Origin of the sequence: Sphingobacterium psychroaquaticum (assembly GCF_004421025.1) — a bacterium.
Lineage (GTDB): Bacteria > Bacteroidota > Bacteroidia > Sphingobacteriales > Sphingobacteriaceae > Sphingobacterium > Sphingobacterium psychroaquaticum.
On the sequence record NZ_CP038029.1, the window covers coordinates 576,716 to 634,386 of the forward strand.

At 41.0% G+C, this 57,671-nt stretch carries 50 protein-coding genes (2 of these 50 running past the window's edge); 16 read left to right on the forward strand and 34 right to left on the reverse strand.

The features are described from left to right. From sov to dacB, 4 genes are all read right to left on the reverse strand, one after another. Window positions 1-2,609, reverse strand: partial view of a T9SS outer membrane translocon Sov/SprA gene (gene sov / locus E2P86_RS02445; protein WP_134430494.1) — the 5' portion only. Its footprint begins 4,414 nt before the window's first position; the window shows 2,609 of its 7,023 coding nt (coding positions 1-2,609); the start codon lies at window positions 2,607-2,609; the stop codon falls past the left edge of the window. A 144-nt stretch (window positions 2,610-2,753) separates the two neighbouring features. Continuing rightward, complete coding sequence (gene ruvA, locus E2P86_RS02450; protein WP_085472299.1) at window positions 2,754-3,338, reverse strand: Holliday junction branch migration protein RuvA; 585 nt, start codon at window positions 3,336-3,338, stop codon at window positions 2,754-2,756. Beyond that, a complete protein-coding gene (locus E2P86_RS02455) occupies window positions 3,338-5,623 on the reverse strand; it encodes an NADP-dependent malic enzyme (RefSeq protein WP_085472298.1) in 2,286 nt (761 codons plus the stop codon). Before E2P86_RS02455 ends, ruvA begins: the two co-directional genes overlap by 1 nt. A gap of 82 nt (window positions 5,624-5,705) precedes the next feature. Next, window positions 5,706-7,136 (reverse strand): D-alanyl-D-alanine carboxypeptidase/D-alanyl-D-alanine endopeptidase, encoded by a 1,431-nt coding sequence (dacB, locus tag E2P86_RS02460; RefSeq protein WP_240775561.1) that lies wholly within the window; start codon window positions 7,134-7,136, stop codon window positions 5,706-5,708. A gap of 215 nt (window positions 7,137-7,351) precedes the next feature. On the opposite strand from dacB, the gene E2P86_RS02465 reads away from it, so the two are divergent. From E2P86_RS02465 to purE, 10 genes are all read left to right on the forward strand, one after another. Next, the gene (locus E2P86_RS02465) at window positions 7,352-9,127 is read left to right on the forward strand and encodes an aminopeptidase P family protein (RefSeq protein WP_085472297.1); all 1,776 of its coding nucleotides are present in this window, start codon (window positions 7,352-7,354) and stop codon (window positions 9,125-9,127) included. 411 nt (window positions 9,128-9,538) lie between these two features. Beyond that, window positions 9,539-10,066: a hypothetical protein gene (locus tag E2P86_RS02470; RefSeq protein WP_134430498.1), complete on the forward strand. Its 528-nt coding sequence runs from the start codon at window positions 9,539-9,541 to the stop codon at window positions 10,064-10,066. A gap of 270 nt (window positions 10,067-10,336) precedes the next feature. Then, window positions 10,337-10,972, forward strand: a complete 636-nt coding sequence (locus E2P86_RS02475) for a hypothetical protein (RefSeq protein ID WP_134430501.1) — start codon at window positions 10,337-10,339, stop codon at window positions 10,970-10,972. A 210-nt stretch (window positions 10,973-11,182) separates the two neighbouring features. Beyond that, entirely contained in the window at window positions 11,183-11,998 is an 816-nt protein-coding gene (locus E2P86_RS02480) for a fimbrial biogenesis chaperone (protein WP_134430504.1), read from the forward strand. Continuing rightward, window positions 11,982-13,064 carry a hypothetical protein gene (locus tag E2P86_RS02485; RefSeq protein WP_085472292.1) on the forward strand — a complete coding sequence of 361 codons (1,083 nt, stop codon included), beginning with the start codon at window positions 11,982-11,984 and terminating at the stop codon, window positions 13,062-13,064. Before E2P86_RS02480 ends, E2P86_RS02485 begins: the two co-directional genes overlap by 17 nt. Window positions 13,065-13,121: 57 nt before the next feature. Next, window positions 13,122-15,890, forward strand: a complete 2,769-nt coding sequence (locus E2P86_RS02490; protein WP_134430508.1) for a hypothetical protein — start codon at window positions 13,122-13,124, stop codon at window positions 15,888-15,890. Between the two features lie 78 nt (window positions 15,891-15,968). Further along, window positions 15,969-16,553 (forward strand): NADH-quinone oxidoreductase subunit A, encoded by a 585-nt coding sequence (locus tag E2P86_RS02495; protein ID WP_085472290.1) that lies wholly within the window; start codon window positions 15,969-15,971, stop codon window positions 16,551-16,553. Between the two features lie 3 nt (window positions 16,554-16,556). After that, the gene (locus tag E2P86_RS02500) at window positions 16,557-17,063 is read left to right on the forward strand and encodes an NADH-quinone oxidoreductase subunit B (RefSeq protein WP_085472289.1); all 507 of its coding nucleotides are present in this window, start codon (window positions 16,557-16,559) and stop codon (window positions 17,061-17,063) included. A 17-nt stretch (window positions 17,064-17,080) separates the two neighbouring features. Further along, entirely contained in the window at window positions 17,081-18,223 is a 1,143-nt protein-coding gene (locus E2P86_RS02505) for a 5-(carboxyamino)imidazole ribonucleotide synthase (RefSeq protein WP_085472288.1), read from the forward strand. A gap of 2 nt (window positions 18,224-18,225) precedes the next feature. Continuing rightward, on the forward strand, window positions 18,226-18,735 hold the full coding sequence (gene purE, locus E2P86_RS02510; RefSeq protein ID WP_085472287.1) for a 5-(carboxyamino)imidazole ribonucleotide mutase: 510 nt from the start codon (window positions 18,226-18,228) through the stop codon (window positions 18,733-18,735). Between the two features lie 45 nt (window positions 18,736-18,780). Here the strand turns inward: purE and E2P86_RS02515 are convergent, their stop codons facing one another. The 4 genes from E2P86_RS02515 to bshA form a co-directional block, all read right to left on the reverse strand. Next, window positions 18,781-19,764, reverse strand: a complete 984-nt coding sequence (locus E2P86_RS02515; RefSeq protein ID WP_085472286.1) for a sugar phosphate isomerase/epimerase family protein — start codon at window positions 19,762-19,764, stop codon at window positions 18,781-18,783. Between the two features lie 109 nt (window positions 19,765-19,873). Next, entirely contained in the window at window positions 19,874-20,437 is a 564-nt protein-coding gene (gene frr, locus E2P86_RS02520; protein ID WP_085472285.1) for a ribosome recycling factor, read from the reverse strand. 23 nt (window positions 20,438-20,460) lie between these two features. Next, window positions 20,461-21,165, reverse strand: a complete 705-nt coding sequence (gene pyrH, locus E2P86_RS02525; protein WP_085472284.1) for a UMP kinase — start codon at window positions 21,163-21,165, stop codon at window positions 20,461-20,463. A gap of 67 nt (window positions 21,166-21,232) precedes the next feature. Beyond that, window positions 21,233-22,372 (reverse strand): N-acetyl-alpha-D-glucosaminyl L-malate synthase BshA, encoded by a 1,140-nt coding sequence (gene bshA / locus E2P86_RS02530; protein WP_134430511.1) that lies wholly within the window; start codon window positions 22,370-22,372, stop codon window positions 21,233-21,235. Between the two features lie 230 nt (window positions 22,373-22,602). On the opposite strand from bshA, the gene arfB reads away from it, so the two are divergent. After that, window positions 22,603-23,010 carry an alternative ribosome rescue aminoacyl-tRNA hydrolase ArfB gene (gene arfB / locus E2P86_RS02535; RefSeq protein WP_085472283.1) on the forward strand — a complete coding sequence of 136 codons (408 nt, stop codon included), beginning with the start codon at window positions 22,603-22,605 and terminating at the stop codon, window positions 23,008-23,010. Between the two features lie 32 nt (window positions 23,011-23,042). Here arfB and E2P86_RS02540 read toward each other — a convergent pair whose 3' ends face one another. The 16 genes from E2P86_RS02540 to E2P86_RS02615 all read right to left on the reverse strand — a co-directional run bounded on the left by E2P86_RS02540 (window position 23,043) and on the right by E2P86_RS02615 (window position 35,751). After that, window positions 23,043-23,309 carry a chaperone modulator CbpM gene (locus E2P86_RS02540; protein WP_085472282.1) on the reverse strand — a complete coding sequence of 89 codons (267 nt, stop codon included), beginning with the start codon at window positions 23,307-23,309 and terminating at the stop codon, window positions 23,043-23,045. 1 nt (window position 23,310) lies between these two features. After that, window positions 23,311-24,222, reverse strand: coding sequence for a DnaJ C-terminal domain-containing protein (locus tag E2P86_RS02545; RefSeq protein WP_085472281.1), 912 nt, complete (start codon window positions 24,220-24,222; stop codon window positions 23,311-23,313). A 160-nt stretch (window positions 24,223-24,382) separates the two neighbouring features. Then, complete coding sequence (locus tag E2P86_RS02550) at window positions 24,383-25,138, reverse strand: hypothetical protein (RefSeq protein WP_134430514.1); 756 nt, start codon at window positions 25,136-25,138, stop codon at window positions 24,383-24,385. After that, a complete protein-coding gene (locus E2P86_RS02555) occupies window positions 25,135-25,494 on the reverse strand; it encodes a GntR family transcriptional regulator (RefSeq protein WP_134430517.1) in 360 nt (119 codons plus the stop codon). Before E2P86_RS02555 ends, E2P86_RS02550 begins: the two co-directional genes overlap by 4 nt. Before the next feature lie 2 nt (window positions 25,495-25,496). Further along, entirely contained in the window at window positions 25,497-25,859 is a 363-nt protein-coding gene (locus E2P86_RS02560) for a hypothetical protein (protein WP_134430520.1), read from the reverse strand. A gap of 430 nt (window positions 25,860-26,289) precedes the next feature. Further along, window positions 26,290-27,135: an ABC transporter ATP-binding protein gene (locus tag E2P86_RS02565; protein ID WP_134430523.1), complete on the reverse strand. Its 846-nt coding sequence runs from the start codon at window positions 27,133-27,135 to the stop codon at window positions 26,290-26,292. 146 nt (window positions 27,136-27,281) lie between these two features. Then, a complete protein-coding gene (locus E2P86_RS02570) occupies window positions 27,282-28,844 on the reverse strand; it encodes a M28 family peptidase (RefSeq protein ID WP_134430526.1) in 1,563 nt (520 codons plus the stop codon). Window positions 28,845-28,855: 11 nt separating this feature from the next. Further along, a complete protein-coding gene (rpiB, locus tag E2P86_RS02575; RefSeq protein ID WP_085472275.1) occupies window positions 28,856-29,293 on the reverse strand; it encodes a ribose 5-phosphate isomerase B in 438 nt (145 codons plus the stop codon). 12 nt (window positions 29,294-29,305) lie between these two features. Continuing rightward, window positions 29,306-30,175 (reverse strand): twin-arginine translocase subunit TatC, encoded by an 870-nt coding sequence (gene tatC, locus E2P86_RS02580; RefSeq protein WP_085472274.1) that lies wholly within the window; start codon window positions 30,173-30,175, stop codon window positions 29,306-29,308. Between the two features lie 85 nt (window positions 30,176-30,260). Continuing rightward, window positions 30,261-31,619: an acetyl-CoA carboxylase biotin carboxylase subunit gene (gene accC, locus E2P86_RS02585; protein ID WP_085472273.1), complete on the reverse strand. Its 1,359-nt coding sequence runs from the start codon at window positions 31,617-31,619 to the stop codon at window positions 30,261-30,263. A 73-nt stretch (window positions 31,620-31,692) separates the two neighbouring features. After that, the gene (accB, locus tag E2P86_RS02590; protein WP_134430529.1) at window positions 31,693-32,175 is read right to left on the reverse strand and encodes an acetyl-CoA carboxylase biotin carboxyl carrier protein; all 483 of its coding nucleotides are present in this window, start codon (window positions 32,173-32,175) and stop codon (window positions 31,693-31,695) included. Window positions 32,176-32,231: 56 nt separating this feature from the next. Next, window positions 32,232-33,230, reverse strand: coding sequence for a beta-ketoacyl-ACP synthase III (locus tag E2P86_RS02595; RefSeq protein WP_085472271.1), 999 nt, complete (start codon window positions 33,228-33,230; stop codon window positions 32,232-32,234). A gap of 6 nt (window positions 33,231-33,236) precedes the next feature. Next, window positions 33,237-34,175, reverse strand: a complete 939-nt coding sequence (gene plsX, locus E2P86_RS02600; RefSeq protein ID WP_085472270.1) for a phosphate acyltransferase PlsX — start codon at window positions 34,173-34,175, stop codon at window positions 33,237-33,239. A gap of 105 nt (window positions 34,176-34,280) precedes the next feature. Continuing rightward, window positions 34,281-34,472, reverse strand: coding sequence for a 50S ribosomal protein L32 (gene rpmF, locus E2P86_RS02605; RefSeq protein WP_085472269.1), 192 nt, complete (start codon window positions 34,470-34,472; stop codon window positions 34,281-34,283). A 14-nt stretch (window positions 34,473-34,486) separates the two neighbouring features. Next, window positions 34,487-35,035 (reverse strand): YceD family protein, encoded by a 549-nt coding sequence (locus E2P86_RS02610; protein WP_234991125.1) that lies wholly within the window; start codon window positions 35,033-35,035, stop codon window positions 34,487-34,489. Window positions 35,036-35,088: 53 nt separating this feature from the next. Beyond that, complete coding sequence (locus tag E2P86_RS02615) at window positions 35,089-35,751, reverse strand: epoxyqueuosine reductase QueH (RefSeq protein ID WP_085472268.1); 663 nt, start codon at window positions 35,749-35,751, stop codon at window positions 35,089-35,091. Window positions 35,752-35,882: 131 nt separating this feature from the next. Between E2P86_RS02615 and E2P86_RS02620 the strand changes: the two genes are divergently transcribed. Then, window positions 35,883-36,974, forward strand: a complete 1,092-nt coding sequence (locus E2P86_RS02620; RefSeq protein ID WP_134430532.1) for a hypothetical protein — start codon at window positions 35,883-35,885, stop codon at window positions 36,972-36,974. Here the strand turns inward: E2P86_RS02620 and E2P86_RS02625 are convergent. The 9 genes from E2P86_RS02625 to E2P86_RS02665 form a co-directional block, all read right to left on the reverse strand. Then, entirely contained in the window at window positions 36,958-37,806 is an 849-nt protein-coding gene (locus tag E2P86_RS02625; protein WP_134430535.1) for a transglutaminase-like domain-containing protein, read from the reverse strand. The two genes, E2P86_RS02620 and E2P86_RS02625, sit on opposite strands and share 17 nt — an antisense overlap. A 119-nt stretch (window positions 37,807-37,925) precedes the next feature. Continuing rightward, a complete protein-coding gene (locus E2P86_RS02630; RefSeq protein WP_085472265.1) occupies window positions 37,926-38,585 on the reverse strand; it encodes an ABC transporter ATP-binding protein in 660 nt (219 codons plus the stop codon). Between the two features lie 15 nt (window positions 38,586-38,600). Beyond that, the gene (locus E2P86_RS02635; protein WP_134430538.1) at window positions 38,601-39,713 is read right to left on the reverse strand and encodes a hypothetical protein; all 1,113 of its coding nucleotides are present in this window, start codon (window positions 39,711-39,713) and stop codon (window positions 38,601-38,603) included. A gap of 41 nt (window positions 39,714-39,754) precedes the next feature. Further along, window positions 39,755-42,154, reverse strand: a complete 2,400-nt coding sequence (locus tag E2P86_RS02640) for an ABC transporter permease (protein WP_134430541.1) — start codon at window positions 42,152-42,154, stop codon at window positions 39,755-39,757. A gap of 179 nt (window positions 42,155-42,333) precedes the next feature. Further along, window positions 42,334-44,739, reverse strand: a complete 2,406-nt coding sequence (locus E2P86_RS02645) for an ABC transporter permease (RefSeq protein WP_134430544.1) — start codon at window positions 44,737-44,739, stop codon at window positions 42,334-42,336. A gap of 171 nt (window positions 44,740-44,910) precedes the next feature. Further along, window positions 44,911-47,334 (reverse strand): ABC transporter permease, encoded by a 2,424-nt coding sequence (locus tag E2P86_RS02650; protein WP_134430547.1) that lies wholly within the window; start codon window positions 47,332-47,334, stop codon window positions 44,911-44,913. Window positions 47,335-47,360: 26 nt separating this feature from the next. Further along, window positions 47,361-48,038 (reverse strand): ABC transporter ATP-binding protein, encoded by a 678-nt coding sequence (locus E2P86_RS02655; protein ID WP_085472260.1) that lies wholly within the window; start codon window positions 48,036-48,038, stop codon window positions 47,361-47,363. Window positions 48,039-48,081: 43 nt separating this feature from the next. Then, the gene (locus tag E2P86_RS02660; RefSeq protein WP_134430550.1) at window positions 48,082-50,448 is read right to left on the reverse strand and encodes an ABC transporter permease; all 2,367 of its coding nucleotides are present in this window, start codon (window positions 50,446-50,448) and stop codon (window positions 48,082-48,084) included. Between the two features lie 173 nt (window positions 50,449-50,621). Further along, entirely contained in the window at window positions 50,622-51,875 is a 1,254-nt protein-coding gene (locus E2P86_RS02665) for an efflux RND transporter periplasmic adaptor subunit (RefSeq protein ID WP_134430553.1), read from the reverse strand. Window positions 51,876-52,130: 255 nt separating this feature from the next. On the opposite strand from E2P86_RS02665, the gene E2P86_RS02670 reads away from it, so the two are divergent. From E2P86_RS02670 to E2P86_RS18265, 4 genes are read left to right on the forward strand one after another with little or no spacing between them, the layout of a single operon-like run. Continuing rightward, window positions 52,131-53,453 carry a TolC family protein gene (locus E2P86_RS02670; protein WP_134430556.1) on the forward strand — a complete coding sequence of 441 codons (1,323 nt, stop codon included), beginning with the start codon at window positions 52,131-52,133 and terminating at the stop codon, window positions 53,451-53,453. A gap of 43 nt (window positions 53,454-53,496) precedes the next feature. Further along, the gene (locus tag E2P86_RS02675) at window positions 53,497-54,861 is read left to right on the forward strand and encodes a sigma-54-dependent transcriptional regulator (RefSeq protein WP_085472256.1); all 1,365 of its coding nucleotides are present in this window, start codon (window positions 53,497-53,499) and stop codon (window positions 54,859-54,861) included. Between the two features lie 3 nt (window positions 54,862-54,864). After that, window positions 54,865-56,190 carry a sensor histidine kinase gene (locus E2P86_RS02680; protein ID WP_134430559.1) on the forward strand — a complete coding sequence of 442 codons (1,326 nt, stop codon included), beginning with the start codon at window positions 54,865-54,867 and terminating at the stop codon, window positions 56,188-56,190. Window positions 56,191-56,217: 27 nt separating this feature from the next. Beyond that, window positions 56,218-56,697, forward strand: a complete 480-nt coding sequence (locus tag E2P86_RS18265; RefSeq protein WP_240775563.1) for a hypothetical protein — start codon at window positions 56,218-56,220, stop codon at window positions 56,695-56,697. Window positions 56,698-56,792: 95 nt separating this feature from the next. On the opposite strand, the gene E2P86_RS02695 is transcribed toward E2P86_RS18265, so the two are convergent. Further along, a protein-coding gene (locus E2P86_RS02695) for a BamA/TamA family outer membrane protein (RefSeq protein WP_134430562.1) crosses the window boundary here: on the reverse strand, window positions 56,793-57,671 show its 3' portion. Its footprint extends 402 nt past the window's final position; only the last 879 of its 1,281 coding nucleotides appear in the window; the start codon falls outside the window, past its right edge — the gene reads right to left on this strand; the stop codon is at window positions 56,793-56,795.

Sequence of the window (57,671 nt, forward strand, 5' to 3'; positions counted from 1 at the left end):
AGCGCTCTGTTGTAGCCATAACTAAGATCGTTCAACAAATTGGACTCGGCAAACATCCTCGGTGTACCCGATATCTGCCATGCGTTACGACCTAAAATATCGATGTATGAAACACTATTTTCAAAGTCATCTACATAGGTTGTTCCACGCTTGCTGTTGGCCGTATTCAATCCACTAGGATGTCCTGGAATAAGCTGTGCAAATTCCCCGTAGAACGAAATTTGAGATTCCTCTTTGGTACTTAAGAATGGCAATTTATCGACCATTCGCGTTAACCATCGGGACGGACTATTATAGCTGATGTCAGCTCCAATCATCGTGTTGGACATCGGCTCCTGACCGATGTTTACTTTTTCCGTCAATGGCTTCTCTGTCAGGTTCATAATGGTTGCGCCGACATTGATTTTTTCATTTACAGCATAATCAAAACGACCACCTAAGAGTGTTTTTTGTTGGAGACCAAACATCGCGTCATCTTCCATACTCACGGTTATTGGCGCGCCACTCATGACCATCGCCTCGTTCATTATACGTAAGGTTCCCAGTTCGTAATTGATGTAGAAATCTTTACCTTCCTCCAGGCGCATGCCACCCGCCATGACACGAACCGAGTTCGGACGGATATTAAAACCCTCTAGTTGAAACTCTGTGCCCGAAGTAGAACTGTAACGACCACGTAAGCTGAACCTGTTCTTATTCGGGAATTTTTGCTGTGCATCTACTTTGGTATGTGTATAGAGCTCTGGGAATGTATACTTTTCTTTTAATGTCGTTTCAAAGGATTCAAAGCGAGCGGCTAAATCTTTACCAAATGGTTCCACCACGGGGAAAATAATCTTTCCACGTTTAGCATCGATAGTCAGGCCTTCCATATAATCAAATAAACCGTCCGGGTTTGCGGCTTGGTTTTGATCCAGTCGATCCAGTGATAACAATTGTAACCAAGTCTTGCCAGCCGTATTTTGCCCTTCAAACATCGAAGGTCTGTTGGCGCCGGTTTCATCCTCCGTACGGTATATCTGCAGGAAGAAATTGTTATTCGAAATATTGTATGAATTTAACGAATAGATGTTCTTCATCATCAAATCCCATGTTGGCAATTCCGTCTTGAGGGTCGAAGCTTTCAAGAGTTTGGTATATAAGATGGTCGGATTAGAAGGAGTAACAGGGATATCTGTACTGAATTCACCCACTTGGTATTCAACACCATTCAAGATATAGCGGTAAGCAACCGATAAAACTTGATCTTGATTAAGGGGATGCAGCAAAGAGATATAGCCGAGTTTGCTATTTAAGAAGTAGTCCTTTCCTGCGATCAACTTACGGGCATATGTTAGTTTCTCGTAGTTATCGGTACCCCCAGTTGCGGCAAAGAAACTTTGCACAAAGGTACTGTTGGAAGGACGACCGTTATCACCCAATAATGTTTTTAAGTTATTCGATACATTGGGCGTGAGTTCTCCCGGGATACCGGTCGAGGGATTTCTAGCACTCCCCCGCGTGATCAGGCTATTATATGGCGTGTATTCACCAAGATCCATCAACGCCATGATATCGCGTGCTTCCTCGTAGTTATTCCCCCGGTTACTTAACCATACTTCGATTTGGGTGATATTGATCTGTGTATTTAAAATAGGCGCATTTGCCAGGGTATTGTTGTAGTTGTCACGAAAATATTGCCCCAAGAAATAGTGTTGGTTGGCTTCATAGTTATCTAGGGTGATATCAATCTCGCTGTCTTTTGAACCATTGGTTATGGTGAACTCTTTCTGTCGGGACCGTTGTTGCGAAACTAATCCGGTAAACATAAGTTTACCAAATTGTAATTGTGCTTTTACCCCAAACAGTGATTCGGATCCCGAAATCAGGGTACTATTCAAAGACATGTTAACATTACCAACTTCTAATCGGCGTAAGATAGCGTCATCCTTGGCCACATAGTCAAACCGAATCTGATTTTCAAAATCAAATTGGGCTCTAGAATTAAAGTTGGCATTAAGTTTTACGCGTTCTCCAATCTTACCGGATAAATTAAGATCAATATTTTGATCAAAATCAAATCCCCATTGCTTCCGCTGTATCTCATTGAACATCGGGTTTGCATTGGTATTGCGCTGTCCGCTTAATAAGATACTTGCGCTTCCGCGTGGAATAATTTCGATTGTGTTTCCACCGAATATTTTTTGAAATGTAGGACTGTTTACCTCAATGACAGGGATTAATCTTCGTTTCCGTTCCTCCATCATAGATTTATCGGCGAGCTCTTCCCAATAATTCTTTTTCAATCGTTTAAACTCATAGTCTTTGTATTCTTCCAAAGACATATAAATTGGTGGACGATACATTTTAGTCCCTAATTTTTCGCGTATGATATAACGTTGTGTTTCGGTATCGTAAACTACTTCGCGCTGAATATTATCGGGCGAGGTTAACGAAACTGGCGCATACGTCTTGGGTAAATTCAAGAAAGGGAAATCCTTGAAATGGTAAGGAACTTTGAGCGAATCCGCACCAGGAGTATTGGCAGGGGTTACCCTTTGGGCGTAACCAAAAGAGATGCCTAACAACAGAGTTAGACAAACACATGTTATATCAAATAGCTTTTTCAAAGGATATTCGCAAGTTAGTTAATCAATATTGATTAATTGATTACAAATATCAACCAATTTTTGTGAAAAAACAATGACATTATTTGCGTTATATACCTTTAATATGTTAAAATAGTTAAAAAACCTATCGTTGTAGTTGTTTTCTTACAGTTTTTTCAGCGCTAATTTGATCATTTCTTCCACCGTAAGGTCTGGATTTTCGAGGAGTAGACTATTCAAAACCTTCTCGGCTTGTGCCTTAACGAAGCCTAACATCACCAATGCGGCAAGTGCTTCTTCGCTAATAGATGGTTTACTGATTGGAAGACCCAAGAGCGTGCCTCCACCAAGTTTCTTAAGCTTATCTTGTAATTCTAAAATGAGGCGTTGGGCTGATTTTGGACCAATACCTTTAATCTTTTGGATGACACTGACATGTCCGCTGATAATAGCGGATTGAATCTCTTCCGGGGTAATAGAGGACAACATCATGCGTCCGGTATTGGGACCAATACCCGAAACGGAAATTAAGTGGTTAAATAATTCTCTTTCGGATTCGGATGCAAATCCGTACAAGGTTTGTGAATCTTCACGCACTTGAAAAGAAACATACAACTTACATTCTTCCTGCTCTTTGATTTGGGAAAATGTTGTCAGGGAGATATGGATGTGATAGCCAATCCCACCCACGTCTAATATAACGTGGGTAGGGGCTTTAAGTATTAATTTTCCGCGGAAATAATCGTACATTATTTTTGCTTTTCGTGTTCTTGAACATCAACTACAGCAATGGTAACCATGTTCACAATTTCTCGTACAGAACTATCTAATTGTAAAACGTGTACCGGCTTGTTCATGCCTAAAAGGATTGGACCTACCGCTTCCGCATTACCGACTTCTTGAAGTAGTTTATACGCTATGTTTCCAGATTCTAGATTAGGGAAAACCAACGTGTTTGCCGGTTCTCCATTTAGACAGCTGAATGGGAAGTTAGCTTTTAACATTTCACTATTCAAAGCAAAATTGGCTTGGATATCACCGTCAGCAATGATCTCAGGTGCTTTTTCGCGAAGTAATTTAGCTGTTTCACGTACTTTAGTCGCGACACGGCCATCGTTTGAACCAAAGTTTGAGTAGGATAATAAAGCAATTCTTGGTTTTATATTAAAACGACGGATCGCATTATCTAACAAGATCGTGATATCTGCAAGCTCTTCTGCTGTTGGGTCTTCATTAACCGTTGTATCTCCAAAGAAAATAGGTCCTTTTGAAGTCAACATCATATACATACCTGCGACTCTGCTATTTGGTTTGGCACCAATGACTTGTAAGGCTGGACGGATTGTTGCGCCGTAGTTTCTTGTTAATCCAGAAATTACTACATCAGCTTCGCCAAATTGTACCATGCTGGCCGCAAAATAGTTTCTGTCAGTCATGAGCTTTTTAGCGCCACTTTCAGAAATGCCACGACGTTGTCTTTTGGCATATAGATGTGCTGCAAATTTATTGAAACGCTCAGAACCTGCTTCCGCATGTGGATCGATAATCTCTACATTAGGTAACTCAAAATCGTACTCTTTGATTAAATCTTGGATTTTTTCGCGATTACCAAGTAAGATTGGGAACGCGATTTTTTCTTCCTTAACAATCTGTGCTGCACGCAATGTTTTATAATTGTCTGCTTCAGCAAAAACCACACGTTTCGGATTCTGTTTTGCTTTTCTTGTTAACGTACGCATAATACCATCATCTTTACCAAGACGTTTGCGTAAATCTTCTTTGTATGCATCCCAATCTGTAATTTCTTGACGTGCTACTCCTGATTCCATTGCTGCTTTCGCAACCGCGACAGAAACTTCTGTTATCAAGCGTGGATCTGTAGGTTTAGGGATAATATAGTCGTTTCCAAATTTAAGATTATTGGTGCTATAGGCCTGATTCACCTCTTCAGGTACAGGTTGTTTTGCTAGGGATGCCAACGCTCTTACTGCGGCGATTTTCATTGCCTCATTGATGCTCGTGGCACGGACATCCAAGGCGCCGCGGAAAATGTATGGGAAACCCAATACGTTGTTCACTTGGTTGGGGAAATCTGAACGACCTGTTCCCATGATGATATCAGTACGGGTAGCGATGGCTAAGTCGTAGGAAATCTCTGGATTCGGGTTCGCCATGGCAAGAACGATTGGTTTTGATGCCATGGACAACAACATTTCTGGTGTTAAAACGTCTGCCGCGGAAAGTCCGATAAAGACATCGGAATCTTTTACGGCATCTGCCAAGGTATATAAGTCACGGTCTGTTGCAAATTCAGCTTTTGTTTTATCTAAGTTTTCGCGATCCCGACGGATGACACCTTTACTATCGAGCATAACGATGTTTTCCTTTTTAGCTCCAACAGAGATATACATGGAAGTACATGAAATTGCTGCAGCACCGGCTCCATTCACAACGATTTTTACCTGGCTGATATCTTTACCCGTTAATTCGCATGCATTAATTAATGCTGCTCCCGAAATAATGGCTGTTCCATGTTGATCGTCATGCATAACAGGAATGTTCATTTCTGCTTTTAAACGACGTTCAATCTCGAAACATTCAGGTGCTTTGATGTCTTCCAGGTTGACACCTCCAAACGTAGGCTCTAATGCTTTTACGATATTGACAAATTCGTCAACGTTTTTGGTGTCTAGCTCGATGTCAAACACATCGATATCTGCAAAGATTTTAAATAATAATCCTTTACCTTCCATCACCGGTTTTCCGGCTTGTGCACCGATATCTCCAAGGCCAAGCACAGCTGTACCATTACTGATAACGGCAACTAGGTTTCCTTTAGATGTGTATTTGTATGCGTCTTCGCTGTTCGCTGCGATCGCCAAACATGGCTCTGCAACACCTGGCGAATAGGCTAATGATAAATCTCTTTGTGAGGTATGTGGTTTTGTTGGTACTACGGCAATCTTGCCCGGTCTGCCCATGGCATGGTAATCCAACGCTTCTTTTTTCTTGTTGTTACTGGTGTTATTACTCATTGTAATCTATTATATATATCTATACACAAATTTCGTGGCTACAAAACTATAATTTCAATTGTATATTAACTAATTTTTGCCATTATTTCAAAATGTCCAACAGGGTAAACATCGCTTGGCGCATATTGCTGGATCCTCCCGTATAGTTGTTGACTAATAAGCTAAAGGTAAACTCTTGTCCTGACTTATGTTTTTGATAGCCTGTATATCCTAAAACGCCTCCTATGGTACCACTTTTCATCGTCATATTATTATAGGTTGGTAGACTTCGTTTGAAATCCGAGAACCAAGCTCTGTTTTGCGCGTAGTTCATTATTTTACTCATGGCCTGTGTGGTAACTCTATTTTGAGGCGATAGACCTGAACCATCTTTTAGCTGCATCTGTGAAGTCGGTATACGAAGCTTTTGTTCCCAGTATTTAGCGACAAGGCGTGCAGCATCTTCTGTTTCTGTTTTGTTTCCGCTAATCGAACCAATCGTTTTAAGCAGTGCTTCGCCGTAAAGATTGATGCTTTTTTGGTTGAACCAGTGCACAATCTCTTTCAATGGAGGTGACTGATGTGTATCTAGCAATGTTTTTGTGTTTTGGAGCTGCTCGCCCTCATTGAGCAGTCGTTTAGCAGTCGTAGGTAGGCAGATGCTATCCACGACGATCATGTTTCTTTCTAGCGTGCGGTAAAGTTGTTGTGCTAAATCATAGGCCGGGTCGGGAACTGATATTTCAATAGTTTTATTCAAGTCTTTGCCGTAGGTTCCGCGGACATATACGACTGTGGAGTAAGGCGCGGAATAGGCGTAGACATTATCTCCGGTGCCGTTGTTGCCAGTTGTTACTTCATTGATGATTTTTAAGTCGTAGAGTTCGGAGGAAGCCAGTTCGAATGGGGCTGGTTTTCCGATGGCGCCTGGTTTAAAAATTAACCCAGCTTTGTTTTCACGCCAGTTTAACCCCGACACGCCGGCGCCGTAATAATTTCCCATATCTCCCCAGTTCCAGCCGCCAGGCATATCCATACCATTAAAGGAAAGATCATCTCCGATAATGCGTCCTTGTATAGCAGTAATACCTGCATTACGAATATGATACAACCATTTATTCAGAAGAGTTTCCGCTTTTGTTTCAGGATAGCGGTCACTACCTAGGGTAGGATCGCCCGATCCTTGTATAATCACATCACCGGTAAGGACGCCAAGGCTATCGATGGATCCTGTGTAATACAGCTGTGTTTTATACTTGTATTCGGGTCCGAGAATATCGAGTGCCGTTATGGAAGTGATAACTTTTAATGTAGATGCCGTCGGTAATCCCGTTGTGCTGTTGTTTTCAAAGATTACCTGTCCTGATTTACTATCCAGCACGGTTAAGGATGCAATGCCATTTGGAATGTTACCACTGTTAATAAAACGTTGGTAAGCTTGGCTTATATCTTGTTTTAGGTCTTGTGCTTTTGCTGTGTAAGCGGTCGTAATAAAGGCCAGTCCTAAGCCCATTATAAGCCATTTTTTTTTCATGTTTTTCGTTCTCTACAGGGCCTTTCTTATAAGCGAACATATCCGTCCATCGGAGTAAGGCACATTTGATGTAAAAACAAACTTAGTTAATTTTACTTACAAAGGCTCGCTAATTTGCGTATTGAAGATGTAAAATTATCGTATCAGATTTGGGCTACTTATGGGTTTTACAGCTTATTTTTTTACCTTGCGCAGGTATCAGTATATTTCTTGAAATGACACATGTAGAAAAGTTAAGTGCCCTACGGGCCGCGATGAAGGCAAAGGGAATTGATGGTTACATCATACCTTCTTCAGATCCACATATAAGCGAGTACCTCCCCGATAGATATAAATGTATAGCATGGACATCTGGTTTTACAGGGTCCGCAGGAACGTTGGCCATTACGCAAGATTTTGCGGGCTTATGGACAGATTCTCGTTATTTTGTGCAGGCTGTGGATCAACTTGCCGATACGGGTTTTGAATTGGTCAAACTGAAAGTTCAAGGTGCCGCCGAGTATGCCGACTGGTTAGCAAAGAAATTGCCAGCAGGGGCGACAGTTGCGTTTGACGGAAACTTAGCGTCGGTTGCATTGGCGCAAGCCGTAAAGGATATGCTAACTCCTGTAGGGATAGTTGTTGATGGACATACGGACCTACTGGATGCTATTTGGGAAGGTCGACCAACATTACCCACAGAAAAAGCTTACTTATTAGACCTCGCGGCAACAGGTGCATCGACCAAAACTAAATTGGATCAAGTAAAGGAGGTCTTAAAAGCGAAGCGTGCCGATGCGCATCTAATTTCTTCACTCGATGATTTGGCTTGGGTTTTAAATATAAGAGGGCGTGATGTAAAATGTAACCCGGTTGTATTAGGTTTTCTTTTGATAGAAGGAACGCAACAAACACTTTTTATTGATCCGATTAAATTGGATGCGTCCGATGTTGAGAGCCTTAAAGCTGCAGAGGTAGCTATTAAACCTTACAGTGAAGCGTTTACGGCAATCAAATCCATAAAGGCGAAGCAGATCTTGCTTGATCCTAAAAGAACCTGTTTTGCTATGTTCGATGCGGTGCCAGACTCAGCTACCATTGTTGAGGCCATGAATCCATCGACTTTATTGAAAGCTGTGAAAAATGATGTAGAGCTTGCTCACACCAGAAATGCAATGGTGAAGGACGGCGTGGCTATGACGAAATTTTTTAAATGGGTGGAAGAGCAGGTGGCCACAGGAGAATTGACAGAAATGTCTATTGCCGATAAATTACAGGCTTTACGTGCCGAAGGGGATGCATTTGTGGATATTTCCTTTGATACTATCGCCGGTTATTTAGAACATGGAGCATTACCACACTATAAGGCGACAGAAGATAGTGACGCGAAGTTAAAACCCACAGGTTTACTCTTAGTTGATTCAGGAGGACAGTATTTAGATGGGACAACGGATATTACACGCGTGATTTCGTTGGGAAATATCACACCTAATGAGAAGGAAGATTATACGATTGTCTTGAAGGGTACGATTGAAGGATCGATGGCTGTGTTTCCACGGGGAACACGTGGTTACCAGATCGACGCCATTACACGTAGGCCTATCTGGGAAACGCTTCGTAATTATGGCCATGGAACGGGGCATGGCGTGGGCTTTTTCCTGAATGTACATGAAGGACCACATACCTTTAACCCATCAAATGTCGATATCCCCGTAGAAGTCGGCATGATTAGTTCTATTGAACCAGGCCTATACCGCGAGGGGCAATACGGTATCCGTATCGAAAATCTCGTACATAGCAAGGTTCTAACGCAGAATGAATTTGGTGAGTTTATGGACTTTGAAACACTCACGATTTGTTATATTGCAACAGACTTGGTCGAAAAGACCCTTTTAGATCAAAAACATATTGATTGGCTAAATAAGTACAACGCGTGGGTGTTTGAGAAATTAGCGCCGCATTTGGATGTCGAAACACAAAAGTGGTTACAAGAGAAAACAAAATCTATCTAGTTTAATAAATCACAGTAGTCTAGAACGGGGAGTTGCATGAATGCGATTCCCCGTTTTTTGTTTCAGGATAACTCGGCACAGGTCGAAAGTCGTTGGAGAAGCATAAAAAAAGACCTCCAATGCTTTATTCTTTTCTTAAAAGACATTATCCCTATGTTATTTTTTGTTAATCGTTCTGTTAGTGCTTCAAAAGATGCGTTCAACGTCTTTAGATGCAATATTCTTATGTCCAACGTGTTACCGAAAAGAGGTGTTATTTTTTCTTTATTTTATTGCCAAACAATAGTTTTTGTCATTAAAATGTGACAAAAATCACATCATATAATGCTTCCGCTACAAACTTTGTGTGAGAAAAATTGTTCATCTTTACGATGTGAGTATTACATATAAGTAGGGGTTAATTGTTGTGTTATGAAAAATTGTTTATTGACATTTGCTTTTTTTATCTGTTTTCAGATGCTTAGTGCACAGAATGCGGTGCGACTTAATATTGTTTTAAATCACGTGCAAAATTTGACGGTTAATGCTAGTCAGGAGACAACAACTTTAACTTACAATACCGTTGAGGATTATGCAAATGGTGTGGCAGTCGTACAAAAAGAACATCTTAATGTTTTTAGTACAAGTCCGTATGTTGTTAAAGTTCGTGTTGTAAATGAGGAGTTTATAAAAAATGGAGGTGAGCCGGGGACAGGAATGTTACAACCTAACGTGAGCGTTTTAGCTGCTCCAGCAGCGCAGCCGGATGGGGTAGTGACAGAAGGAAGAATATTATCTTTAGAAGAAAGAGCAATCATAACGGGCGATAATCCGGCATTTGATAATAAATTTGATGTGACCTATAAAGGTCCTGGTGGCAACGAGCTGATAAAGTATAGTGAATTTGGGAAAGTGAATACGTTTACAAATGTTGTCTTATACAGTATCGAAGCGAAGTAAAATATAAGCCTTGACTACCTACAGTTGAGGCTTTTTTATGATAAAATTATTCCTCTCTATTTACGACGTAGCGCTTGCGCTACATTTTTTTTGATAGTTGTTTTTTTTGCTGTTGTCAGCAAAAAGTCAAAAACAAGTCCTATTACTTTTAAACGCCATTATTTCAAAATCGACCTGCGTGTTTGAACATGTTTTTATATTTGCGTGTCCTTTTTTTATATTTTTTGAATGGGGGTAATGGATACTTTTGTCCCGTTAGTTAAAAACAAGATGAACGTAATTGTTTTAAAGAAAATGAAAAAAGGATTTATTTTGGCAGCTGTAGCCTGCCTAGCAGTTTTAGGAGCAAATGCTCAATCTAAACAAGTAAAAGTAAACGTGGTATTGAACCCAGCTTTGTCTATCGAAGTAAATGACGGTTCTCTAGATCAAGGTCAAACTGGTCTTGCAGAGAATGGTGCTGTCAACTTAATCTATAACACTGCTACGGACTATACTACGGGTGTTAACAAGCAAGTAAACGATCACTTGAAAGTTACTGCAGTTGGTACAGGTTACAAAGTTTATGCTAAAGCTTCGAGCAACGTATTGACAAGAAATGGTGGTGACGGCGATCAAGCTGCTGCTACAATGGCAGGTGAAATTGTTTCTGTTAAAGTTGGTACAGGTAGTTCATTTGATGTAGCTACTTTATACAGCGATCGCGCAGCGAACAGCGGTAAAGGTAAAGATATCTTTGCTTCAGGTAACTCAAACTCATCAGCATCAGTGGTAGCACAGCCATTAAATGTATTATACGCTGCTAGAGCGTTGAACTCTACAGAAGTACAAAACTTCTTAGGAAAGAACAACAAAACTGGTGCGAGATATACAGTAGACGTAGTTTACGATATCTTAGCTGACTAATTACGCACTTAATTAGTCTAAAGTATAAGAAAAGCAAGTGTGAATAACACTTGCTTTTTTTTCTGAATTTGAAATTCTTTATTTGCTTGGTTTTGTTGTTAAATTGAGCACGGTGTTAAGCGTTCCGTTTTCTATCTTTGTATAGAAGTTTTCCTGCAAATAGCAGGAAGAAACGTTTATTCACTAGTTGCGACAACACAACAATATTTTATGAAAAAGATAGCTACCGTTTTATTTTTTCTTCTGATTTCTCTTTCAACTTTTGCACAAACAGGGTTAAGTGTGGGGCCGCCACGTCTTTATTTCGTGAGCAATTCTGGACAAAATCAAAGCTTAAGTGTTGAAGTGACTAATCCAAGTAAGGATTATACATTGGAGCTTGCTGCTTCGATGGAGGATTGGGAGTATAATGAATATGGTGATAATATCCTGAAGCCTAAAGGGACGTTAAAAACGAGCTGTGCCAACTGGGTTTCTGTTTCAGAACCATTTTTTGCGCTCAAGCCGGGAGAAAGTAAACGGTTACAAGTAAACATTATGGTACCACCAAATGTGGTCTATCAAGATTCTTTACCCGTACACACGGCGATGCTGTTTATCTCTCAGTTGAACCCGAAGGAGGGAAATCAAAGAGAAGGAGCTAATATTCGTATTGCCGTTCGGTCGGGAGTGAAGATCTACCACCGTTTTACAGGGATGGATAAACCTGATTTGGAAATAACCGACTTCAAGTATCTAGCCCCTGATAGTGTCAATAAGTATATCGAACTTTCGTATGATGTCACTGGAAATGTGTGGTTGGAAGGACAAATGCGCGTGGAGTTCATAAACCAAGAAACAGGTAAGAAAACATTATTGGATAATTTGGCCTTTTATGCGCTTCCGGGAGATCATCGCAAGCAGTATGTTCAAGTCCCAAAAGATTTAGCGAAAGGTAATTATGTAGCCTCAGCTATGTTGTTCTATGGCAATCAACAACAAGTTAAAGCTGCAGAATTGGAGTTTAAACATGAAGTATCTGAATAAAATAATCGTTGTATTTGCTGTTTGTTGGTTACAGGTATTATCTTGTGCCTATGGGCAGTTACGTTTTTTAGGTCACAGTAATAACTACCTACAGGTTACTTCTTACCTTGGAAAGGATGGAGGTGAGCGCTTTAATACTTTTCAGTTTGACCTGTTAAGCAAAGGGATCGATATTAAGAAATGGTCGTTATCTGTTCGTTTGGATGGTGCTATTACCATTGTGGACGGTGGGCCCAGTAAAAGTGGGGAAGTTTTTCCGCTCGACAAATTAACGTTCCGTTGGACAACAGATAACAATAATGCGCAGATGAATCTGCAAAGTTTTGGGATGAACCTGAACGAAGTCTTTTTGCAAAAAAATGCTGAAATTATGTTGGTTGATCAGGCAAAAGCACCATTTTCTTCATACAATAAGGATTATACACAGGTCTTTTTATACAGCTCGATCAAAGTTACGCAAGGGAAATATTTGGAACGCTACCAGAGCGGTGTGAATCAATGGACACATATTAAGTATCGAATACCGATGCTTTACACCTTGTATGACGAAAATAGAAAAATTATCGGTACAGCGCCTTTAGTATATGATTTACATATCTATCCGAATCTTACAGATGGTAATTTGGTGGATGTAACACCAGACTATGGTTTGGAAATTGGTACCGAGGCTAGTAATGCCACGCTCCGTTTCCAATCGGCAAGAGATTACCTCGATGGGGTTTCTTTGTTGTTGGAAAATGCAGTGAAGGTCAATGCCAAGAGTAATTTTGAACTGCAGGTCAAATCTGTGGACAGTGAGCTAAATTCGTCGACTAGTGGTAGTTTGCCGTTAAACGTGTTAAGTACAAAATTAACCGCTGGGACGGGGGCAAAAACAATTCTTGCCAACCCGGTGCTAACGCTTTCTACAAATCCACAAATGCTATTGTCGGGTACATCCACAAATAAAGAGAATATTCAATACTTTAACCTAAACTATAAAGCTAAGCTTTCACAATCGCAAATTGTATCCGTTAAACCGGGTGATTATGCGGTTTCGTTGGTTTATTCATTGATCCCAAAGTAGGAGATATCCACACGTATGCGGTTTTCTTTTTACCTTTTTTTATTTTTTGTTGTTTTCGTGACTCCAAAGGACGGAGTGGCGCAATCGACGGTGACCTTAACGGTCGATTCTGTACTGCAGTTGCAAGCAGGCTTAAGTGCCTTGGATGTCGAGATGCAGAATAATAGTACGACTGATTTTACAGGACGTATTGAATTACAATTGCCGAATGGTCTCGTGTCTATCCAAGATACGCGACAAGCTGTGCTTATTAGTGCCGGCAAGAAGCGCTTCCTATCCTTGAAATTTCGAAGTTCAATGTTATCGGCATTGAAAGATAAGTTTTTCACTGTGCGTTTGATGAATGAGGCTGGTAATGTGGTTTCTGAAAAACGTATCCATATTAGTGTTCCAGAGAAAAGATCCGTTGTTTTACTTGACAACACGCCGCTCCAATATTTGCGACAGGTAGGAGACTCCGTTTCTGTCAAGCTCCGGGTTTTTAATAATGGAACCACAGATGAAGATGTTAATATTCTTTTTTCTTCACCAGACCGTCTCGGGGATCGTAATTTTAAAGCGCTCGCGATTTCCCTGCCTGCCGGTAAGGATTCGCTCTTAAGCTATAGTTTTGCCATTGAAAAGTACATGATGTCGCTCGCTCAATATACTATTCGAGTAAGTGGTATATACAGCAATAGTGATGTCTTCGGAAATGTAGGTGTCTTGTTCTCCAATGTCTCTTCGAACCGAGATTACCAGAAGATGTTTAGCATGGATAACAGTAATCCTATCTATTCCAATAACTATATTGATTTACAGCTTAACAATTTTTTAGATGATCGAAGTATGTACTACCTACGGTCGGAAGGTGGATACCGTTTAGCTGATGGTAAGTTGCGGTACGCTCTTAATGTCAACCAGTTTGGAGACTTCAATAGCAATCCAAATATCAACAGTACGTTCATCGAGTTTGAAAAAGGAAATTACCAGCTGACGGCCGGAAATATTCAAGAAAATCTAGAGGCTGCGATTTATGGACGAGGGGGGAAAGTTACGGTGTGGAATGATGTGCGAACGAATGAGTTTTCGGCTGGTATTGTAGAGAAATCTAATGATTTGTTAGGTTTTTATAGTAAGGATAATCCTGGTTTTACTGTATTTTCTCGCTTCTTTTCTGGGAAGCAGGAGAATGGTCGCAAGATTTATGATGGTCAGATTTTCTTTGATAAGAATGGTTTGGATAGTACGGAAAGCATACTTTTTGGTAATACATTTGATTTGTTGCCTGCCGACTATGATAAAGATATGCGGTTGACAGGCTTTGTTGCAGGCGGATTGCACCACTTTTACGGACGACAAAGCGGAATTGATGAGTTTCGTCCTTCTGGAGCTTTTGGTGTAAAACTGAATGGTAACAGGTCTAAATGGAATTATACGAGTGATAATTTTTATAGCACGGCATATTATCCGGGAAATAGGAGAGGTGCCATACAGCTAATGCAGCGTGTCGGACGTCAAATTAATAAGTACTACTATAATCTTGGGTATTTTTACTCGGAGTTTTCGCCGAAGTATTTACATCATAACTTTGAATCGTTTTCTAATAGCACGTCTAAGTTCGATTTAAATGTTAGTTTGCCATTTTCTAGTTTTCTAGCGCTGAACGTGCAACCGTCCTTTAATCAGGAAAAGGGTGCTTATTGGTTAGATAGTAAACCGGTAGAGCTTTCTATACGTGCATGGCAAATGATGATGACCGCAAATATGCGTTCGAAAAATTACAAACATAATATTTTCTTGACTACCGAAAGTGGGTTGATATCGGTAGCAGATCGTTTGGGGAATACATATGCTTTTCGTGGTAATTTTTCCTATAATTATAATATGTTGACCGTGTTTGGGAATTACCAACATGGTGCCTTTCAGGCTTATGAGCTGTTGAATAGCGAATTAATGGGAAGAGCCGTGGGGGATCGTTTCTCCTTCGGTAGTTCCTATGCGGGCTTATTGTTTCAAAAGAAGTTGTCTTGGTCGGCGAATGCATCCATTAATATGACGACTAATTTTGGTAATACGTATGCCGGTAATTTTAATGCGACGTATAAGGTGCTTAAGAATACCATGCTGACGGCGACATATCAATATAGTTATACGAAGGCTATGAGTGGTTACGACTATACGTTTACCAATCTACGAGCCGGAATTCGTCAGAATCTAAAAGGACAAAGCTTGGATCGTCCTGTTGTTAAATCAGGAAATTTAGACATCTTTTGTTTCTATGATAATAACAATAATGGGGTATTTGATGCCGGTGAAGCTGTGGCAGCGAATTATAATTTTATGGTTAAGAATGTCTTGTTTGTAACCGATAAGAAAGGAAAAGCTACTTTTAAAAGAATGCCATATGGTGATCATACGTTATTTTTTCCAATGCGCGATGGTTACCAAGCAATTACCAAACTAGTAGAGATTGGTTCCGGAACGTCTTATGTGGATATTGCGTTACAGAAGGTTGGGTTTGTAAAGGGGGCGATTAAAATAGATTTTGATGCTAATTTAAGCGTTGAGGCAAATTTGAATCTTGACGGTTATCGTGTTATTGCGGAGAATAAAGAAGGTGGCATATTTGAAACAAAAACGACAGAAACGGGAGGTTTCTCCTTTAACTTACCAAAAGGAACGTATATTTTCTATATCGATACCGAATCAATCCCGACGAATATTAGTATAGATAGCAATCAACAATCTGGAACGGTAGAAGTAGAGCAGACGATTTTATTGGATTCTTTTATTCTGAAAGTGAAAGAGAGAAAAGTGGAAGTGAAGCGTTTTGGATCGCGTTAAGTGGTTTTGTGCGTCCTTTCATAAAAATTATCGTCGCAGAATTGATGTCAGGAAATAATTTCTTAACTTTGCTAACGTATGGATGATCCCGCACAGCTGTCCGAATATGGTAAGATACTATTAATAGCTATAGTAGGTATTGTATTGGTGTGTGGAACCATCTTCCTTGCGAAGTTTATCTCTCCTAAGAAACCAAGCCCCGAGAAGTCTAGTACGTATGAATGTGGTGAAGAAGCAATTGGAACAGGCTGGGTACAAATCAATCCGCGCTTTTATGTTATAGCCTTGGTATTTCTACTGTTCGATGTGGAATTGATTTTTATCTTTCCGTGGGCGACTGTCTTTGGTAATGCAGAGTTTATCGGACAAGATAATCGTTGGGGGTGGTTTACACTACTGGAGATGGCCATTTTTATTGGTATTCTGGTCATTGGTCTTATTTATGTTTGGAAACGTGGCGACATCGCGTGGATAAAGCCGACGTTGAAGCGACCTGTTGTTGAAACAGGTATTCCTGCTGCTGTTTATGAGACATTAAACAACAAAGAATACGTTGTTCGTGATTTTAAGGAAACGGTTGAAACGACGGTGAAAGAGACTATTCCTGTGGCAGCACCCGCAAATTTAGGATTCCGTCCAAAGTTCAAGAAACCTAACGCTTAACCTATGAATAATCTAGCAGGTCAACAAGAAAGTGGAGGTGTTATTATCGCCAAAATGGACGATTTACTGAATTGGGCACGGTTGTCATCCATGTGGCCGGTTAGTTTTGGTATTGCTTGTTGCGCTATTGAGATGATGGGAGCAATGGCAGCTACCTACGATTTGGATCGTTTCGGTGTATTCCCAAGGCCCTCACCGCGTCAGTCGGATGTGATGATCATAGCCGGTACGGTTACCTTTAAGATGGCAGATCGTATTAAAAAGTTATATGATCAGATGCCCGAACCAAAATATGTTATCTCTATGGGCTCGTGCTCAAATTGCGGTGGTCCTTATTGGCAGCATGGCTACCATGTGGTGAAAGGTGTGGATAAGATTATACCAGTGGATGTGTATGTTCAGGGGTGTCCACCACGTCCGGAAGCTTTAATTGGAGCTTTCCTGGAATTACAAAAGAAAATAGAAACAGAAAATATACTTCAGGATCAATTTTTTCCTGAAAACGCTTAATATACATAAATTAAATTATGGCAAAGGACTTTTATGGTGAGTTACAATTAGGGATTCTAGGTGGTGGACAGCTTGGGCGGATGCTCATTCAGGAAGCTATTAACTACAATGTGAATGTGCATGTATTAGATCCAGATAAAAATGCACCGTGCCGGAAATTGTGTAATCGTTTTGAGACTGGTTCGCTTTCGGACTTTGAAACAGTTTATAATTTCGGAAAAGACCTCGACATGATTACTATTGAGATTGAAAAGGTAAATGTTGATGCATTGGAGAAATTGGAAGAGGAAGGTGTTATTGTCTATCCGCAATCTCGTGTTATCCGATTAATTCAAGATAAGGGCTTGCAGAAGCAGTTTTTTAAACAAAACGATATTCCGACGGCGCCTTTTCAATTAATTTCAACAAAAGAGAATCTTTACGAAACACAAATCGCATTTCCCTATATGCAAAAGCTTCGTCGGGATGGGTATGATGGAAAAGGGGTTAAACGTATCCAAAGTACGCAAGATATAGAATCTGCTTTTGAGGCGCCCTCGCTGATTGAGGAGCTTATTGATTTTGATAAAGAAATTGCTGTTATCGTCGCGCGTAACGATCGGGGAGAGGTGGCGACTTATCCATTAGTGGAGATGGAGTTTAATCCGGAAGCTAATTTGGTCGAGTTCCTGATTTCGCCATCGATCTTGAGTTTTGAAATTCAGGTACAGGCTGAAGAGATCGCAAAGAAAATTGCGAACGATTTACAGATTGTTGGTTTATTGGCTGTCGAGATGTTTTTGACTAAAGATGGTCAGATATTAGTTAATGAATTGGCGCCTCGCCCACATAATAGTGGCCATCATTCTATCGAGGGAAATGTGACGTCACAATTTGCACAGCATTTGCGTGCTATTTTTAATTTGCCTTTAGGTAGTACCGCGGCGCGTTCTAATGCTGTTATGATCAATCTACTCGGAGAAGCGAAGTACGAAGGGTTAGCGAAATATGACGGCGTAGAGGAAGTGTTGGCGATTGAAGGTGTATTTGTACATTTGTATGGTAAGAAATATACTAAACCGTTCCGCAAGATGGGACATGTGTGTATTGTGAATGATGATCGTGACTTGGCTATCAAGAATGCGCGGTTAGTACAGGAAATATTAAAGGTAAAAGCATAAATATGAGTCAAGAGAATAAAGCATTAGTAGGTATTATCATGGGAAGCAAATCTGATCTTCCAGTAATGCAGGATGCGATTGATGTGTTAAAAGTTTTAAATGTACCGTTTGAAGTCACGATTGTTTCGGCACATCGTACGCCACAGCGCATGTTCGACTACGCTACTACGGCTGCAGACCGCGGTTTGAAAGTTATTGTTGCAGGGGCAGGTGGTGCGGCGCATTTGCCAGGTATGGTCGCTTCGATAACACATTTACCGGTGATTGGAGTACCCGTAAAATCTTCTAATTCTATTGACGGATGGGATTCCGTGCTTTCTATATTACAGATGCCAAATGGGATTCCGGTAGCTACGGTGGCACTTAATGCTGCAAAAAATGCAGGTATTTTAGCGGCACAGATTATTGGGACAGCAGATAACACTATTGCGCAGAACATAATTGCCTTTAAAAAGGAATTGAAAGATAAGGTGGAAGAGACTGCTGCGGAAGTGGAAGGAATGACTTTCTAATTAAAACAAAATATAGAATAAAAAATGCTCCGTAAGGAGCATTTTTTATTTAGCAATATTCTTTTGTATGTAATCAAAACTCTTCTTAATACTGTCGAATTTATTGGGTAAATATATGTCATCTTGTTCGACAAAGGCATATTTTAACCCCGACTTGTCTGCATAGTTCGCGATGTTCACAAAATCGACCGCACCTGTTCCAACTTCTGTATAGCGTATCTGTTTCATTATTTCTGAAAAGTCTGCCTGGTCATACTTTTCGCCAACGACTGGTGTGGTATACTGATTATCCATATCCTTCATGTGCCACATGGTGAATCTGCCGGGGTATTTTTCAAAATACGACTGTGCATTGTAGCCTGCTTTTTGAATCCAGAATAAGTCCAATTCGAAATCTACTAAAGTGGGCTCTGTAAATGCGATAAGAATATCGAGTCCCTTCGTACCATTAGCAAAGTTTCGGAATTCCCAAAAGTGATTATGATAACCAACTTTGATTCCCGCTGTTTTAGATAGCTCTCCCGCTTTATTTAGTTGGTCTGCGGCATATTGATAGTCTGCTACAGATAGACTATTCAGATTATCCATCGGTGTGACCGGAGCGACAATGTTTTCTTGACCTAGTTTATGTGCGATTTCAATATACTTTTCTATACTCTCGGTACTTGTTGCGCCTCGTTTAAGGTAGTTGGACATATCATAGTGACCACTATGGGACTTCAAACCGTTATCCTCTAATACCTTTTTTAGGTCAGAAATAGGCAGTCCCCAAAATGTACCATTCACAGGGTCGAGGCCAAATGTTTCCACGTGTTTATACCCTATCTTTGCAACTGTTTCCAGTGTTTTCACCGGATCTTGTGCTATTAAATCACGGATGGAGTATAATTGTATTCCCAAATTGTGAAAAGGAGTAGTGCCTACTTTCTTTGTTTCACATGAAAAAAAATAGGGACTTACTAGGGCTGCAGAAAGACCAAGGCCTGCCTGTTTCAAGAATCTTCTTCTGCTCGGATTTTCTTGTTGCATAATTTTTCTGTTTGTCTAGGTTTTTTTCAAGGTAGCTAAAAAAAATGTAATTGCATAAAAAAAGGGTTAACGTCGTTTACGTTAACCCTTTTCTGTTATATCGCATAGACTATACGGTCATGATATCTTTTTCTTTTAATTCCGTCAATTGATCGACTTTGACGATATATGAATCCGTCAACTTCTGTACTTCGGCTTCCCCCGTTTTTATTTCGTCTTCGGAAACACCGTCGTTTTTCAATTTTTTGATCGACTCGTTCGCATCTTTACGGATGTTGCGGATAGCAACACGACCTTTTTCAGCTTCTTCTTTAACCTTCTTTACCAAGTCGCGACGTCTCTCTTCCGTTAATGGTGGAACCGCCAAACGAATAATCGAACCATCATTTTGCGGATTTAAACCGATATTAGAATCGATAATAGCTTTTTCGATGGCACTGATGATGTTTTTTTCCCACGGTTGGATAACGATAGTACGTGCATCAGTTGTATTGATGCTGCTTACTTGGCCAATTGGGGTCATGGAGCCGTAGTAGTCTACTGCAATTCCATCTAACATAGATGGAGATGCTTTTCCTGCTCTGATCTTCGTTAACTCAGATTCTGTATGAGCTACAGCTTTTCCCATGCTCGACTTACAGTCATCTAGTTCTAATGAGATTAGTTCGTTCATATATTTTTTTATTTCTTTAAATTTTAGCTAACAATTGTACCAATGTCTTCCCCTTCAGCCAATTTTTTCAAATTGCCAGGTTTGTTCATGTCAAATACAATTATTGGAAGATTGTTTTCTTGGCACAAAGTAAAGGCTGTCATGTCCATCACGTTAAGCCCTTTGGCGTATACTTCTTGGAAACTAATCTTATCGTAACGTTCTGCGGAAGGATCTTTTTCTGGGTCTGCGGTATAAATACCGTCTACGCGTGTTCCTTTTAATACCGCATCGGCATTGATTTCAATGGCACGAAGTGATGCTGCGGTGTCTGTCGTGAAATATGGGTTTCCCGTTCCTGCACCAAAGATAACGATCCGACCCTTTTCTAGGTGTCTTACGGCTCTTCTACGGATAAAAGGCTCACAGATCTGTTCCATCTTAATGGCCGTCAATAAACGCGTTTTTAATCCCACTTTTTCAAGCGCATCTTGTAAGGCCATGCTATTGATAACTGTAGCAAGCATACCCATATAATCGGCTTGTACCCTATCCATACCCGCCTTTTCGGCACTTAGACCGCGGTATATGTTTCCACCACCAATAACGATGGCAATTTCTAGACCTTGACTGTGAATTTCCTTGATGTCGTTAGCATATTGCATCACACGATTGATGTCTATGCCATAACTTTGCTCGCCCATTAAGGCTTCTCCGCTGAGTTTTAGTAAGATACGTTTATATTTCATGAGTGTTTTTTTGGAGCATATCCAAAAGACAAAGATAAAAATTTTTTTTAGCCTTCTACGGAATAACTTAAAGTTTATTCTGCGACTGCCGAATCACTTCTTCGTAGTAGTTTTCATACATCGGTAGAATTTTAGAAATATCAAATTCCTGAGCTCGCTTGTAAGCTGCTTCTTTGAATTTCAATAAACGATCGCAATCCTCCAGGATATAAAGGGCATTCTTTGCCATATCCTCCACATCGCCAATGTCGCTTAGGAACCCGCTTACACCGTGTCGGTTTAACTCAGGAAGTCCCCCTGTATTGGTGGAGATAACAGGTACATGACACGCCATTGCCTCTAGTGCAGCTAACCCAAAGCTTTCCGAGGAAGAAGGCATTAAGAAGAGATCGGACACGGAAAGAATCTCTTCTATGGCATCTTGTTTACCCAGGAATCGTACGGCGTGACTGATATCTAATTGACGGGCGAGCTCTTCGGCATTGCGGCGCTCCGGACCATCTCCGACCATTAGTAGTTTACTTGGCAATACCTCATTTACTTTTTGAAATATACGTACGACATCCTCCGTGTTTTTTACCTTTCGGAAGTTTGAAGTATGTGTAATTACACGCTCATTACCGGGGGCTATAGCACGCTTAAAGTGCTCTTTACTTTTGTTGTGAAAACGCGTGAAATCTATGAAGTTAGGTATAACTTGAATGTTGCGTTTGATCTCAAATGATTCTAGGGTTTGCTGTTTTAAGTTTTCAGAAACAGCTGTTACACCATCGGACTGATTGATCGAGAAGGTAACGACAGGATTAAAACTTTTATCTTTTCCGACCAGGGTGATGTCGGTACCGTGTAATGTGGTGACAACCGGAATATTAATCCCTTGGGTTGCCAGAATCTGTTTTGCGAGATAAGCTACAGAAGCGTGTGGTATTGCATAGTGTACATGCAACAGATCTAATTTTTCGAATCGGACGACATCAACCAGCTTGCTGGCAAGCGCCGATTCGTAGGGTGCGAAATCAAACAACGGATATTGCGAGATGGCGACCTCGTGATAATATAAGTTCTCGGAAAAAAAATCCAACCTCGCCGGTTGGGAGTAGGTGATAAAGTGAATCTCGTGTCCGTTGGATGCTAGGGCTTTGCCTAGTTCGGTCGCGACGACGCCACTTCCTCCAAAAGTGGGATAACATACTATGCCTATTTTCATCTCTTCTAAAATTACGAAAATGTTTGTTATGATGTTGTGAACACGCAGCCACTGCATGGTACATTATCAATGCTACAAATTACGTATTAATTGCGGATGTTTGCGTGAGGTGAATTGCAATAATTGTGCAAAATTTATCTGAAAAGGATCGTGTAGCTTTATGTATAGGTTTTTCTAGGCTTACCTATCCGGTTATTTTTTTATATCAGAAAACGTGATTAGTTTTGTAGATGCTTAACAAAGAAGGAATTGCATCAGAACTTGTATTTAAAACAGCAAGATCTAGTGGCGCTGGTGGTCAAAATGTGAATAAAGTAGAGTCTAAAGTTACGCTCCTGTGGGATGTGGCTGGCTCGGCCTATCTCTCTCCAACGCAGAAGGATTTGCTCCTTGAACGTCTTAAGAACAGAATCACTAAGGATGGCCTGCTCCAAATTGAATCATCCGAAGATCGTAGCCAGTTAAGAAATAAAGAGCTTGCCATTAAACGTTTCTTCTTGTTGTTGGAGACGAGCTTGGTGGTAAACAAAAAGCGTGTAGCAACTAAGATACCCAAATCGAAAGTTCTAGAACGCCTAGATCGTAAGAAAAAACACAGTCAGAAAAAATCTTTTCGAGGGAAAATCAATTTAGATTAAATGACCATCGAAGATGGCTGATAATATACTCATTATCGAAGTCGATTAACCTCCTCTTGTAATTGCTCTATTTTTAATAAAAGCTGTTGTGCGACTTCGATTCCTTGGATATTGATATCCAGATCGTAATGCCAGGTCGCATACTGTTCCAGTGGCTGCAATTGTTCTTCATCTAAAAACTCTTCGTCCTTGTAGACCACGATATCGATCAGTCCGCTTTCGGAAAGTTGGCGGACAAAATGTATCTCCATTTGATGTGAGGTACATACATCTATGACTTTAATTAGCGTTCTTTTCATCTTATTTCTTTTTTAGTTCGGCTAGCTGGCGGAATAATTCCATCTCCTTATCACTTAGCTCCTTTGGAATATTGACCTGAATGGTGACATATAGATCACCGAAGTTTCCCTCCTTTTTGTAGATGGGAAAACCCTTGCCTTTTAGTCGTACTTTGGTGCCGTTTTGTGTGCCTGCTTTGATTGGAATCTTTACTTTGCCAGAAAGCGTCTCGACGATTGTTTCCCCACCAAGAATTGCCGTATAAAGATCTACTTCTTGTGTTTTGTATAAATCACTTCCATGGCGCTGATATTCTGCGTCCGATTGTATTTCAAACTGGATGTATAAATCGCCAGCAGGACCACCATTGGTTCCTTCACCGCCTTGGCCTTTTAGTTTTATCTTTTGGCCATCTTCCACACCCGCAGGGACAGTAATGCGGATATTTTTCCCATTGACAGTGAATGTTTGTTGGTGGCTGGTGTAGGCCTGTTGGAGCGTTAATTGGAGTACTGCATTAAAGTCGTTTCCTCTAAATTTGGTTTGTCGACCTCCGCCTGAACGTCGACCAAACATTTGCTCAAAGAAGTCTGAAAATTCACCGGTATCATAGTTCCCAGAATAATCAAAATCGAATCCATCAAATGGAGAACCTTGTGCCCCTGCTGACTGCCGACTTTGTTGCTGCGCTTTTTCGTACTCTTCGCCATGCTTCCAGTTCTCTCCGTACTGATCGTATTTCTTGCGCTTTTCAGGGTCAGTGAGAACTTCGTTCGCCTCGTTAAGCTCCTGAAACTTCTTTTTGGCAGTTTCATCATTGGGGTTGAGGTCGGGATGGTATTTGCGCGCTAATTTTCGGTACGCTTTTTTTATCTCGTCCGCTGAAGCTGTTTTTTCTACTCCTAATACTTTATAATAATCTACAAAAGCCATGTCGTAATCTAGTTATGATTAATAACAAAGTTTCCGGAACAATGTTTCTTGTTTTTAGAAGGCTTTTAAAAATGCATCGCCCCTTTTTGCTTAGTCATATGGGATGCGTCGCAAAGAGGGGCGATGTGGTTACGAAATATGTTTTAGAGGAAGAGGTGTTTTACTGGGTCATGCGTATTGTCATCCCTTTACCCATATTCTTTTCTTTGAAATACTGCCTGTTACCGCTTACGATCAGATTTTTCACTTCTTGCATATTCCCTGGCATGTCCGATCGTACAGTACTTCGCCCTTCCAATCTGATATTTGCGGTGTCCGTCATTAACTTACTTCCTAAGATAATTTCACCATTATTTACTGTGGCGGTTATCGTTGAAATTTTGCCATTGTTCAACTGGAGCACAGACTCGTCTCTTACCTGCAGCTGTAGCTGTTTTGCAGCCGTCGTATCAAGTTTAGTGAACAATCGCATACGGGAACTGTTCCCTATTTCAAAGGATGAAATTCCTGTGTTACGTTCGTCATGTATAAACCCATGCGCCTTTTCAATTATGATTTTGTTCAGCGTTCCACGATTACTGATAGAGAACTCTGTTTCTCCCTTAGTTTTAAGATATAAGGTATCGCCCGATATACGGGAGGTATAGTTATAAATTTTTTTTGAATAGAAATTGTTTGCACCTTGTTTTACGCTAAAAATAAGATCATCTCCGCTACCTTCGATTTTTAGGACACGGATTGTTGCCGGATAGTCATGTTGGAGTTGTTTACCACTTTTGTCAAGCCACATTTTAGATAGTGGATCAATAGGATCGTTTTGTTCATTCAATCTGATTGTACCATAGAGATTGGGTAAAAAATAAACAGAGATGGCTAGGACGGTGGCTATGCAAAAATACAGTATTGATTTTTTCATGATTTGTAATCATTATATAGATTTATAATTTCATTGATTTCCATTTTCAGGAGGTGCATGGTTTTAAAGAATGTAGGAAGCTCTGTTTCGATAAATTCTTTTTTCTTCTCCTGCTGTGCGAGCGCTCTCGCTTCGGGACTGACAAAAAAGCCAACTCCACGTCTGTTATAGATGATTTGATCTTGTTGCAAGATATCATAAGCACGCATAACGGTGTTGGGATTTACTTCGATCTCTGCACCAAAATCACGAACTGATGGTAGTTTAGTGTCTGGAAGCCATTCTTCCAATAGGATTTTTTCCATGACCAGTTCCTTTATTTGAAGATAGATAGCCTTGTCTGATGTAAACAACATAATTAAACCTCCCTTTCCTTTAGCAGATATCTAAAAGTAACTAAATAGAGCCCAATAACGATGAAGACAGGAAGGAGTCCGATCAATATATTTTCGGGACGTATAGTCGTGATGTTACCTTGGTGTAGCATCCATTTGAGATAGAGAAAGAATGTGATAGCCATAACGAGCGTATACAGTAGAATGGAATAAAACAGGCTGTTTTTCTTGAATAAGAAATGAGCGATTTGATACAATGGAATTACCTGAAAAAAGATCAATGGAAAGGCGTAATATATTGGATCTAATGTTTTGAAATAGGACGCCTGACTGTAAGTCGGATAAAGGATCCCAACTTCTATGTTGGCGAGTGTCGTTTTTTCCATAAACAGTAATTTAAATATAGAAACAGTGGACAGATCTAGGACGTAAAAGGTAAGATTGCCGATCGTCATTATAACGAAGGTGAAAAACCATAACGTGATGATCCGGTGTAGATCTGAAATAGGCATAGTTGTATAACGACTATGCTTCTTTACACAGAAAAGATAGCGACTTGTACAAACAAAGAGGAAGATAAAGGGAAGCAGTAGGATGATCCCTCTCATGTGACCTAATCCTGATGTCATCTCTCTTATTAAGAACTGTTCGTCATTTCCCAAACTGGGCGTCTCGATGATTTGATAGATAAATTTGGTTGGGCTCAATAAGTAGGCTCCATATAGGACTATCAGTGTTAATGGAAGATAAAGTATAGTTTTCCTGTTGAAGGACCAAAACTCTTTGATACTTGCAATCAGATTTTTTTGTTGGATACTATGGAGCATGATGTTCGAATTTTGTGGTATTTAAAGAATGGAGTATCGTCGGATTTTCATGAAGGGCATTGAAAAAGAATTCTATATCAAAAGAGGAGTCTTCATGTGTTGTATTGTATACCAGACTAAGTGTGCCATTAAATGTGTTTTCGCTGTAAAGAGTATCCGTCGTTTTTCCGGACCTGATCGCGAACTTTTTATTGAGCTCATAAAGAGAGGAATCTATAGCAATTTTATCCTCTTTCAGAACAAGTAGGTGATCAATCAGGTGTTGTATATCACGGGTCTGATGTGTAGATATAATAATAATCCGTTCATCAGATATATGTTTTGAAATCAGCTTTCTAAATTGTGTTTTAGCGGGAATATCCAGGCCGTTTGTCGGTTCATCCATTAAAAGGAGGGAAACATTGCTGGCGAGCGCAAAAGCTATGTTCACCTTTTTCCGTTGTCCATAGGATAAGTTTTTGATGTGGTTTTTACTATCAACCAAAAATTTGTTCATGATATTTTCAAAATATGCACGATCAAATTTTGGATATAATGGGCTATAGATATCTAGGATATCTGAGATTTTCCAATCAGGCAGGTCTACCTCGTCTGTAACGAGGTATAAGTCTGATAAATAACCTAGCTTTCTCTCACTCGCAATGTACATATTCTTTGATATGACTCCTTTTTTCGGAAATAAAGAAGAGGAAATTAACTTCAATAAGGTCGTCTTTCCACATCCATTAAGTCCCAGAAGGCCGTACACGTGGCCGGGAGCTAGGTTAATGCTGATATCATTTAAAATGGGATACCCCTTTTTGTAATGAAATGATAGATTTTTTATTTTAAGCATAATCGTTAGTTTAGTGTATTAGTTAACTAATGCACTGTAAAAGTAAAAAACAATTATGAATAAACAAGAAAAAAGGGGATAAAAAATAACACGATAATAAAAAAGCCTCTCTGTATCTACAGAGAGGCTTTTTTATGGGGTTGAAATTACTGTTTGTTACTGTCGACTTTAAGTCGTTCCGCTCTATTTGCAATTTCCCATAGAATATGAAAAACGAGCTTTTCTCTCTTTACCATCATAGGAAAATCGATCTTATCGACGGTATCCTCCGGTGTATGATAGTGGGGGTGAAGGCCAGAGAAGAAAAAGGCGGATGGAATTCCCTTTTGCGCAAAATTATAATGATCCGAACGATAGTAAAGCTTCATCGGGTCTTTAGGGTCATCATACATATAATCGATTTCCATGCCTACAAAATCCTTATTTGCTTTTTCAGTGATTTGTTTCAATTCTGAGCTCAATTTATCGGTTCCAATAGCATGAATGTAGTTGTGATTTCCATTCAAATGTTTATCATCAATTCGGCCGATCATATCTAGGTTCAGACACGCTACTGTATTTGCTAAAGGAAAGATAGGGTTTGCCGTATAGAAGCTTGAACCGAGAAGTCCTTTCTCTTCGGCCGCCAAACCGATGAAGAGTAAGCTTCGACGCGGTGTATATCCTTCTTTTTTTGCTTCTGCAAATACGCGAGCCAATTCGAGGACACCAGTTGTTCCGGATCCATTATCGTCTGCACCAGGAAATATAGTGCCATCAGGCATAATCCCGTCATGGTCATAGTGACCAGAAACGACAACGATTTCATCTTTTAGATCAGAACCTTCCAGTAGGCCTAAAACATTGGGGTCAAAGTATTTCTCATTTATCAATCCCATGTCCGCACGAAGTTTTCCCGCGAAAGAAAACGTGGTAGGCTTTTGTTTTTGCTGCGCGATCGTAGTACCTTTTGTTTGAAGGAGAAGATCCGCTATCTCGGGTTTAATATGTACAACAGGTGGCTGTTCCGTTCCTGGAGTAGCAGTATTACCATTATCTAAAGTAAAGCGACCGCCACTCATTCGTGCTCCAAAGCGTGCAATCAGTTCCTGAGCGTTCCCGCCTGTGGCTAATATAAGCTTGGGTTGAAGTTTGACTAAAGCTTGGAGGCGCTTGAAGCGACTAGTGGACCAGTCTGATTCTTTCTTGGTTCCCGTAATTATCGAGTTCCCCTGCGCGTCTTTTGGTTCACTTTCATTAATCAATAATACAACCTTTCCCTTGATATCAACCTGGCTGAGGTCATTATGTTTCGGATCTTGAATTCCGTAACCAATGAATACAACTTCGTCAGCATCAAAAGAAGTTTTTTTATTATCTCCTTGAATAAAGAAATCCTTACCGTTCGTATATTTCTGCCCATTTAGAGAGAAATCATCAACTTTGTAATTTACTCGGACAAGATGAACGGGTTGAAAGTAGCTGCCGTTGACCGGCGGACTAAGCTTGTAGCTTTTAAAAGCATCGGCAATATAGTCTGCTGCTTTCGCTCCTCCTGGCTGTCCGGTTCCACGGCCTTCAAACGCTGGAGACGCTAATGTCGTTAAGTGTTTGCGAGCCGATTCTTCGGTCAACATCTCTGCAAATTTTACTTGAGGTGAATGTTGTGCTACGGCGCAGCTTGATAGGGCGGGTAGCAATAATGCCAGGCGAAACCAGTTCTTTGTCATACTGTTATCTTTTAATTACAGGCTATTTTATTTACTCTATTGGCGTGTCTTCCACCTTCGAAATCTGTGGTAAGGAAAGTGCTTACGATTTTTTTCGCTAGATCGATATCGATAAAACGTGCTGGAATACAAATGACATTGGCATCGTTGTGCTGACGCGCTAGGGCTGCAATTTCATTCTGCCATGCGATGGCTGCACGTATACCTTGGTGTTTATTTGCTGTGATGGCAACACCATTTGCACTACCGCAGATTAAGATCCCTAATTCATTCTTTTTACTTTCAACACTAGACGCAACCGGATGTGCAAAGTCAGGGTAATCTACAGAATCAGCAGTTTCTGGGCCAAAATCTTCTACTTCGTAACCTTCGGATTTCAAAAAATCAACGATTACTGATTTGTATTCAAATCCGGCGTGATCACTTCCTACTGCAATTTTCTTTGACATGATATTATTGTATTACTTGTTATAAAATTCTCGTTCTGCTTGTTCTCTCTTCTTCTTTACATTGGCGGAGACCATAATACTCAGCTCGTATAGAAGGAACATCGGCGCACTCACTGTTAATAAGGTGATGACATCTGCCGTTGGTGTTATGATGGCTGCAATAATCAAAATGATTACTGCAGCGTAACGTCTACTGGCACGCATAAATTCCGGAGTCATCAATCCGATTTTCGATAGAATGAAAACCAAGATCGGTAATAGAAACACCACACCACAGCCCAGGGTTAATGTGGCAATAGTAGAAAGGTAGGAATCTATAGTAATTTGGTTGGTTATTTCCGAGCTAAGGGAAACGTTTGCCAAGAAGTTTACCGATAAAGGAACCACGATATAGTACCCGAAGAGTGCGCCTAGTATAAACAGAATAGACGCGTACAGTACAAATCCACGTGCTGATCGTCTTTCGATGTCAGTTAGTGCCGGTTTAACGAAGAGCCATACTTCGAATAGGAGGTACGGAAAACCAAGTGCAAGCGCCATGAGCAAACAAGAGTTTATTTGTAACATAAACTGACCCGCAAGCTCGGTATTGATAATGTTGAACGGAATACGTTCTACACAGAAGCCTTCTAGGCTAAGCAGATCGCCCACCTTACACATCATTCTGTAAGTCCAAAAATCAAGGTTCTTAGGGCCCATGATGATTTGGTTGAATACAAAATCATAGAAAGTGAAGGACAGTATAGCGAAAACTGCAATGGCTATTACTGACCGGATAATGTGCCACCGCAACACTTCGAGATGGTCAAAGAAAGACATTTCTGCCTCTATGCTCTTTCCTTTATCTTTTATAGCTTTAATTAGTTCGTTAGATTTTGACATTGTAAAATTTTAATTCCGGACAGAAACAAAAATACCATTCTTATTCGTAAGAATGGTATGTTCTGTCTTTGTAAAAGAAATTTTATTAAACTTCGTCTTCAGGATACTCCGATAGGTCGAAAGTCTCCATAAACTTCGTTGTAAAATTACCTGCTCTGAAGTTTGGATCCTTCATAATACGCAAGTGTAAAGGAATCGTAGTTTTAACACCTTCGATCACAAATTCGCTCAACGCTCTTTCCATTGTAGCAATAGCTTCTTCCCGTGTTTGTGCGGTACAGATAACTTTAGCAATCATGGAATCGTAGTTTGGCGGAATAGAATATCCTGCGTAAACATGTGTATCTACGCGAACACCATGGCCTCCTGGCGAATGAAAGTTTGTGATTTTACCTGGTGAAGGACGGAAGTTATTGAATGGGTCTTCCGCATTTATACGGCATTCGATAGCATGCATCGTAGGCTCATAGTTTTTTCCAGATATTGGAATACCAGCAGCTACTTTGATTTGTTCCTTAATAAGGTCAAAGTTGATGATTTCTTCCGTTACGGGATGCTCTACCTGGATACGTGTATTCATCTCCATAAAGTAGAAATTCCGGTGTTTATCCACTAAAAACTCAACGGTACCGGCACCTTCGTAGTTTACGGCTTGCGCGCCTTTGATTGCGGCTTCACCCATTTGCGCACGCAACTCTGGCGTTACGAATGGAGAAGGAGCCTCTTCCATAAGCTTCTGGTGTCTACGTTGGATAGAACAGTCGCGCTCCGAAAGGTGACACACCGTGCCGTATTGATCACCGACAACTTGGATTTCAATATGTCTCGGATCTTCTACAAATTTCTCTAGGTAGATCCCGTCATTTCCGAAAGCAGCAGCTGATTCTTGGCGTGCGGAATCCCATGACGGTTCAAAGTCTTCATCTTTCCAGATGATACGCATACCACGTCCGCCACCACCGGCAGTTGCTTTGATGATAACAGGGTATCCGATTTCGTTAGCCAGTTTAATACCTGTTTTTACATCAGGTACTAGTCCGTCTGATCCAGGTACAATAGGTACACCGGCATTTTTCATTGTTTCTTTTGCACTGGATTTGTCGCCCATTTTTTCGATTTGGTCGGCAGTAGCTCCAATGAATTTAATTCCATATTCGGCACAAATTGCGGAGAATTTAGCATTCTCGGCAAGGAAGCCATATCCCGGATGGATTGCATCTGCATTAGTTAGTTCAGCAGCTGCTATAATGTGAGGAATGTTTAAATAAGAATCTTTACTGGGAGGAGGACCGATACACACGGCTTCGTCGGCAAAACGAACATGTAGACTGTCTCTGTCTGCTGTAGAATATACAGCGACACTTTTGATGCCCATTTCGCGACAAGTGCGAATGATACGTAGGGCAATTTCTCCTCTATTTGCTATTAATATTTTTTTAAACATAAATTTAAAATGATGTTACCATTAGCGATAAACTCGCTGAAATTGAGTTGTTCCTTAAATATAAGAAACTCAATTAACTTGGGTCAACCAAGAAAAGTGGTTGATCGAATTCTACAGGTTGTGCATCATTCACTAAGATCTTCACGATTTTTCCTGAAACTTCAGACTCAATTTCGTTGAAAAGCTTCATTGCTTCAACGATACATAATACTTTTCCAGGCGCGATTTCGTCACCAACATTTACAAAAAGAGGTTTTTCAGGACCTGATGCGCGGTAAAACGTACCAATCATTGGTGATTTAATGGTGATTAAATGTGCATCACTTTCTGCCGCAGGGGCTGGTGTTGCAGGTGCAGCTGGCGCTGGTGTTGCCGCGGTCGCAGGAGCTACAGCAGGAAGAGCAACTGGGCTAGGCACTGCTGCTGTTACATACGTAGGCTCTTGATTTGTTTTAATCGTAATCTTAAAGTCTTTTTCTTCAATAGCGACTTCATTCACACCTGATTTTGATACAAATTTAATCAGGTCTTGAATTTGTTTAATATCCATACTCATATTTCTAGTCGATTTAATTTTAATGTTTTTCCGAATTTGGTAAAGATAGTAAAATATTACGCTTTAGTGTACCCCCACTTGAGATAGATAGATCCCCAAGTAAAGCCACCACCAAATGCGGCTAATATTAAATTATCACCTTTTTTTAATTTATCTTCCCATTCCCATAAACACATTGGGATAGTAGCACTTGTTGTATTTCCGTATTTTTGGATGTTAACCATCACTTTTTCATCGGGTAATCCCGCTCTTTCTGCCGTAGCATCAATGATACGCTTGTTTGCTTGATGCGGTACTAGCCATGCGACGTCGTCTGCTTGTAAGTTATTTCTTTCCATAACTTCAGCGGCAACATCAGCCATATTGGTTACTGCAAATTTAAATACTGTGCGACCTTCTTGATACGCGTAATGCATGCCCGCATCTACTGTGCCATGTGTAGCCGGGTTGAGCGAGCCTCCTCCTTTAATATTGAGATACGGAGCGCCGGCACCGTCTGTTTTTAGAACGGCATCAATTAGGCCGTTTCCTTCTTCATTCGGTTCCAAAAGTACACAACCGCAACCGTCACCAAAAAGGATACAGGTGTTACGATCTTCATAGTTTACTACCGATGACATTTTATCTGCACCAACGACTAGTACCTTTTTGTGCTTGCCGGACTCAATGAATTGAGCTCCTGTAGTTAGTCCGAATAGAAAACCTGAACATGCTGCTTGAAGATCGAATCCCCATGCTTTTTTTGCGCCTACTTTATCCGCTAAGATATTTGCTGTTGCTGGGAACAGCATATCTGGAGTACTGGTACAGAAAATAATCAGTTCGATATCATCGGCTGAAATGCCTCTTTTTTCTAAAAGCCCTAAAACTGCTGGTACGGCTAAATCAGATGTTGCTTTACCTTCACCTTTAAGGATTCTTCTTTCCTTGATGCCGGTGCGCGAAACAATCCACTCGTCGTTTGTGTCAACCATTGTTTCCAGTTCTTGATTTGTCAAGATGTAGTCTGGAACGTAACCGTTTACTGCAGTAATAGCAGCGTGAATTTTTGACATATTAAATTAGTTGAAAGCAGATTTGATCTTATCGATGATTTTGGATTCGATCATATCTCTTGAAAGTAAAACCATATTTTTGATTGCCTCCGGGGTCGAGATGCCGTGTCCGACGATAACTGGTGCATTTACACCTAGAATCGGACTGCCTCCGTACTGTTCGTAATTGAAGCGATCAAAGAAATCATCTTTCATTCCCTTTTTTAGGGTAATGCCATAAAATGACTCCGCCAGCTTTAATACGACATTCCCCGTGAAACCGTCACATACATACACGTCAGCGAAATCGGTAAACATATCTCTACCTTCAGCATTCCCAATAAAATTTATCTTGTTGTTTTCTTTTAGTAGGGGATAGGTGGAAATGGTTAGGAGGTTTCCTTTTTCTTCCTCTTCGCCGATATTCAAGAGGCCAACTTTTGGGGTTGCTACGCCGTAGATGTGTTCCGCATACAGACTGCCTAGAATGGCAAACTGATTTAACATTTCCGGTTTACAATCAGCATTGGCGCCCACATCGAGTAATATACCGAAACCGCTTTTTAATTTAGGGACATTCGTTGCTATAGCCGGGCGCAGGACGCCTGATATTGCTTTGACGCTAAATACAGCTCCAACCAGCATTGCGCCTGTATTTCCGGCGGATGCAAATGAATCTAAAGAACCGTTTTTTAACAATTCAAATCCCTTTGCAATACTAGAATTTGGTTTTTGGGTAATGGCTTTGGTTGGGTGTTCATGCATGCTGATGGCATCAGGCGCATGGATATAGTCAAAGTTATCGGGGTTTGCTCCAGCCTGTTTCAACCGTTCTACGGTGTCCTGCTGATCTCCAATAAGAACTAGACGTTGATCGTCTTTGAGTGTTTTTTGAGCTTCTATAGCTCCAAATATTGTGGAATTAGGTGCGTAATCTCCACCTAATACGTCTAAACCAATCTTCATTCGTTATTATTTTATAATCAATAATACGCAAAAACATCCCAAATTAAAGTATAAAAATTGAGTTTTACACCTATTTGGGATGTTTAATTTTTTGGAATGATGTCGTTAGACAGCAGCGGTGTTTTCAATAATCAATTTACCGTTGTAGTATAAGTTTCCGTCTACTGTATATGCACGGTGTGGAGTATGAACAGCTCCAGTTTCTTGACATACTGTCAACGTAGGTCTTTCTGCCTTATAATGTGTTCTTCTTTTGTCTCTTCTTGATTTAGAAGTCTTACGCTTTGGATGTGCCATCTCGTATTTGTGTTTTAGTTATTTTTAATACTCTTTAATATATCCCAACGTGGGTCCATTTTTTTTTCTTCTTCTTCGGATTCGTTCTCCGGTTCTTCACGACTAATCTTCGCGAGCATCTCTGGGTCGCAACTGATATTCACCCCTTGTTCCGTACATTTCGTGTAGTAAGGGACCCGAACATTAATGAATTCGTATAACAAGTTAGCAATATCTAGTTCATAATCTTTTGTAGATAGAACCAGTACTTCTTCCGTGCTATTTTCCCAATCTTCCTCCGTGAATTTCACTAACGTTCGTTCGTTGAAGGCTTGTGGTGAATCAAAGTCGCTAAGACAGATGTCGCAAGTAAGTTGGATGGTACCTTTAATATCAAAATGTACAACCAACATATTCTCTTGTTTTTGGAGTTCAACATTTGCTGTTAATTTTCCTTTTTTAACGAGAGAGTGTTCGTAACAATCAAAGAACTTATCGTCAATTTCAAATTCAAAGTTGTGTTGTCCCGCGGCTAACCCCGAGAACGGTATTCTATATTGTTTTAGATATTTCACAATCTGCATTTGAGCCTGCAAAATTAATTATTATTTTGGTAAATAAGAAACTTTTTACAAAATTACTGCTGTTCGTCGCCGTAATAGTTTTTGCCAAGTTCGATTTTATCTCGCCCATGGGCCATCCGCCATTTATTCGTATCGCGTAAGGAATAGGCACAACCGCAGTATTCCTGCATATAAAACTTTTCACGCTTGCTGATTTCAAGCATGCGACCGGAGCCTCCTTTTTTCCGCCAGTTGAAAGTCCAGTATTCCATATCGGGGTATCGCGCAGCAGCACGTTCGCCACAGTCATTGATTTGCGACATGGTTTTCCAGCGTGAAATACCTAAGGAGCTAGAGATTACATCAAAGCCATGCGCTGCTGCATACTCGGCTGTCTTCTCAAAACGCATGTCGAAGCACATGGTGCAACGAATGCCACGCTCTGGTTCATTTTCCATCCCTTTGGCTAGATCAAACCAATGGTCGACGTCGTAATCGGCATCTATAAAAGGAATATTGTGCTTTTCTGCAAAGCGGATATTCTCTTCTTTACGAAGGTCATACTCTTTGCGCGGGTGAATGTTTGGGTTGTAAAAATAAATCGTGAATTCGATATCAGAGGCAATTAAAGCTTCCATCACTTCGCCTGCGCATGGCGCACAGCAGGAGTGCAGCAATAGTTTTTTGCCTTGATTCGGTAAGCTTATTTTTTCACGTTCAAACGCCTGATTCTCCATGTGTATGCTTTAATATCTTACAATTTTACGGAAATCTGGAAAAAATTGCAAAAGAAGGTGTGGTAGATGTGGCAAACGACAAAGGGAAAGCGTTTAATTTTGTATGTTTGTAACACATATGATCCATAGTCATGAGAAAGATTTCCTATATATATAAAACGTTTATTGCTGTTGCTTTGTTGGTTGGTGTGTATGCCTGTGAGCGGGAAGATGGAGAGCCGGATTTGGATACCAAAAAATTCTCGAGGTTGTATGTTTCCTTTGAGGAGTATCGTACTTCAAGCGATAACCAGACTGATACCAATCTACGGGTTATCTTTCCGGCAGACTCCTCTGAATTTGATTATGCATTTAGCTATGTTTCAAATGTGAAGGGGGGCGGCCCAATCTATTTTAATCCTTTTTTACAATCCTTAATTCATGCCAGCACCAACCAAGATGGTTATATCGATACCTCTGCGTACGTTCTTACAGTTGGTGAAAAAACAGGTTTGGTGACCAATCGTGGTCGGTTGGGAAATCGTGCGTTTACTTATGTGAAAGGGATTGCTTATCATTCGGCATCACAGCATTTATTGTTGGTAAATGGTGCCGGGGCTACTGCTGGGGTTTATCATATTTATCGTCCACTTGGACGGGATGGATATATTAAGCCTGTAAAAAAACTAAGAACATCCGGACTACCTATGTGGGGAGCTGTTTATAAGGATAATCAACTTTTTGTGACAAAAAGAGGAGAGAACGGTGGTATTTATGTATTCGATAAAATTATAACAATGGGTGTTAGTGCTGCGGACTCTACGGCAGAACTAAAACCACTGAGAACATTGAGCATTCCTGGTGCTAATAACCTTCGAGGAATGGCTTATGATACAACAAGGAATGTATTGGCGGTTGCAGATTTTGTAACAGGTGGCGCTGTGGGAACTGGACGAATACTGATCTTTGAGAAGTTTTCCGAAATGACTTCACAGACTACAATTACGCCTACGCGGATTATTACAGGTCCCGCAACATTGTTGAAGGAGCCGGTGGAGGTCGCATTAGATACGAGATCTAATGGTATATATCTCTATGTAGCGGATCGATCTAAGAAGATCCTACGTTTTAAGATTTCAGATAATGGTAATGTTGTTCCAGATAAGGAGTTGGATACTAGTGATGAAGGTACACCTGTGGGGTTAGCATTAGATACGCGAGATGCCTCTACGCTGGGTCAGTAAGATCCAGCAAGATTTGCACTTCCTTTTTCTTCTCTAGATTATCTACATGCTCGTACGAGGCAACCAAGTTGCGTAGTACGCGCCGAACAATAGCGAGGTTGTCACATGGCTTCATGTATTCATCGCTAGGTGGAAGGTTCAGTTGTTGTAGAAAGGATCGTATATCCTCTTCCCGCATGATCTGTCCACGGTTAAACACATTGATATAGAACAAGACCTCTTCCGGGTTATCTTCGTCCATATAAGCTAAAACAAAGTGTTTCGGGAGATTTATCCCATAGATTGGAATATCTAGTCGTTGGGCAACCAGGCTGTAGATACAGGCCAGTGAAATAGGATTCCCTTTTTTTGTTTCCAGTACTTTATTTAGGAATGAATTCTGCGGTGCGTGGTAATCGGTCGTATTTCCGGAAAGACCAAATTCATGAAAAAGAATATTATTCAGCAGTTTTACTTTTTCAACCGGTGTCATCTCGTACATCAGATGGTACCAAGCGTTACGCTTTAGTTCGGCGAGCTGATTGCGGACCTCATCTTCATGGAGGTTTGCATACTGATAGCGGTTCACAATCAGTAGTCCCTCCAGCAGATCTTCCTGGTTACTTATCTTCCACAGTTGGAGGTCATTTTTGACTTGGTTGAATTGGATTTTATGGATAATTTCTTCCACGCGTCCTTGTAAAAGCACATCGAATGATTGTTCCCAGTGTTGCTCCAAGAACGGGACAACCTCTGGACCAGATGAGATCAGCTTATCGGCTAATTCATGATAAATCTCCGTATCAGGATCATCTAGCAATGAAATGAGCGCTTTTAGTTCGTTTTCATTCATCGGTACCAAATTACGACTTTTTAAACGAATGCAAAAATGATGCTAGAAATAGAGCTGTCCAGGTGTAGCCGGTAATTTGCCACGTCGCAGCGCTTCTAACGGTGACGTGGCTACCTGCTTTACCTTAACTGACCATCCAACATGTGTATTGTCCGTTTGCCGTACTCTGCGTTCTTCTCAGAGTGTGTTACCTGGATAATTGTTACGCCCTCCTCGTTGAGCTGTTTGAACAGCTGCATAATCTCTTCTCCTTGCTTCGAGTTGAGGTTCCCTGTCGGCTCATCGGCCAACAGTAGTGTCGGAGATGTTGCTAACGCGCGTGCAATACCAACAATCTGTTGCTGTCCTCCCGAAAGCTGCGACGGAAAGAGGTCTTTTTTACCCACGATTCCGAAACGGTCGAGCATATCTGCAACAATAGCTTTTCGTTCTTTCCCTGGAAGATCCTTATACAGGAGGGGTGTTTCAATGTTCTCATAAACCGTTAGGTCATCAATAAGATGGTAAGATTGAAAAACATAGCCTATATGTGATTGGAAGAGGGCAGTTCTTCTCTTCGCTTTCAGAGCAAATACGTCTTCCTCCATGAAGTAATATTTACCTTCATCGGGCATATCGAGCATACCGAGTAGGTTTAGTAATGTGGATTTGCCAGATCCCGAAGGACCCATAATCGAAATAAAATCTCCTGGATCCACTTCGAGGTTTATATCCTTGAGTACATAGCTGCGTGTGCCGCCCACATGGTACCATTTAAATATGTTTTGCAGTTTTATCATGTCGTACTTTTTGAACTAAATAGCGCTAATTTGACGCGTAATTTTACCGTAATAAAAGTCAGATTTTATGTTCTTTGCGGCTTCCTGTAGTTGTTGCTTAAGTGTTTCGGATGCTGGAATCCGTTTAGTCATCTGTTGTAGCAATTCTGCTTGGTAGTAATCCGATGCAATATGACTGACTTGAGGGATGAGTAATTTCCAGTCCGATTCTTTCTCCGCTTTTTTCATTAAGCCACTTAGAATTTCCGTTTTATAATAGTCGCTCTTCATGCTTTGTACCAAAGACATGGTCTCTTGGAAATCAGGGCTTTCAATTGTTTGTGTTTTTAGTAGCTGCTTGAACAGTTCTGCTTGATAATAGTCTGAACTGGTATGACGAACTATGTGGAGAACAGCGGCTTTTTGTTCCTGATTCAGGGATTGGACATTAAGGAGTTTACTAACTGTCGTGTATCGATAGTAGTCCGATTTTATATCTTCCGTGGCTGACAAGATCGCCGTGTAGAGGTAATCTTGTTGCTCTGATTTTGTTAATAGGTCTGAGAAAATTTCGGATTGGTAATAATCACTTTCCAGTAATTGAGGTACTTGTTTTATTAGCGTGACCGACTCGGATGAAGAGATCGGTAACAGTAACAAAGCATTGATATAACGACTTCTTGCGAAATCATTGTGTAAAGAACCTAGTTCTTGAAGTACGGCCTGGGTTCCCCCTGCGGTATAGAGACGGGCGGTCCGTCTTTCAGCATCTACACCACCTTTGATCAAGGTGCTTACACAAGAGGAAATAAGTGATTGATATGTGGTATTATTTTCATCAATGATTCGTCCGTTTATTTTATATAGTACGTTGCCTGATTTATCTTCAGAGACTTCAAGCTTCTCGCCCCGCTGGCTAAAATGAATCGCTCCACCTCGAGATAGCGAGGTGATAGCCTTGTCATCTGAGCGGAGTTGTACCTGGCCCCGTACACGTAATTTCCATTCTTTATTATTGTTGATCAGTTGCCAGTTTTTATCTTCATTGGCCTGTTCTTTCGTGTTTTTTTGAACGATATTTTTTTCTTGTGCATAGGTACACGATAGTAGAGCACAGCTTAAGATTATAACTAAGTTTAGCTTTTTCATTGTTTTAATTTTTAAGGTATTATTAAGTTGTTGCGCTAAGGTTACTCATCCCGTAAACTGTTTACCGGGTTTACGCGTGCTGCACGCATCGCTTGATAGCCAATTGTGAGCATAGCAATGGCAAGAGATAACGTCCCCGCAACCAAGAATACCCACCACGGAATCTGTATCCGGAAGGTGAAATCTTGTAACCATTTGGAGAATAACCACCAAGCCAGCGGACTTGCAATGACTAAAGAAAGGAGTATCAACAAGACGAAATGACTCGATAATAATTTGACGATTTTGTATGTACTTGCACCTAGAACTTTTCGGACCCCAATTTCTTTCTTACGTTGTTCTGCAGTGAAAGCCGCTAGACCAAATAGTCCCAATGATGCGACGAATATGGTCAGGATAGAGAAGGCACTTATAACTTTATTCGTCCGGTTTTCTACTTCATATTGTTTCCGGATATAATCGTCCAGGAATTGGTAGTCGAAAGCAACTTCGGGTTGTTCTTTTGTGAACACGGCACGCACCTGATCGAGATAAGTCGAAGTGTTCGCTGTGTTATAGCGTAGAACAAAGTATCGGTAGCTTTCTGACGGATTGTTCATTCGGTAGTATACATATCCGCCAATGGCATCTTTAAGATTACTGAAATTGAAGTTTCGAACTACGCCTACGATGACAGACTTTTTCATCATTTCTGATTTTAGTGGTTGACCAATGGCGTCGGCCGGATTGCTAAAACCGAGGTAGCTTGCGACGACTTCATTTATTAACGTGTAACAAACGGTATCATTAGGCGAGATATTTTGCGGAAGATCGGATCCTGCCAAGAGATCTAAGCCCATTGTTTGTACGACTTCACCACGACTGCTACACGTACGTACGGGAAGACCTTCTGTGATGGCCCCCGCTGCGTTTATGGTTTTACCGCTCTCTCCAAAACCAGGGTAGGTTTGCAATGTTGAAATGCTTTCTGTTCCACTAATGGATAGCAGTGATTGTTTGATACTTTCGTATTTATCTACTTTAGTAATGGCTCGCATCGGAATAGTCAATATCTGTGTTGGCTTGTAGCCTAGATCTTTATCTTGAACATGCTTCATCTGTAATGAGATGACAAGCACACCGATGATGAGGATAATCGAGCAGGTGAATTGAAATACAACCAGTCCCCTGCGAATAAGCTCGGACGCAACGTTTTTATTATCCCACTTTTTCATCAGCGATAAACTTGGGATTCTTGCCATATAGAAAGCAGGATAGCTACCTCCAATTAAGGTAACGGCTAACCAAACACATAACAGGACGGCGAGGTTGCCTAAGCTCAACAAGGACGCGATGTTGATGCTCGTCCCAATCATGTTGTTAAATGTAGTTAGTAGGGCACAGGCTAGGAGTAGTCCAATAACAATGGATATAAGGGACACAATCGCTGTTTCCAGGTAAAAGCGTAGTTTAATCTCATAAGGTTTTGCCCCCAAAACTTTGCTGACACCAACTTCTTTTGCATTTTTTTGTGATCGGGCAGTCGCCAGGTTCATGTAGTTGATACAGGCTATAGCGATAATGAGCGAAGCAAGAATGAAGATTGTTTTTACGGTATTGATGTTACCTATCCGAGAAGAAGCGTCATGCTTTAAGTGGCCTGAATAGAGGTGAACTTTAGCAAGAGGCTGTAGGAAAAACTGTGTATAATACTGTTCATCTGCCGGCACATGCTTGTTAATCAAAGCTGTCGTCAGGTGTGCTACTTGATCAGCATTTGCGGTTGGAGATAGTAAGCAATAGGTTTCGTAGCTGGCATTGGACCAGTATATATCTTTTCCCATCCAGGAGTCCATAATATTAGTAAAGATATCACCTTCTATACTGCTGTTCAACGGTAGGTCTTGGAACACACCCGACACGATCATCGTATCACGCTGATTGAAAACAATCTCTTTATTAAGCGCTTCTTGTTTGCCGAAAAGCTGTTCTTTTTTACTCTGAGCGATGACAACACTTTTTGGATTGGAAAAAACAGTTTTGCTGTTCCCTTCAATAAACTTGAAATCGAATACGTTAAATAGAGCCGAGTCTGCCAGATAAATATTATTTTCCATGAAGTTCGACTCGTTCACTCTAATGGAAGCTGTCCCAGTAAAGTCCAGTTTTACGAGGCGTGCGGCCGATTTGACTTCTGGAACTTCGGCAAGCATTGTTGGAGCAACAGCATTTGGCAACTGGACCCAATTTTCATTGTTATAGGTCGGCGTTGTCTGCATGTATACCCGATAAATATTCGACTCTTTTGAAAAGTGTTTATCAAAACTCAGTTCTTGTCGACCATAGGTAAGCAAGAGTATGGCAACTGATAAACTGATGGCTAAGCCAAATATATTCAGTAAACTAAAGAAGCGGTTCTTTACAATACTGCGCCAGGCGATTTTTATATAGTTCTTTATCATGTTTTTTTGTTTAGTACTTTCTACTAGACATAAGATTAAGCTACGCAGTGTAGTTCGTAGTTCATAGTATTTAGTTTGTAGTACTTTCCTACTTCCTAATAGACACAAGATTTAGCTACGCTGAGCCCTTCGGGGTTTGTGTCTCTACTAACTACTTTCTACTCCCTACTAACTACTTTCTACTCATCTCTTAAACTATCGACAGGGTTTCCCGTTGCTGCGCGTAATGTTTGCCAAGTGATAGTTGCTAAGGCGATGGTGAGAATCAAAAGACCTGCGGCGGCGAACATCCAAACGGAAATATTAATTCGGTAGGCAAATCCTTGTAGCCAGCTGTTCATCATCCACCATGCAATCGGGCTCGCTATAATAAAGGCAATAACCATTAGCTTTACAAAGTCTCGGGATAGTAACACTACGATTTGAGTGATAGATGATCCCAATACTTTTCGAATACCTATTTCTTTAATTCGGCGGTTAATGGTGAGCAAGGCCAATGCAAATAAACCTAGACAGGCAATAACGATAGCGACAATAGCACCTCCAATAATGATCTGCGCAAAACGTTGTTCGTCTTTATACATCTTCTGGGTATTTTCATCCAGGTAGGAAGGCGCAATATTCGCCTTTGGATTTACTTTCTTCCAGATACTATTTACTTGTTCTAGGCTTTCTTGAAGGTTGTCTGTTTGAACCCGAACAAAAATATAAGCGATCTCAAAGATATTCGGATTGATGGAAAGCGTCAGCGGTTCTACTGTACGTCTCAGGTTTTGAAAGTTGAAATCGTCAATTACCCCTATAATCTGTGGGTTGCCATCCATCGCTAAGGTCTTTCCAACAACCTTTTCTGCACCACCGAGCTGGGCGGCCATCTGTTGGTTGATGAGGACGGCTGCTGTGTCGGTAGAAAAAGAACGGTTGAAATCACGACCTGATAATAGTTTTATACCTAGGGTTTGCAGGTAGTCGTATTCTATGCGCATAAAGTTGGTTGAAACTTGTCTGCCTTCATAGTCAAAACCAAAGCGGCTGGTTGACATATTGCCGTCATTCCCGCGGCCTATATTGATATCTGAAGCACTGACATGGCGTACCCATGGTTGCGCACCAAGTTCTACGCGCATTTGCTGCAAGGCTGTTTGGGGATTTATTCCTTCCCCTATTGGGATGCTGATAACCTCAGTCTTCGTGAAGCCTAACGGGCGTTCGGCGATAAAATGAAGTTGTGCGCTAATAACGATTGTCGATATAATCAAAACGATGGCGATCGCAAACTGTAGTACAGTAAGGCTGTTTCGTAAAGCGCTTCCTTTAATAGCGACGGTGCCTTTTAATACCTGTATGATATTGGTTTTAGCAATGCGCCATGCGGGATATCCACCAGCTAGCAAGGTAAGTAAAGCGAAAGCCAAACTAAAGTATAAGAGATTTAGTGGTAAGAACAATTGCTTTAGCTGAAGTTTGTAGTTCATCGCTGCATTGTACTCCGGTAGTATCAACCAGGCGAGTGTTAATCCAATGACTAAACCAATAAGACATAATAGAAGGGATTCAACCCAGAGTTGTCCAATAAGTTGTCGGGTGGTGCCTCCTAGTGTTTTGCGGGTGCCAATTTCTTTGTTTCGCGTTATTGCATTTGCTAGAGAGAGGTTGATGAAATTGGAACAGGCTATAAAGAGAATCAATGCGGCAATGAGGAGGAGTATCCATGGAAACATTGGTGAGGCACCTCTACCCAAGTCAAGATCATTACGTTGGTAGTCACTGAACGGCAGGAGATGTAACGAGATGTAGGCTCCATTTTTGTCTGCTTTGGCCCCATCGCGCTTGAGCATATCGTTGTTCTCTTTGTAGTATTGATCCATAAAGGCTTTGGCCTGTACGGTGAATTTGGTGTCGTCCACTTTATTCTTCAGCTTTACAAATACCGAATGGTTTTCATTGCTCCAATCTTCTTTTTTGACGGAGTAGTTGGGCATCTGTTCGAAACGCATCAGACTACTGAATGAAAGGCTGGAGTTTCGGGGCGTAGCTTGAATTACGGCTGTAACTTGTTTCGTCATCCAGTTTCCGTCCTGATAGATTTCTACTTGTTGCCCGACAATATTTGTGGATCCATAAAGATTCCTGGCGGTGATATCATCTAGTACGATACCGTCTAAATTTTCCAAGGCTTTGGCATTCCCCTCCAGAATCGGGAAACTAAAAATGGAAAGAAAGTCGGCATCTACATATTTGTTGGTTGATTCCAATTGCTTGTCGCCATGGCGTAAAATGACGCTGGAGTTTGCAAAGCGGCTTATTAACTCTACGTCGGGAAATTCAGCTTTTAATGCCGGGGCAAAAGGTGCGGGCATAGTGGCACTATGACGCAACCCCGATTCCGGTTCCGTTGTGGTGTAAGCCAAGCCGATGCGGTCCCGATTCTCGTGAAAAGTATCGAAAGAAAGCTCGAACATCGCTGTTAAATATAGCAAGGTTGCCGCGGCAATAGCCACGGCTATACCAATGATATGTATGGCGTTTAGTCCTTTAGCCTTTCTAAGATTACGCCAGGCTATTTTTATGTGGTTACTGATCATTGTTTTTTTAATTTTATTACTTAGTATTTAGTTCATAGTTTTTAGTTTATAGTATTTAGTTTGTAGTTCATAGTACATTCCTACTATCTACTTCCTACTATCTACCATCTACCATCTACTTCCTACTATCTACTTCCTACTATCTACCATCTACTCACTACTATCTAATGTCTACTCATCCCTCAAGCTATCTACCGGATTGACGATAGCAGCTTTGACTGCTTGGTAGCTTACGGTAAATAAAGCGATTACCGTAGCACATAATCCTGCAACGAGAAATATCCACCAGGGAATATCGATGCGATACGCAAAATCTTCCAACCATTTGTGCATCACCCACCACGCAAGGGGAGAGGCCAGCAGAATCGAAATAAATACCAATTTGACAAACTCTTTGGAAAGCATGGCCACAATCTTTCCAACGGATGCGCCCAGCACTTTACGTATACCGATTTCTTTCGTGCGCTGAAAAGCGGTAAGGGTGGATAGCCCAAATAAACCAAGGCAGCTTACCAGTATCGTCACAATTGTTGCTAAGTCAATGAGCTTCGCTGTGCGGAGATCATTTTCGTATATCTTTTTAATACGCTCTTCATTGAACTTATATTCAAATGGTGCATTAGGATATATTTTTTTCCATTCCTGCTCCATAATAGCAATCGCTCCAGACCATTTTTTTCGATCTTCTGGTAGTTTTATATTGAACATTTGCAACAAACTGCGTTTGTTGGATGACCCTAGCAACAACGGTCCCATTTTACTGCGTAACGAACGTTGGTTGAAATCTTTGTAGACCCCAACTATGGGGAACGAAACATTTTCTAAGGTGGTCAAATGTTGGCCTATTGCATCATTCGGGTTCTTTAACCCCAGTGCTTTTAATGCTGATTCGTTGATCAAGATTTCTCGCATGGTGTCACTAAATTGAATATTTTTCCCAGCGAGGAGTTCGATTTCATACAGGTCGATATAATCTTGGTCTATATATTTACGCGGTGTGTTGAGCTGTACTCTGCCGGTATCTACTTTTAAATAGTAAACGTTTCCCCAATAACTGCTATTTAAAGGTTCGTGTCCTAGTGCTACTCCTGCTATTTCGGGATGTTTTTGTAGTGCTTGCTTGTATAGAAAAGGATTTACATCTCCATGCTGATATGATTTTGTTGGCATCGTAATATTTACAACGGCATAATGACTGAACCCTAAATCCGTGTGTACGGTAAAGTCTAGTTGTTTTCCCATGATTAAAGCACAAACGATAAAGAATTGGGCGATAATGAACTGAAAAACAATTAAAGCTTTGCGGAGGCTGAGCTGTGTACCTTTGATTTTATGATCTACCTTCCCTTTAAGTGTATCTATTGAGCGGACTCTATTGATAAGAAAGGCAGGGTATATGGCCGATACCAATGTTATAAAAAGAATAAGTCCAAAGAGAAACAAACTGAGTAACCATGGATTGGTGTATTGATCTATGCTGCTGGAGACAAACTCGGGATATATATGTTTAAAGATCGTTACGATGGGCCACGATAGAAATAATGCAAGGAGTGTGATACAGAAGGTTTCTACCAGGAAGCTCATGGTAATGGACGAGGGTTTTGCGCCCAGCGTTTTTCGAATACCAATCTCTTTAGCTCGTTGCGGAACTTGTGCTGTACTTAAATTGATATAATTGATACAGGCGAGAGTAAGCAGAAATGCGCCAATGGCTATCAGACCAAAAACAACTTTCTTTTCCGTAGATGTCCCTTCGGTATCGTATTGAAGTTGAAAGTGTTTATCTAGTAGAGGGAAGGGCGCAAATTTAATTGTGGGTCCAAATTTCGCATGCTCCGGCGCCGCAATTCTATCATATTCTTTTTGTGCTACCTGGAGTAGGTGCTTTAGTGCATTTGGGTTTTTAGTTTTTACAAAAAAGAGATGGTTAGAATTCATACCCATCCAGTTATGATCTGTCCATTCTTTTTCTGGGATACTGAAAAAAATCTGACCCTGAAAACTACTTGGAAAAGATAGGTCTTTAACAATACCTGAGACAACATATTGGGTGGTGTCTCCCATGAAGGTTTTACCTATGACCTCTTGCGTACTCAATTTTGGGAAGTATTGCTTCGCTCGGGATTCCGTCAGGATAACATTATTCGGTGCCGATAGTGCGGTCTTTGCATTTCCCTCCAACCATTCGTACGGCAGCATATCAAAATAGGAAGTTCGAGTACCCACCATATTTTGGGGGTCTTCGAATGTTAAATTTTCCTCGTTCTGTCCTTGGGGTACCAAGATACGTTCGAAATACTGCGTGTAAATAGGCACAAGGAGTACATCTGGTAAAGCCTGTTCCGTCAATAAAAGAGGTAAGCCCAAAGGGATACCTGCAAAACCTTCATTTAGTTTCTCAATATCATCCAGGGATACAATTTGGTGTATATCTTCAACATCAGGTATTGCTTTCTCAAAACTAAACTCATAGTGGACAATACGGAAGATCATCCAGCATGCGCTGATTCCGATCGATAGACCCAGGATGTTCAGGAAAGTGAACAGTTTATTGCGCCAGAGATAACGAAATGTGAGTTTATACTTATTTATCATCGGTTAGTAGGTTTAAGACTGTTTATCTACAAACTTTCGCTTTTCATAATAACTTGACCATCCAGCATACGAATTACGCGGTCCGCAAATTTTGCGTCGTGCTCGCTGTGGGTTACCATGACAATGGTGGTTCCACCTTCGTTAAGCTCGCTGAGTAGTTGCATGACTTCGTTACCATTGCTGGAGTCGAGGTTTCCTGTAGGTTCATCGGCAAGGATTAATTTTGGATTATTAACTACTGCTCGTGCTACGGCTACCCGCTGCTGTTGTCCTCCGGATAATTGCTGCGGGAAGTGATTGCGACGGTGCATGATCTGCACTTTTTCTAATACTTCTTCTACACGTCGCTTGCGTTCAGCAGCGGGAACATTGGTGTACACCAAGGGGAGTTCGACATTTTCGAAGACGGTCAGCTCATCAATGAGGTTGAAGCTTTGGAACACGAAACCAATATTATGTTTACGTAGATCGGACCGTTTACCTTCCTTGTACTTTGCCACTTCTATATCATTGAATAGGTAGCTGCCCTCATCAAGATCGTCGAGTAAGCCTACAATATTTAATAAGGTAGATTTTCCACATCCTGAAGGCCCCATTACGGCTACGAACTCGCCTGGTTTTACATGGATATTGACATTATCAAGTGCGATGGTTTCCACCTCTTCGGTGCGGTAATATTTTTGGAGGTTCGTTATTTTTATCATGTTCTTTTTATGAAGTTCAGTATAAAACTATATGTTGTTCAATTTATTCGTTACGTAATTTTTTGGTTGGGTTGCTTGTTGCTGCGCGCCAAGCTTGTGAAGTAATTGTTAACAGCGCGATAACCAACGCCAGACCACCCGCCAGGGCAAAAACAGACCATCCAATAGCGATGCGGTAATTGTAATCGCTTAACCAATCACGCATAAACCACCAGGCTATAGGGAAGGCTATTAAGCAAGAAATACCGACGAGCAGCATGAATTCTCGATTCAGCATGGCTATTAAGTTACGGACGGATGCGCCTAATACTTTTCGAATACTTACTTCCCTAGCGCGTTGTTCTGCGGAGTAGGCTGCTAAGCCAAATAGACCCAAACAGGAGATAATAATGGATATGATGGCAAAGATCGAAGCTAATTTTTGAATAAAGAGTTCTGAACTAAATCTATTATTAAATGTTTCGTCGAGAAAACGATACTCGAAAGGGTAGTTGGGGTTATTCTCTTTGATGATTTTTTCAACTTGTTGAACCGTCTGTTGTAAATCTACATTGGCTTTTGTTTTGATATTTAATAAGCCTGAATTATTGTCGATTGCAGAAAAAACAATTGGACTCGGGGTCGCATACATATCATTGTACACGAAGTTTTTTACCACGCCTACAATAGTATAGGGTCTACCGCTCCAGTCGAGGATTTTGCCCGCTACCATACCATCCGGCTGGATAAGTTCTGCAAATGCTTGGTTGATGACTACAGATGTGCTATCGCCGACAAATTTAGAGCGGAAGTTGCGTCCATCATGCATGTGCATGCTGAGACTTGGGATCAGGTCTTCATCGACATTCATTAAAGAGATCAGAATATTCGCATTAGGGTCTTTACCTTCCCATTTGAAATCGCTTGTATTAGAGCCTACGTTCAAAATATTCGTATTGCTGAGTCCCACACGTTCAATGTTACCCGTCGCCAAAAGTTGTTCTTTGATAACATCTAGATGTTTGCCCATTTCTCCTTGTTGAGCTGTTGTAATAACCTGGCTGCGTTCAAATCCTAAGTCTCTATTTTTGGCATGTTGAATCTGTTGATAGATAATGATGGTGCAAATAATGAGAACAATGGATGCTGTATATTGTAAGATGACAAGGCCGCGACGAACGAGCCCAGCGGATCCCGTTTTTTGCTTGCCACCTTTAATCGTGGTTAAGGGATTAAAAGCAGATAAATAGAGAGCGGGATAGCTCCCTGCCAATATACCGCAGATGAACATAATTGTTAATAGAAAACCTAGATGTAAAGGCTTTAACAAATCTACAGAAAGATCTTCACCGATTAGTGTGTTAAAAGGCTTGATGGCTAAGTAGATCAGTGCAATGGCTAGTATCGTAGATAGAAGGGCATAAAGCAATGATTCTCCTATAAATTGTGCAATCAACGATTTTCTTGATGCACCTACAACTTTACGCATACCTACTTCCTTCGCTCTTTTTTCGGAACGTGCCGTAGCTAAGTTCATGAAGTTAATGCATGCAATCAGTAAAACTATAGCTGCGATAATGGTAAATAAACGGATGTTCTTGATGTTACCTTCTTGTTCATTTCCATCTTTATCAAAAACATTGTAGGTATTCCAACGTGCCATGGGATAAAGGAAATTTGCAGAAAAGAAAACATCTCCGTTGGTTTTGCGCTTGACAAAGTCATACAGTTGCTTGTTGATTTGCTCCTGGTTCGCATTTGGTTCTAATTGGACCAGGGTCATCAAACTGTTGCTTCCCCAATTGGTTAGCCATTCTTTCCCTACTTCATATTTTTTAAAGGGTATAATCCATTTGAACTTATAACTACTATTCGTAGGAAAGTCCTTGGTTACGCCCGTTACAGTATATATTTCACTATCGTTTATCCGAATGGTTTTTCCGACTGCTGGTTGATTTCCAAAAAGTACTTGAGCACCAGATTGACTTAGTACGATGTTTTCTGGCTTATCCAGTGCTGTCTTGCGGTCGCCCTCCAAGAATTCCATGGAGAAGAGTTCGATGATTTCGGGATCTGCATAAAATCCACTTTGATACAAGCTTTTGTCGCCGACAGCGAATAATAGGGAGGTGCCCCAATCGGTACGGACTGTATGTTTGATGCCTGCAATTTCTTGCTTTATTGTCGGGCCGAGCAAACCTTGTGAGGAGTCGAATACATACGTGGTCCCATCGTATGTATGTTTGGATTTGACAATATATATATCCTCTTTGTTTGGGAAGTGGCTGTTTTTGGTTAATTGCCCTTCGACCCAAAGAAAGATAATGGCTGCGGCGGCAATCCCGACCGCAAGGCCGAAAATATTGAGGAAGCTATAACCTTTGGTTTTCCAAAGGTTACGCATCGATGTTTTAAAAATATTCGTTAACATACTTTATGGTTCTGGTTTTTAATACACTTCAACTGTTTTTTGCTTTTCCTTTTGCTGCCTGCTTCGAACGCTCTATATATGCTTTATCTACCCTTTATCTATACTCTATCTGCACTGCGGCTAACGCTTTAAAGTCTCTTCGATAACCGCAGGGTTACTATTGCGAGATCCGACTAGCGTTTAATGTTTAATTCCTGTATCTTATCGTATGTTTCATAACTTGAAACAATAACCTTGTCGCCTGCTTTTAGTCCGTTTACGACTTCATAATATTCTGGATTTTGACGGCCTAACTGCATATCTACCCGGTAAGCAGTACCTCCATTTTTATCCAGTTTAAAGATCCAATTACCGCCAGTTTGTTGATAGAAACCACCTTTTGGCAGCAGCAGTGCTTTTGTTTCATCGCTCAAGGCCAATCTAATCTGCAAGGTCTGACCTCGGCGTATCCCCGTGGGTACGGCACCTATAAATTCCATATCGACTTGAAATCTACCATTTGTTACCTGGGTATATACCTTCTTGATTTTTAAATCAAAACTTTTTCCACCGATGGTGACATTTCCAATCTGTTCAATAAAAATCCTATTAATATAGTGTTCGTCGATTTCGGCGCGTACTTTAAATCCGGTAAGGACATCGATTTGTCCTAATCGTTCACCTACATTTTTGTTTTGTCCAATTTCGGCATCAAAAGAAGTCAACTGTCCGTCCACAGGAGCACGAACGACGAGGTCTCCAACTTTTTGGCGCATGAGCTGCAACGCACTCTCTGTGCGATCAGCTGTTTGTCGGTCTTGTGATAGCTTTTGACGTGTAGAAATGGAGTCTTGGCGAAGAATCTGTTTCGTTAAGATAACACGCTGTTTTTGATAGTTGTAGTCGTTGGTTGATTTTTCGTATTCCTGTGCACCGATAGCTTGCTCCGCGTATAGTTTTTTGTTGAGCTTGTATACCCGCTCGGCCTCTCGTAAGGCCTGTTCCACATCGGCCATTTGGTTGCGGTTGTTGATCGAAACTTGTTCTGCACTCGTCCGTGCAATCTGCGCTTGTGTCAATAAGTTCAATACTTGGGTTTCTTGTTGAACCAAGCTCAGTTGTTGATCCGTATTGGATAGACGCATAATGGGATCGCCGGCTTTTAGAACGGCACCATCTTCTACATATTTTTCTTCTACTCGTCCTCCCACCGATGCATCGAGATAAATACTGTTGATAGGAAGAACGGTACCATTTATGGGAATGAACTCTTGAAAGGTGCCTTCTTTCACTTCGACAATGCTGATCCGTTCCGCTTCGACATTCAGTCTACTGTTGCCTGTAGTAAGGTAATAACTGGTACCTATTAGTCCACCAATAGCAAGAATACCGACTAAAGTCAAGATGCGTTTTTTGTTCCATTTCTTCTGTTCTATTGGTCTGTCCATTCGGCAATTGAAAAAGTAAGCGTAAAAATTAAAATTATTATGTTCTTGCTATATCATTATTCAATGTTGTGCCATTTTTATAAACGACTGTTTTTTAGTCTATTGTGTTTTTTTTGTGTGGTGTGAACTGTTCGATATCGAACAGTTGACTGTTCGGTGGTGAACAGTTGTGTGTATAGTTTGTTTGTATAGTTTTGTTTTTTAGCTAGTTAGTGTTTTGGCACGCGCTCTGCATCAGGCTTGAAAACGATTTGAATGAAAGATTTTTTTAGAATTGCTTTGTTGTTTATAGTTTATAGTAATGCAGTGCTCGTGCAGGGGCAGCCCTCCCAAGGCTTGTCCCTGACGGACTGCATATCGCTAGCCCTTAAAAGTAATCCGACCTTACGTCGATCGGAGTTAGAGGTGGCACGAAACGAAATAAATCACAAGCAGGCACAATATAATAGGCTTCCTTCCTTAAATGGGAATGTTAGCCATTCGTATAATCAAGGGCGAAGCATCAACAGTACGACGAATCAATTTGTTGATAATAGTTATTTTTCTGGTAACCAATCTTTGTCTCTGAATGGTTGGCTTTTTAAAGGTTTTGAACTGCTATACGATATTCGCCGGAAAGCGAATGCGCGAGAGGCGGGGAAGCTGGAGTTTGAAAGTTCCGTTAACGAGCTGAAGCTTGATGTCATTGCGGCGTACGTATTGGTGCTTACGGCGCAAGATATGCTCAAACAAACGGAAGCTCAGCGGGCGGTGACGGCTGAAAATGTACGTCGATCGGAGGTTTTACATCGTGAAGGTGCGGCTAAGCCTGGAGATTATTACGATTTAAAAGGACAATTGGAGTCGGAAGAAAATAATGTCCAGGATGCGCAACGTGTGTTGTACAACAATAAGCAGCGCCTTGTAGCTTTGTTAAATTGGGAGCAAGGAGAACTTCCTTTGCTACAACCACTGTTGCTGCCGGTCGAAGTTGGCATGGATACCGAAGGAGAGCTTTATGAGAAGGCGCTGGGTTTCTTGCCAAATTTTAAAGCGCTAGATTGGCGTATAAAGGAAGCGGAACAGGGAGTGAAGGTGGCGCGTTCTGGCTATTACCCTTCGTTGTCGTTTGATGCGGGGATACAATCTCGATTTTCGAGTGTAGATGATGCCGGTTACAATTATTGGCAGCAATTGAAAAACTATCCTTCAAAGGGGGCTTCCTTGACTTTACGTGTTCCTATTTTTAATCAGATGCAGGTAAGAAATCAAGTAAAGCATGCACGACTTAATCTTGATGAGGCGCTTTGGAACCGTAAGATTCAGGAGAATCGTGTGCGTGAAGAAACTGCGAAAGCGGTATTTAGTTTGACAGCGCTGCGCCAGAATGTGGGACACTTGGAGGAGCAAGAGCAGCATTATCGAGAGGCTTTTCGTATTGCGCAGGTACATTTTGATGCTGGTAATAGTAATTCGGTCCTTTTGTTGACAGCGAAGACGAAGCTTGATAATACCACTAACTCGTTGTTAATTAAGCGTTATGAATGGATTATGCAGAAATATATCAATGATTATTACGCAGGGAAATTGGAATTATAGTTATCTTAGTAGTCGGCCCTAGTTGAAAGTAATTATTGCATGCATGAAAAAATCTACCGTACTTTTTGTTGATGATGACCAAGATCTGTTAACAGCAGTCCGTATTTTACTTAAACCGCGTGTCAAACAGGTTATCGTAGAGCGTAATCCTGAGAATTTGATGCATGTTTTAGCACAGCATGTTGTGGATATCGTGTTGCTGGACATGAACTTTAAGAGTGCGATAAATACGGGGAATGAAGGTCTGTTCTGGTTGGGTAAGATTAAGTCGCAATATCCACATATTCATGTTGTTATGGTTACGGCATATGGTGCGGTTGATTTGGCTGTTCGTTCATTGAAGCAGGGCGCTTCTGACTTTATTGTTAAGCCTTGGCAAAATGAACAACTTCTAGAGACACTGACGTCTATTTCGGGAGCGGTACCTTCGTCGGGAAAGCCAAAACAGGTGAATATGATTGTCCGTAACGATAATTCGTTGATTGGTCAATCTGCTGTTATGGAGGATTTACAATATAAAATCGATAAGGTAGCTCCTACGGAAGCTAACATTTTGATTTTAGGAGAAAACGGCACTGGTAAAGATTTGATTGCGCAGGCGCTTCATCAGCGTTCGTTGCGTGCATCTATGCCTTATATTAAGGTGGATGTGGGCGCATTGACAGAGACGTTATTCGAGAGTGAGCTTTTTGGTTATAAAAAGGGTGCGTTTACAGATGCGCGGGAAGACCGTATTGGGCGTTTTGAAGCAGCGGATCAAGGCACACTTTTTTTAGATGAAATTGGGAATATCGGTTTGCATCAACAATCCAAATTATTGAGTGTTTTACAGAATCGGCAGGTCGTACCGTTGGGCTCTTATACGGGCGTGCCGATTGATATTCGTTTGCTCAGTGCGACTAATGTGCCGTTGAAATCGTTAGCTGATGAAAGCAAATTTCGAAAAGATCTAATTTATCGTATAAATACGGTGGAAATACAAGTGCCACCATTGCGGGAGCGGGGTGAGGATGTCGTGGTGTTGGCGAACCATTTTTTGCAATTCTACAATCACAAGTATCATAAAAACATTTTGGGACTAGATCATGATGCACTACAAAAGTTGCGTGGTTATTATTTCCCGGGGAATGTTCGCGAGTTGCAATATAGTTTAGAGCGGGCTGTTATTATGGCGGAAGGCGAGTCGATTAAGGGGAGTGATATTTTATTTTCTCCGATAGAGGAGTCCAATCGTGTGAATAGATTGACGGCGGAAGAGGCACCTATGAGTCAGAGCCTTGAGGATATGGAGCGAAAAGCAATTAAGTCAGCAATTGAGCGGTTTAACGGTAATATCAGTAAAGCCTCCCGGGAGTTAGGACTAACCCGTGCAGCACTTTATCGACGGATGGAGAAGTATAATATTTGATAGATGAGATCATCCACCTTTATCATTTTTATTAAGACCCTTTTTTTGGTCTCGGCGATAACGGCTGCAGCTTATCTGCTTTTTCTGAAGCTTTATGTGTATGCCGGTTTGTTGTTTGTTTTTACCGTGGTTTTAGCATTTCGATGGGCGAGTACGGAAAGAAGATTGCTGCATCATGTACTCGACTTTTCTGAAGCGGTGCGTTATCGTGACTTCACGCGTCGGTTCGCCGTGAAACATCCGGCTCGAGCGGAAGGTAAGTTGTTCAAAGCTTTTAATGATATAAACACTGTTTATAAACAGATTAGTGTTGATAAAGAAATTCAGCATCAATACCTGAATAAAGTTATTAATATGCTGGATTCCGGTATTATTTTTTACCGCGCTGACACGGGAAAAGTAGAGTGGATAAACGACGCTTTTAAGCAATTATTTCAAACACCACACCTCGGCAATATCAAAGGATTGGAGAAGCGGCATCCGGATCTGTATATAAAAACGGTCCGGATGCCTGTGGGTACGCGACAAATTGAGGCAGCAAATTCTGCGAAGGGAAAAATCAAGCTTTTGATGCATTGTGTTGAATTTGAATCACAAGAAGGTATCTTTAGGGTGGTGGTGTTTCAAAATATTAATGAGGCAATCGATCATGCGGAAACGGTGGCTTGGCAAAAACTGTTGCGGGTATTGACCCACGAGATTATGAATTCTATAGCACCCATCAGTTCATTAGCCGACACATTGCATGGACGGTTGGCAGGGGCGTATACCGCGGATGATATTGAGGACATGAAGGTCGGTATTTATACGATTAAAAGACGCAGTGAGGGCTTGTTGCAGTTTGCGAAAAGTTATCGACTTATTAATAAAGTAGATCAACCGAATTTTGTAGATCAGCAGCTCAAGGATCTTTTTGAGAATGTATATCAATTATTTGAACCGACGCTGATACAGAAAAATATTGAGTTGGATATTATTCTAAAGGATACACGACTTGTGTTACGGGCGGATACTAATTTGGTGGAACAGACGATTATAAACTTGCTGCTGAATGCGATAGACGCGGTAAAGGAAGTGTCCGATCCTTATGTTAGTATAACGGGAATGTTCCGAGAAGGACATATCGTTATTAAGGTTCAGGATAATGGGGAGGGTATGTCTCAAGAAGTTCAAGAACAAATATTTACACCATTTTTTACAACCAAGAAAACGGGAAGTGGTGTTGGGTTGACATTATGTAAGCAAATAATGTTGTTGCATAACGGAACCGTTTCTGTAGATGGTGAAGAGGGGAAGGGCAGTTGTTTTACGCTTCAGTTTCCTGCTTAAGAGCGAAGAAAAAAACTACTTTTGTGCATGCGTTACTATTGGGAACTTGTAAAACATTTTTTTTTAGCGAATAGCAGGCACGGTACGCATTCGCCTTTCGTTTATAAGCTGGCCGATACGGTTATCTACCGGGCTCCCCGGGTTGATGGGGTAGGGCTTAAATTTCCTGTTCATTTTTCTGTGCGTTATGCATCCTTGCTAAATGATATGCTCGTTTTTATGGGGCTTCAGTCGGTTGGTGACCTATCTACTACAGTGCCCACAGATGCGGTATGGCTCGATTTAACGGAAGTTTCTGTTATCGAAGTAAAGAAGTTGGTGAAGGCTGGTATGGTGGTCGTGGTGCATGAACCGTATCGCACACGTGAAACATTAGCAAAGTGGAGAAGTCTTATCGCTGATCACGATTTACAGGTGTCGATCGATTTATTTCATTTCGGATTATTATTGCATAGAGACGAGCAACGTAAGGAAAACTTTGTGTTACGTTATCCCTATACTAGATAATAGATAGTAGTTCATAGTGATTAGCATGTGAACTATCAACTATCAACTACCAACTACCAACTACCAACTATCAACGATCAACTACCAACTACAGGCTAAAAGGCTTCGCTGATACTCAAATAGAAGCCTGATTGTTTCTTTTCGCCGGATCGTTTCTCGCCATAGGCGTAGTCAAAGCGTATGGTGCTGTTGTGTTCTAGGCTAAAGAAGTATCGTATACCTGCTCCGTAACTAGGGACAAGTCGGAGGTCATGTTGTGGCGAGAAGGTACTTCCAGTTCCAGCAAAGCCAACGACACCAAATCGGGGCATAAAACGATAGCGTATTTCTGCTTGTGCAGCCGCATAATTTTTATCCTTGTATCTACCTAAGTAATAGCCGCGCATAGACATATCACCACCGAGGTCACGATAGACATAAAAGGGAATATCTTTACCATAGGTGCCGCGGTATAGCAGCTGTCCGGCTAGTGTCACTTTGTTGGATAGGGGATGAAAGGCACGGACATCCGCTTCCAGTTGGCCGCCATTGAAATTCTCACCTTTCCAAAATTTGGGTGCATAGGCATATTTTACACGTCCGTACACCCCTTTTGTCGTATACGTGGTTGTGTTTCTGTTATCGTATAAGGTGGATACCCCAAGCGCAAGATATTGTCCTCCGGTTTTTCCCGTAATAGCGGATTGCTCAAATATTCCACCAGCATCACGATCCTCAAATTTGAAGTACTCAAAATTCGCATTTACGCCGGCATAGAGTTTTGGTGCAATCTTTTGTTCGACATCTATTTTTGCACGAACGAGCTTTTGTTCCAGGAAGTCCTCGTCTTTTGCCCATGTTTCTGATCCGATACCATAAAAATTAAACGGCCAATCACGATATCGTAGTTCCGATAAGATATGATATTTATTTTCTTTGGTCCAGATATCGGTTATGAGTTTAATATTTTTTTGATTCTTGGTTGTTAATGTTCC

What these genes read in the sequence shown, in the direction of transcription:
- accC (WP_085472273.1), bottom strand. Translation starts at nt 31,619, where the DNA reads ATGTTTAAAAAAATATTAATAGCAAATAGAGGAGAAATTGCCCTACGT.
- E2P86_RS02645 (WP_134430544.1), bottom strand. Translation starts at nt 44,739, where the DNA reads ATGATCAGTAACCACATAAAAATAGCCTGGCGTAATCTTAGAAAGGCT.
- E2P86_RS02570 (WP_134430526.1), bottom strand. Translation starts at nt 28,844, where the DNA reads ATGACAAAGAACTGGTTTCGCCTGGCATTATTGCTACCCGCCCTATCA.
- E2P86_RS02625 (WP_134430535.1), bottom strand. Translation starts at nt 37,806, where the DNA reads ATGAATGAAAACGAACTAAAAGCGCTCATTTCATTGCTAGATGATCCT.
- E2P86_RS02630 (WP_085472265.1), bottom strand. Translation starts at nt 38,585, where the DNA reads ATGATAAAACTGCAAAACATATTTAAATGGTACCATGTGGGCGGCACA.
- E2P86_RS02555 (WP_134430517.1), bottom strand. Translation starts at nt 25,494, where the DNA reads ATGTTGTTTACATCAGACAAGGCTATCTATCTTCAAATAAAGGAACTG.
- E2P86_RS02480 (WP_134430504.1), top strand. Translation starts at nt 11,183, where the DNA reads ATGAAAAAGATAGCTACCGTTTTATTTTTTCTTCTGATTTCTCTTTCA.
- E2P86_RS02655 (WP_085472260.1), bottom strand. Translation starts at nt 48,038, where the DNA reads ATGATAAAAATAACGAACCTCCAAAAATATTACCGCACCGAAGAGGTG.
- rpiB (WP_085472275.1), bottom strand. Translation starts at nt 29,293, where the DNA reads ATGTCAAAGAAAATTGCAGTAGGAAGTGATCACGCCGGATTTGAATAC.
- E2P86_RS02565 (WP_134430523.1), bottom strand. Translation starts at nt 27,135, where the DNA reads ATGCTTAAAATAAAAAATCTATCATTTCATTACAAAAAGGGGTATCCC.
- E2P86_RS02620 (WP_134430532.1), top strand. Translation starts at nt 35,883, where the DNA reads ATGAGAAAGATTTCCTATATATATAAAACGTTTATTGCTGTTGCTTTG.
- E2P86_RS02540 (WP_085472282.1), bottom strand. Translation starts at nt 23,309, where the DNA reads ATGAAAAGAACGCTAATTAAAGTCATAGATGTATGTACCTCACATCAA.
- E2P86_RS02635 (WP_134430538.1), bottom strand. Translation starts at nt 39,713, where the DNA reads ATGAAAAAGCTAAACTTAGTTATAATCTTAAGCTGTGCTCTACTATCG.
- tatC (WP_085472274.1), bottom strand. Translation starts at nt 30,175, where the DNA reads ATGTCAAAATCTAACGAACTAATTAAAGCTATAAAAGATAAAGGAAAG.
- pyrH (WP_085472284.1), bottom strand. Translation starts at nt 21,165, where the DNA reads ATGAAATATAAACGTATCTTACTAAAACTCAGCGGAGAAGCCTTAATG.
- E2P86_RS02615 (WP_085472268.1), bottom strand. Translation starts at nt 35,751, where the DNA reads ATGGAGAATCAGGCGTTTGAACGTGAAAAAATAAGCTTACCGAATCAA.
- E2P86_RS02650 (WP_134430547.1), bottom strand. Translation starts at nt 47,334, where the DNA reads ATGATAAATAAGTATAAACTCACATTTCGTTATCTCTGGCGCAATAAA.
- E2P86_RS02545 (WP_085472281.1), bottom strand. Translation starts at nt 24,222, where the DNA reads ATGGCTTTTGTAGATTATTATAAAGTATTAGGAGTAGAAAAAACAGCT.
- arfB (WP_085472283.1), top strand. Translation starts at nt 22,603, where the DNA reads ATGCTTAACAAAGAAGGAATTGCATCAGAACTTGTATTTAAAACAGCA.
- E2P86_RS02485 (WP_085472292.1), top strand. Translation starts at nt 11,982, where the DNA reads ATGAAGTATCTGAATAAAATAATCGTTGTATTTGCTGTTTGTTGGTTA.
- E2P86_RS02495 (WP_085472290.1), top strand. Translation starts at nt 15,969, where the DNA reads ATGGATGATCCCGCACAGCTGTCCGAATATGGTAAGATACTATTAATA.
- frr (WP_085472285.1), bottom strand. Translation starts at nt 20,437, where the DNA reads ATGAACGAACTAATCTCATTAGAACTAGATGACTGTAAGTCGAGCATG.
- bshA (WP_134430511.1), bottom strand. Translation starts at nt 22,372, where the DNA reads ATGAAAATAGGCATAGTATGTTATCCCACTTTTGGAGGAAGTGGCGTC.
- E2P86_RS02500 (WP_085472289.1), top strand. Translation starts at nt 16,557, where the DNA reads ATGAATAATCTAGCAGGTCAACAAGAAAGTGGAGGTGTTATTATCGCC.
- E2P86_RS02595 (WP_085472271.1), bottom strand. Translation starts at nt 33,230, where the DNA reads ATGTCAAAAATTCACGCTGCTATTACTGCAGTAAACGGTTACGTTCCA.
- accB (WP_134430529.1), bottom strand. Translation starts at nt 32,175, where the DNA reads ATGAGTATGGATATTAAACAAATTCAAGACCTGATTAAATTTGTATCA.
- E2P86_RS02455 (WP_085472298.1), bottom strand. Translation starts at nt 5,623, where the DNA reads ATGAGTAATAACACCAGTAACAACAAGAAAAAAGAAGCGTTGGATTAC.
- dacB (WP_240775561.1), bottom strand. Translation starts at nt 7,136, where the DNA reads ATGAAAAAAAAATGGCTTATAATGGGCTTAGGACTGGCCTTTATTACG.
- plsX (WP_085472270.1), bottom strand. Translation starts at nt 34,175, where the DNA reads ATGAAGATTGGTTTAGACGTATTAGGTGGAGATTACGCACCTAATTCC.
- ruvA (WP_085472299.1), bottom strand. Translation starts at nt 3,338, where the DNA reads ATGTACGATTATTTCCGCGGAAAATTAATACTTAAAGCCCCTACCCAC.
- E2P86_RS02660 (WP_134430550.1), bottom strand. Translation starts at nt 50,448, where the DNA reads ATGTTAACGAATATTTTTAAAACATCGATGCGTAACCTTTGGAAAACC.
- E2P86_RS02515 (WP_085472286.1), bottom strand. Translation starts at nt 19,764, where the DNA reads ATGCAACAAGAAAATCCGAGCAGAAGAAGATTCTTGAAACAGGCAGGC.
- E2P86_RS02680 (WP_134430559.1), top strand. Translation starts at nt 54,865, where the DNA reads ATGAGATCATCCACCTTTATCATTTTTATTAAGACCCTTTTTTTGGTC.
- E2P86_RS02670 (WP_134430556.1), top strand. Translation starts at nt 52,131, where the DNA reads ATGAAAGATTTTTTTAGAATTGCTTTGTTGTTTATAGTTTATAGTAAT.
- E2P86_RS02470 (WP_134430498.1), top strand. Translation starts at nt 9,539, where the DNA reads ATGAAAAATTGTTTATTGACATTTGCTTTTTTTATCTGTTTTCAGATG.
- purE (WP_085472287.1), top strand. Translation starts at nt 18,226, where the DNA reads ATGAGTCAAGAGAATAAAGCATTAGTAGGTATTATCATGGGAAGCAAA.
- E2P86_RS02560 (WP_134430520.1), bottom strand. Translation starts at nt 25,859, where the DNA reads ATGGAAAAAACGACACTCGCCAACATAGAAGTTGGGATCCTTTATCCG.
- E2P86_RS02640 (WP_134430541.1), bottom strand. Translation starts at nt 42,154, where the DNA reads ATGATAAAGAACTATATAAAAATCGCCTGGCGCAGTATTGTAAAGAAC.
- E2P86_RS02465 (WP_085472297.1), top strand. Translation starts at nt 7,352, where the DNA reads ATGACACATGTAGAAAAGTTAAGTGCCCTACGGGCCGCGATGAAGGCA.
- E2P86_RS02610 (WP_234991125.1), bottom strand. Translation starts at nt 35,035, where the DNA reads ATGCAGATTGTGAAATATCTAAAACAATATAGAATACCGTTCTCGGGG.
- E2P86_RS02505 (WP_085472288.1), top strand. Translation starts at nt 17,081, where the DNA reads ATGGCAAAGGACTTTTATGGTGAGTTACAATTAGGGATTCTAGGTGGT.
- E2P86_RS02675 (WP_085472256.1), top strand. Translation starts at nt 53,497, where the DNA reads ATGAAAAAATCTACCGTACTTTTTGTTGATGATGACCAAGATCTGTTA.
- E2P86_RS02665 (WP_134430553.1), bottom strand. Translation starts at nt 51,875, where the DNA reads ATGGACAGACCAATAGAACAGAAGAAATGGAACAAAAAACGCATCTTG.
- E2P86_RS18265 (WP_240775563.1), top strand. Translation starts at nt 56,218, where the DNA reads ATGCGTTACTATTGGGAACTTGTAAAACATTTTTTTTTAGCGAATAGC.
- E2P86_RS02475 (WP_134430501.1), top strand. Translation starts at nt 10,337, where the DNA reads ATGAACGTAATTGTTTTAAAGAAAATGAAAAAAGGATTTATTTTGGCA.
- rpmF (WP_085472269.1), bottom strand. Translation starts at nt 34,472, where the DNA reads ATGGCACATCCAAAGCGTAAGACTTCTAAATCAAGAAGAGACAAAAGA.
- E2P86_RS02550 (WP_134430514.1), bottom strand. Translation starts at nt 25,138, where the DNA reads ATGAAAAAATCAATACTGTATTTTTGCATAGCCACCGTCCTAGCCATC.